This is a genomic window from Pseudomonas sp. MF6394 (assembly GCF_002018845.1).
Classification (GTDB): domain Bacteria; phylum Pseudomonadota; class Gammaproteobacteria; order Pseudomonadales; family Pseudomonadaceae; genus Aquipseudomonas; species Aquipseudomonas lactis.
Map to the genome: position 1 here is coordinate 57,429 of NZ_MVOJ01000007.1, position 57,671 is coordinate 115,099.

53 protein-coding genes (2 of these 53 cut by a window edge) are annotated in these 57,671 nt (G+C 57.8%); 18 read left to right on the top strand and 35 right to left on the bottom strand.

The genetic code is table 11. The features are described from left to right. From asnB to mtnA, 19 genes are all read right to left on the bottom strand, one after another. Positions 1 to 202, bottom strand: partial view of an asparagine synthase (glutamine-hydrolyzing) gene (asnB, locus tag MF6394_RS09865; RefSeq protein ID WP_078466588.1) — the start only. The gene continues 1,682 nt to the left of window position 1, outside the view; 202 of the gene's 1,884 nt are visible here — the first part of the coding sequence; the start codon lies at positions 200 to 202; the stop codon falls past the left edge of the window. A 59-nt stretch (positions 203 to 261) separates the two neighbouring features. After that, complete coding sequence (locus tag MF6394_RS09870; RefSeq protein WP_177345135.1) at positions 262 to 1,293, bottom strand: glycosyltransferase family 4 protein; 1,032 nt, start codon at positions 1,291 to 1,293, stop codon at positions 262 to 264. A gap of 17 nt (positions 1,294 to 1,310) precedes the next feature. Then, complete coding sequence (locus tag MF6394_RS09875; protein WP_078466589.1) at positions 1,311 to 2,528, bottom strand: O-antigen polymerase; 1,218 nt, start codon at positions 2,526 to 2,528, stop codon at positions 1,311 to 1,313. Between the two features lie 50 nt (positions 2,529 to 2,578). After that, entirely contained in the window at positions 2,579 to 3,484 is a 906-nt protein-coding gene (locus MF6394_RS09880) for a glycosyltransferase family A protein (RefSeq protein ID WP_078466590.1), read from the bottom strand. A gap of 7 nt (positions 3,485 to 3,491) precedes the next feature. Next, the gene (locus MF6394_RS09885) at positions 3,492 to 4,916 is read right to left on the bottom strand and encodes an oligosaccharide flippase family protein (protein ID WP_078466591.1); all 1,425 of its coding nucleotides are present in this window, start codon (positions 4,914 to 4,916) and stop codon (positions 3,492 to 3,494) included. A 53-nt stretch (positions 4,917 to 4,969) separates the two neighbouring features. Further along, the gene (locus tag MF6394_RS09890) at positions 4,970 to 5,995 is read right to left on the bottom strand and encodes an NAD-dependent epimerase/dehydratase family protein (protein WP_078466592.1); all 1,026 of its coding nucleotides are present in this window, start codon (positions 5,993 to 5,995) and stop codon (positions 4,970 to 4,972) included. A gap of 49 nt (positions 5,996 to 6,044) precedes the next feature. Next, positions 6,045 to 7,322 carry a Vi polysaccharide biosynthesis UDP-N-acetylglucosamine C-6 dehydrogenase TviB gene (tviB, locus tag MF6394_RS09895; RefSeq protein WP_078466593.1) on the bottom strand — a complete coding sequence of 426 codons (1,278 nt, stop codon included), beginning with the start codon at positions 7,320 to 7,322 and terminating at the stop codon, positions 6,045 to 6,047. Positions 7,323 to 7,969: 647 nt separating this feature from the next. Next, positions 7,970 to 9,325 carry a Wzz/FepE/Etk N-terminal domain-containing protein gene (locus MF6394_RS09900; protein ID WP_078466594.1) on the bottom strand — a complete coding sequence of 452 codons (1,356 nt, stop codon included), beginning with the start codon at positions 9,323 to 9,325 and terminating at the stop codon, positions 7,970 to 7,972. A gap of 336 nt (positions 9,326 to 9,661) precedes the next feature. Beyond that, complete coding sequence (locus MF6394_RS09905; protein WP_078466595.1) at positions 9,662 to 9,892, bottom strand: lipopolysaccharide assembly protein LapA domain-containing protein; 231 nt, start codon at positions 9,890 to 9,892, stop codon at positions 9,662 to 9,664. 24 nt (positions 9,893 to 9,916) lie between these two features. After that, entirely contained in the window at positions 9,917 to 10,213 is a 297-nt protein-coding gene (gene ihfB, locus MF6394_RS09910) for an integration host factor subunit beta (RefSeq protein ID WP_003189779.1), read from the bottom strand. 130 nt (positions 10,214 to 10,343) lie between these two features. Continuing rightward, on the bottom strand, positions 10,344 to 10,628 hold the full coding sequence (locus MF6394_RS09915; protein WP_014717621.1) for a hypothetical protein: 285 nt from the start codon (positions 10,626 to 10,628) through the stop codon (positions 10,344 to 10,346). Positions 10,629 to 10,788: 160 nt separating this feature from the next. Continuing rightward, positions 10,789 to 12,474 (bottom strand): 30S ribosomal protein S1, encoded by a 1,686-nt coding sequence (gene rpsA / locus MF6394_RS09920; protein ID WP_003189774.1) that lies wholly within the window; start codon positions 12,472 to 12,474, stop codon positions 10,789 to 10,791. 120 nt (positions 12,475 to 12,594) lie between these two features. After that, complete coding sequence (gene cmk / locus MF6394_RS09925; RefSeq protein WP_003189772.1) at positions 12,595 to 13,284, bottom strand: (d)CMP kinase; 690 nt, start codon at positions 13,282 to 13,284, stop codon at positions 12,595 to 12,597. Next, entirely contained in the window at positions 13,281 to 15,491 is a 2,211-nt protein-coding gene (locus MF6394_RS09930; protein ID WP_238597286.1) for a bifunctional prephenate dehydrogenase/3-phosphoshikimate 1-carboxyvinyltransferase, read from the bottom strand. Before MF6394_RS09930 ends, cmk begins: the two co-directional genes overlap by 4 nt. Before the next feature lie 28 nt (positions 15,492 to 15,519). Continuing rightward, positions 15,520 to 16,632 (bottom strand): histidinol-phosphate transaminase, encoded by a 1,113-nt coding sequence (gene hisC, locus MF6394_RS09935; RefSeq protein WP_032892789.1) that lies wholly within the window; start codon positions 16,630 to 16,632, stop codon positions 15,520 to 15,522. A 9-nt stretch (positions 16,633 to 16,641) separates the two neighbouring features. Next, the gene (gene pheA / locus MF6394_RS09940) at positions 16,642 to 17,736 is read right to left on the bottom strand and encodes a prephenate dehydratase (RefSeq protein ID WP_003172650.1); all 1,095 of its coding nucleotides are present in this window, start codon (positions 17,734 to 17,736) and stop codon (positions 16,642 to 16,644) included. After that, on the bottom strand, positions 17,736 to 18,821 hold the full coding sequence (gene serC, locus MF6394_RS09945) for a 3-phosphoserine/phosphohydroxythreonine transaminase (protein ID WP_078466597.1): 1,086 nt from the start codon (positions 18,819 to 18,821) through the stop codon (positions 17,736 to 17,738). The genes pheA and serC overlap by 1 nt, the downstream gene beginning before the upstream one ends. A 231-nt stretch (positions 18,822 to 19,052) precedes the next feature. Continuing rightward, the gene (gyrA, locus tag MF6394_RS09950; RefSeq protein WP_032892792.1) at positions 19,053 to 21,707 is read right to left on the bottom strand and encodes a DNA gyrase subunit A; all 2,655 of its coding nucleotides are present in this window, start codon (positions 21,705 to 21,707) and stop codon (positions 19,053 to 19,055) included. 424 nt (positions 21,708 to 22,131) lie between these two features. Continuing rightward, complete coding sequence (gene mtnA / locus MF6394_RS09955) at positions 22,132 to 23,202, bottom strand: S-methyl-5-thioribose-1-phosphate isomerase (RefSeq protein WP_078466598.1); 1,071 nt, start codon at positions 23,200 to 23,202, stop codon at positions 22,132 to 22,134. Between the two features lie 109 nt (positions 23,203 to 23,311). On the opposite strand from mtnA, the gene MF6394_RS09960 reads away from it, so the two are divergent. The 4 genes from MF6394_RS09960 (at position 23,312) to MF6394_RS09975 (ending at position 26,982) form a co-directional block, all read left to right on the top strand. After that, a complete protein-coding gene (locus tag MF6394_RS09960) occupies positions 23,312 to 24,643 on the top strand; it encodes a TRZ/ATZ family hydrolase (RefSeq protein ID WP_078466599.1) in 1,332 nt (443 codons plus the stop codon). Between the two features lie 64 nt (positions 24,644 to 24,707). Beyond that, a complete protein-coding gene (gene ubiG, locus MF6394_RS09965; protein WP_078466600.1) occupies positions 24,708 to 25,406 on the top strand; it encodes a bifunctional 2-polyprenyl-6-hydroxyphenol methylase/3-demethylubiquinol 3-O-methyltransferase UbiG in 699 nt (232 codons plus the stop codon). Positions 25,407 to 25,410: 4 nt separating this feature from the next. After that, positions 25,411 to 26,082: an N-acetylmuramic acid 6-phosphate phosphatase MupP gene (gene mupP, locus MF6394_RS09970; protein ID WP_078466601.1), complete on the top strand. Its 672-nt coding sequence runs from the start codon at positions 25,411 to 25,413 to the stop codon at positions 26,080 to 26,082. 159 nt (positions 26,083 to 26,241) lie between these two features. Beyond that, a complete protein-coding gene (locus tag MF6394_RS09975; protein WP_003189758.1) occupies positions 26,242 to 26,982 on the top strand; it encodes a YciK family oxidoreductase in 741 nt (246 codons plus the stop codon). 139 nt (positions 26,983 to 27,121) lie between these two features. Here the strand turns inward: MF6394_RS09975 and MF6394_RS09980 are convergent, their stop codons facing one another. From MF6394_RS09980 to MF6394_RS10005, 6 genes are read right to left on the bottom strand one after another with little or no spacing between them, the layout of a single operon-like run. Continuing rightward, the gene (locus tag MF6394_RS09980) at positions 27,122 to 28,636 is read right to left on the bottom strand and encodes an ABC transporter substrate-binding protein (RefSeq protein WP_069557161.1); all 1,515 of its coding nucleotides are present in this window, start codon (positions 28,634 to 28,636) and stop codon (positions 27,122 to 27,124) included. A gap of 32 nt (positions 28,637 to 28,668) precedes the next feature. Then, positions 28,669 to 29,640 carry an ABC transporter ATP-binding protein gene (locus MF6394_RS09985; protein WP_078466602.1) on the bottom strand — a complete coding sequence of 324 codons (972 nt, stop codon included), beginning with the start codon at positions 29,638 to 29,640 and terminating at the stop codon, positions 28,669 to 28,671. Beyond that, positions 29,637 to 30,593 carry an ABC transporter ATP-binding protein gene (locus tag MF6394_RS09990; RefSeq protein ID WP_078466603.1) on the bottom strand — a complete coding sequence of 319 codons (957 nt, stop codon included), beginning with the start codon at positions 30,591 to 30,593 and terminating at the stop codon, positions 29,637 to 29,639. The genes MF6394_RS09985 and MF6394_RS09990 overlap by 4 nt, the downstream gene beginning before the upstream one ends. Beyond that, positions 30,590 to 31,447: an ABC transporter permease gene (locus MF6394_RS09995; RefSeq protein ID WP_078466604.1), complete on the bottom strand. Its 858-nt coding sequence runs from the start codon at positions 31,445 to 31,447 to the stop codon at positions 30,590 to 30,592. The genes MF6394_RS09990 and MF6394_RS09995 overlap by 4 nt, the downstream gene beginning before the upstream one ends. After that, complete coding sequence (locus MF6394_RS10000; RefSeq protein ID WP_078466605.1) at positions 31,444 to 32,391, bottom strand: ABC transporter permease; 948 nt, start codon at positions 32,389 to 32,391, stop codon at positions 31,444 to 31,446. Before MF6394_RS10000 ends, MF6394_RS09995 begins: the two co-directional genes overlap by 4 nt. 3 nt (positions 32,392 to 32,394) lie before the next feature. Continuing rightward, positions 32,395 to 33,282: a proline iminopeptidase-family hydrolase gene (locus MF6394_RS10005; protein WP_014717608.1), complete on the bottom strand. Its 888-nt coding sequence runs from the start codon at positions 33,280 to 33,282 to the stop codon at positions 32,395 to 32,397. Positions 33,283 to 33,465: 183 nt separating this feature from the next. Here MF6394_RS10005 and MF6394_RS10010 point away from each other — a divergent pair, with 183 nt between their 5' ends. Then, on the top strand, positions 33,466 to 34,230 hold the full coding sequence (locus tag MF6394_RS10010; protein ID WP_078466606.1) for a LuxR family transcriptional regulator: 765 nt from the start codon (positions 33,466 to 33,468) through the stop codon (positions 34,228 to 34,230). Positions 34,231 to 34,325: 95 nt separating this feature from the next. Continuing rightward, the gene (locus MF6394_RS10015) at positions 34,326 to 35,258 is read left to right on the top strand and encodes a proline iminopeptidase-family hydrolase (protein WP_032892802.1); all 933 of its coding nucleotides are present in this window, start codon (positions 34,326 to 34,328) and stop codon (positions 35,256 to 35,258) included. A 96-nt stretch (positions 35,259 to 35,354) separates the two neighbouring features. On the opposite strand, the gene MF6394_RS10020 is transcribed toward MF6394_RS10015, so the two are convergent. Next, complete coding sequence (locus MF6394_RS10020; RefSeq protein WP_078466607.1) at positions 35,355 to 36,857, bottom strand: nucleobase:cation symporter-2 family protein; 1,503 nt, start codon at positions 36,855 to 36,857, stop codon at positions 35,355 to 35,357. Between the two features lie 157 nt (positions 36,858 to 37,014). Between MF6394_RS10020 and MF6394_RS10025 the strand changes: the two genes are divergently transcribed. Continuing rightward, the gene (locus MF6394_RS10025) at positions 37,015 to 37,848 is read left to right on the top strand and encodes a nucleoside-binding protein (RefSeq protein ID WP_078466608.1); all 834 of its coding nucleotides are present in this window, start codon (positions 37,015 to 37,017) and stop codon (positions 37,846 to 37,848) included. 127 nt (positions 37,849 to 37,975) lie between these two features. Here the strand turns inward: MF6394_RS10025 and punC are convergent, their stop codons facing one another. Then, positions 37,976 to 39,160: a purine nucleoside transporter PunC gene (gene punC, locus MF6394_RS10030; protein WP_078466609.1), complete on the bottom strand. Its 1,185-nt coding sequence runs from the start codon at positions 39,158 to 39,160 to the stop codon at positions 37,976 to 37,978. A gap of 122 nt (positions 39,161 to 39,282) precedes the next feature. On the opposite strand from punC, the gene punR reads away from it, so the two are divergent. Continuing rightward, positions 39,283 to 40,197, top strand: coding sequence for a DNA-binding transcriptional activator PunR (gene punR / locus MF6394_RS10035; RefSeq protein WP_078466610.1), 915 nt, complete (start codon positions 39,283 to 39,285; stop codon positions 40,195 to 40,197). A gap of 122 nt (positions 40,198 to 40,319) precedes the next feature. Here the strand turns inward: punR and MF6394_RS10040 are convergent, their stop codons facing one another. After that, the gene (locus MF6394_RS10040; protein WP_047710351.1) at positions 40,320 to 41,489 is read right to left on the bottom strand and encodes an aspartate aminotransferase family protein; all 1,170 of its coding nucleotides are present in this window, start codon (positions 41,487 to 41,489) and stop codon (positions 40,320 to 40,322) included. Positions 41,490 to 41,591: 102 nt separating this feature from the next. Between MF6394_RS10040 and MF6394_RS10045 the strand changes: the two genes are divergently transcribed. Further along, the gene (locus tag MF6394_RS10045) at positions 41,592 to 42,497 is read left to right on the top strand and encodes a LysR family transcriptional regulator (RefSeq protein ID WP_044272943.1); all 906 of its coding nucleotides are present in this window, start codon (positions 41,592 to 41,594) and stop codon (positions 42,495 to 42,497) included. Here MF6394_RS10045 and MF6394_RS10050 read toward each other — a convergent pair. Continuing rightward, on the bottom strand, positions 42,494 to 43,117 hold the full coding sequence (locus MF6394_RS10050; RefSeq protein WP_078466611.1) for an HAD family hydrolase: 624 nt from the start codon (positions 43,115 to 43,117) through the stop codon (positions 42,494 to 42,496). The genes MF6394_RS10045 and MF6394_RS10050 overlap by 4 nt on opposite strands. 258 nt (positions 43,118 to 43,375) lie before the next feature. Beyond that, a complete protein-coding gene (gene fabV / locus MF6394_RS10055) occupies positions 43,376 to 44,569 on the bottom strand; it encodes an enoyl-ACP reductase FabV (RefSeq protein WP_078466649.1) in 1,194 nt (397 codons plus the stop codon). A gap of 276 nt (positions 44,570 to 44,845) precedes the next feature. Between fabV and MF6394_RS10060 the strand changes: the two genes are divergently transcribed. The 4 genes from MF6394_RS10060 to MF6394_RS10075 all read left to right on the top strand — a co-directional run bounded on the left by MF6394_RS10060 (position 44,846) and on the right by MF6394_RS10075 (position 48,018). After that, entirely contained in the window at positions 44,846 to 45,670 is an 825-nt protein-coding gene (locus tag MF6394_RS10060) for an aspartyl/asparaginyl beta-hydroxylase domain-containing protein (protein ID WP_056791828.1), read from the top strand. A gap of 148 nt (positions 45,671 to 45,818) precedes the next feature. Beyond that, positions 45,819 to 47,192 (top strand): nucleotide 5'-monophosphate nucleosidase PpnN, encoded by a 1,374-nt coding sequence (gene ppnN, locus MF6394_RS10065; RefSeq protein ID WP_032892811.1) that lies wholly within the window; start codon positions 45,819 to 45,821, stop codon positions 47,190 to 47,192. A gap of 176 nt (positions 47,193 to 47,368) precedes the next feature. After that, entirely contained in the window at positions 47,369 to 47,626 is a 258-nt protein-coding gene (locus MF6394_RS10070; protein WP_032892812.1) for an AbrB/MazE/SpoVT family DNA-binding domain-containing protein, read from the top strand. Further along, positions 47,623 to 48,018, top strand: coding sequence for a PIN domain-containing protein (locus MF6394_RS10075; protein ID WP_047710348.1), 396 nt, complete (start codon positions 47,623 to 47,625; stop codon positions 48,016 to 48,018). Before MF6394_RS10070 ends, MF6394_RS10075 begins: the two co-directional genes overlap by 4 nt. A gap of 136 nt (positions 48,019 to 48,154) precedes the next feature. Here the strand turns inward: MF6394_RS10075 and MF6394_RS10080 are convergent, their stop codons facing one another. Both MF6394_RS10080 and MF6394_RS10085 read right to left on the bottom strand, forming a co-directional pair. After that, positions 48,155 to 48,484, bottom strand: coding sequence for a YXWGXW repeat-containing protein (locus tag MF6394_RS10080; protein ID WP_047710347.1), 330 nt, complete (start codon positions 48,482 to 48,484; stop codon positions 48,155 to 48,157). Between the two features lie 130 nt (positions 48,485 to 48,614). Continuing rightward, a complete protein-coding gene (locus MF6394_RS10085) occupies positions 48,615 to 49,514 on the bottom strand; it encodes a DMT family transporter (RefSeq protein WP_078466612.1) in 900 nt (299 codons plus the stop codon). Positions 49,515 to 49,611: 97 nt separating this feature from the next. On the opposite strand from MF6394_RS10085, the gene MF6394_RS10090 reads away from it, so the two are divergent. Continuing rightward, positions 49,612 to 50,448: a LysR family transcriptional regulator gene (locus MF6394_RS10090; RefSeq protein WP_047710346.1), complete on the top strand. Its 837-nt coding sequence runs from the start codon at positions 49,612 to 49,614 to the stop codon at positions 50,446 to 50,448. Positions 50,449 to 50,511: 63 nt separating this feature from the next. Here MF6394_RS10090 and mqo read toward each other — a convergent pair whose 3' ends face one another. Beyond that, the gene (gene mqo, locus MF6394_RS10095) at positions 50,512 to 52,158 is read right to left on the bottom strand and encodes a malate dehydrogenase (quinone) (protein ID WP_034135222.1); all 1,647 of its coding nucleotides are present in this window, start codon (positions 52,156 to 52,158) and stop codon (positions 50,512 to 50,514) included. 481 nt (positions 52,159 to 52,639) lie between these two features. On the opposite strand from mqo, the gene MF6394_RS10100 reads away from it, so the two are divergent. Next, complete coding sequence (locus tag MF6394_RS10100) at positions 52,640 to 53,827, top strand: MFS transporter (protein WP_078466613.1); 1,188 nt, start codon at positions 52,640 to 52,642, stop codon at positions 53,825 to 53,827. 183 nt (positions 53,828 to 54,010) lie between these two features. Here MF6394_RS10100 and MF6394_RS10105 read toward each other — a convergent pair whose 3' ends face one another. Both MF6394_RS10105 and MF6394_RS10110 read right to left on the bottom strand, forming a co-directional pair. Further along, positions 54,011 to 54,232, bottom strand: coding sequence for a hypothetical protein (locus tag MF6394_RS10105; RefSeq protein WP_078466614.1), 222 nt, complete (start codon positions 54,230 to 54,232; stop codon positions 54,011 to 54,013). A 146-nt stretch (positions 54,233 to 54,378) separates the two neighbouring features. Next, on the bottom strand, positions 54,379 to 54,744 hold the full coding sequence (locus MF6394_RS10110) for a DUF6124 family protein (RefSeq protein WP_078466615.1): 366 nt from the start codon (positions 54,742 to 54,744) through the stop codon (positions 54,379 to 54,381). 847 nt (positions 54,745 to 55,591) lie between these two features. On the opposite strand from MF6394_RS10110, the gene MF6394_RS10120 reads away from it, so the two are divergent. From MF6394_RS10120 to tal, 3 genes are all read left to right on the top strand, one after another. Beyond that, on the top strand, positions 55,592 to 55,834 hold the full coding sequence (locus MF6394_RS10120; protein ID WP_078466617.1) for a CopG family ribbon-helix-helix protein: 243 nt from the start codon (positions 55,592 to 55,594) through the stop codon (positions 55,832 to 55,834). Positions 55,835 to 56,014: 180 nt separating this feature from the next. Continuing rightward, positions 56,015 to 57,010, top strand: a complete 996-nt coding sequence (gene dusA / locus MF6394_RS10125) for a tRNA dihydrouridine(20/20a) synthase DusA (RefSeq protein WP_078466618.1) — start codon at positions 56,015 to 56,017, stop codon at positions 57,008 to 57,010. A gap of 327 nt (positions 57,011 to 57,337) precedes the next feature. Beyond that, positions 57,338 to 57,671 carry the 5' portion of a transaldolase gene (gene tal, locus MF6394_RS10130; protein ID WP_044272927.1) on the top strand. 593 nt of this gene lie beyond the right edge of the window, so only the first 334 of its 927 coding nucleotides appear in the window; it begins with the start codon at positions 57,338 to 57,340; the stop codon falls past the right edge of the window.

Here is a 57,671-nt window from a genome sequence, read left to right on the forward strand (position 1 = left end):
TCGCGCTTTCCATCGGTTGGTGGCCGGCTGGTGAGAGGTCCTGAATAGCCAGACGAGCATGACCTAATACAATCTGTGCATCATCAGTCCACGTTCCAGAGCCGTCGGGGCCACGCTTATTTATGGCCTGGACCATCTGAACGACATGACGATCAGTTATAGAGGACGGCGTCGAATGAAAGTAACCGGCTATTCCACACACTACGAAACCCTTCCCTATTAAAATTCTTCAGCCAAACAGTATAAATACTTATTTCGCCATCAGCTGCTTTTTTCAACAGTTTCTCTGATTATTCTCTCCCACTCATTAACCGCCTGATGCTGGGAATACTTGTTGACGATGACATCCCGGGCATGTTGGCCTGCACGATCTCTGTCTAACGGATTATTAATCAACGCGTTCAAAGACTGATACCACTCAGCAGGTGTAACCACTCCATAACCGATAAATCCATTTTTTAAGATCTCGCTATTCATACCAAAGTCGGATACCACGATCGGAATCCCACAAGCCATATATAGCAACATCTTATAACTGCACTTGCCTCGCGACCACTCCGTATCATCCAACGGCATGAGGCCGATATCCATGGTTGCAATAGAGCTGACTTCATTCTCAACTGCCCACTGTACAAACTCAACAGCCTCACCAGGAATCTTGTCGAAACGCGGACGCTGGTCAGAAACAATGCGTAGCTTCCAACCTTTGTTTTCCTTGAGGACCTGAGCCAGGGCGTCTTCTATATCATATAGAAACTTGAACCCTCCGGAAGTGCCCGACCATCCAATAATTTTAGCAGCGAAGTCTTTTTTCAAAGGACGAAATCTATCAACATCAACGGGTGTGGCAATAATAGTCATCGGCTTACCAAACTTGCGAAAATAGTCGGCAATATAACTATTTCCACAAACTATGTGATCTACACGCTTCGTAATTTGCTCTACCGCCCACCCATTTCTGTGTAACCAAATCGCGTCATCAACATCTAAAATTCGCGGTCTTTTGGTAAACCTTTCCAAAGTAGGAATCGTCGAAATCATCTCTCTCTGTAGTATGACCACATCATATTTAAAGCTTTTGCACACACCAAAAAGCCTGGAGCAGAATTCCTTGATGATCCAAATTAATCTTTGCGCGCGGGCACTGGGCGGATAAGCGCTTTCATAAGCATTGGAGACATGTATTTTAATGTTTTTGGCTTCTAATCCCCTCTTTAAATAGTCCACTCTAAACCGTGTGCTCGGCACCTTATCACCCTGCGTGAATGCCATAACCGAAATTTCATCTTTCATACCGTCACCCTTATAAATTATGAAATTGGTTTTTTTGAAAAAAACAACAACACAAAGACTACAATCACAAACACCTTCATGAAGAACCATAACGAAGGTAGAAACGTATCGGAAAACAATGACAATACAATCGCTGAATACAAGTAGGCCGAGATCACCATATAAAAAATGTGGCCTTGCTTAGCCTTCAGGTAAGCATAGGTTGAAGCCGCCGAATACAGCGCAATAAAAAAAACGACACCCAACACGCCGAACCCGGGAAAAATGGAAAAATACAAGCTATAAACGTTACCCTCTAACCCATCGCCATATAAGTTAAACTCTGAGTGCATGGGTAAAGGGGTGCACAACTGAACAATTGAAAGTAAGTGGCAAACGGATATGAAGGGATTCCAGTTTTCGAAGACTCGAACCGTCCCATCAAAATACAGCGAAAACAGAACCGGCCCTTGAAGCGCATAACCTGCAATGTGCGTCAGCATGATAGACATAACTTCGCCTACACTTTCATTTGAACTTACATCGATTTTATTTGTGGCTATAGCGCCTACAAATAAAACTACCAAAAAAAATAAACCCAAGGTCGCCATAATTTTAACAGGAAGTTTTTGATGCACCAACCGATAAATAAATACCAGGCCTAACAGCATTTGTATCAACCCTGCCCTACCACTCCCAACCAATATCAGAGCGCACCATGGAAAAGCGATTATGAGATACTTGAGCCACCCTATTCTCCGTTGAGCCAAGGCTATCGTAAATAACGGAATTATTACCAGCCCCAGCAGCAGATAGTTTGCTGTCAGCCGACCGAATACTGACTCCCCAGCAACCGACATTGCCCTTGCGGCGTATGATATCTGCTCAAAGTCAGAACCGAGTGCAGACAAATCACTATAAGCAACCGGCAAAACCAGAAGATGCAGAAGGGCGAATAGCAAAAACAGATCATTAAAATTAAGTTCGCGACAAAAAAAGCCTTTATGCACGAAGCTTTTGGCAAACAGGCTTATACAAATAGACACCGCACTAAATATTGCCCCGCCCAGAATAAAAATTAGCAGAGCGTCAGACTCAACGGCATAAAAACCCAACAGAGGAGTGAAGGCTATTAAGCATAATCCGCCGCCCCAAATGGCAGGAAATATAAACGAAGGATGAAACGGATCTCTCATGGTTGCGCGCGATAAAATTGCGACCGCCAACAGAGTCAAGCCTGCTAAAAAGCTATACATACCACTTCAACCTCTTATAAGCGGTCAGCAAAATTCAAAAACCTGGTTCCTTACTTTTTCACCCGATAGGAATCAACAAAATAAAAAGCACAGCCCACAGGAAACGCACACATCATCAAGAGCGATGCTTTACAACTTGGAAATATTATTTCCATCTTGTTTGTCCTTAGGGCGAATCGTACATAATTAATAGCCGATTTGAACCTGCTAGCGAGGCCCTTCAGTATCTTGAACTCTTCAAGATACACCAGACTGGCGCCACATGGATTGTTAACCCTAATTCGTACCGAGGACTGCGTGAGCCCGTCATTTCGATAAACTTTTATGCATAACTTTTCATTAACAAATCTAGCAGAATAGACAAGTGAAACTCTATTCCAAACAATGCTTTCAGCAATAAATCGCTCACCCGCAATTATGGGGAACTCATACTGCTTCAATATTTCTGTGACATTAACGCCCCACTTATCGCCCATGGAACGGTATTGACGCTGTAGATCCGGATCAGCAATATCACATATATAATTTGGATACTCTTGACCCAACACATTACTTTCATCATCCATGCATAGAACTGAGAGCGTCGAAAACTGATCTCTCTGTGAGATGTCAATATCCTCCCAATGAAATCTCAATCGTTCCAGAGCTGTGTTAACACATCGGTCATCGGAATCGAAAACCAAAAACAAATAACCTGTTGCATGCTCGACCGCAACATTATGCGCGGCATGCTTACCTTGGTTATTCTGATAAATGTAACGGATATTCAGCTCTTTCTTTTTTATCCATTCCTCGACAAGCGCCTGCGTCCCATCAGTGGAACCATCGTCAATAATCAGCCACTCAAAATCTTGAAACGTTTGCACCCTAAGCGACTCATACACCTGACTCAAAATATATGCTCTATTATAAGTCGGCGTAAACACTGTAAAATACGGCAAATTCCCCCCTAACACTCAGCAATTATTTTTTTAACAACGCAGGAACATTGGCAATCAGGTTTCTGGCGTTAAATATTAGTAATACAGCTATATAGGCCGCACCACCCAAAATCACCTTTAACGAAAAAGACAACACCGACAGCTCAAAATTGATACTGCTTACTACTGCTGCCATAACCACCACAGCAACTATAATTTGCGCCGCATTTTTATAGGGAAGACGCGGCATAGCAAATACGCGTCGCCCCAAAGCCCAGCTCAATATCAAGGAAACAAGAAAAGCGATCACCGTCGAAATCGCCGCGCCCGTAGCGCCATATTCGGCAATGAGAAAATAGTTGAAAACAACATTCACGACGGCACTCACGAAGACAATACCCATTTGTATTCGAGTGGAGTTTGACAGTTGAAATGCGTAATCGAAGTAATATGATTTTATCGTACTTAAAAACATCGCCAGCGCGATCCAAGGGATGATCACAGTAGCGCCCTCTCTAAACTTATCCCCGAGTATGGAATACGCTATATCAGGGGCAGTCAACGCCATTCCTGCCGACAATGGCACAGCCACCGCAAACACCAATGAAAAGGTCTGACGCAGTTTTAAACCCGCAGCCAGCAAACCCTCTTTAGCCAGTGCATTTATCACCAATGGCAGGGCAGCCAAATGAACGACCGATGTCAGCATGCCGATTGAATACTGGCTCAGCTCATACGAAGCTGAATAAACGCCGACAGCCTCAACCCCCACCATGCGCTCGATGAAAAACCTATCAGACGCATCAATAACAAATATCAAGAGATAAGTAATCGTTAACGGAGCACCATAAGCGAATAATTTGCTCAAGTAATCCCTATTGATAAAAAACCAAGGCAAACCACTCCATATCCGCCTACTGATTACGCATGCGGCAATCGAACCTACTATGATTGAGGCCAATATCCCTTCTGCACCAAAGCCCAGGTAGGCCGCAACTACAGATAGAAAAAAGCCAACTACACTTTTTACGGTGAGTACTTTCCCATAATCAAAAGGGTTTAAAGATGCATTTAAAACCTTTAGGTTAAGTTCATACCAACCCTGGATCGCAAACAAAAAACCGACCATCCAAAATACTATTGAAAATGATGAAAACGCGCCTAGGGCCGCGCACATAAGCGATAAAACAATCACGACCACAAAAATAATAAATGAAATCGATCTGGCAGTTCCCAACAAGCGTTCTTCATCTTTTTTATCAGTTACAGCAGGAAGATACCTACCAACCCCCAAGCTCAACCACTGTAGTAACACCGCATTACCTACACCAGCAACCAAGATAGTCAGTGAGTAAACTCCATACTCAGCAGGCGTCAAAATACGCGTAAAAATCACCAAGGCCGATAGGGACAATATTGCCGGTATCAACTTTACAACCAGATAAGCGGCACCGTGTTTTGCTAGCAACTTATTGCCCCCTGTCTATGATCCATGTATACATACATTAAAAAAGAATAACGTTAATTCAAAAAACGTACGTACCATGGCATAGCTCTTTCGACGCCCTCAACAATGTCAAAGCGAGGCTCATACTGAAGGTGTTTTTTTATTTTGCTGATATCAGCTTGTGAATGGCGAACGTCTCCAGCTCGGAAATCCCGATACACCGGAGCCTTATCATAGTTAATCCCATTTTTTGCCAATGCGTCACGCAAAGACGTAAACAGCATATTTAGGTCTGTTCGACCGCTGACCGCGACGTTGTAAACCTGATTGCGCGAAGCCGAGTCCGTCGTAGTGGCAGCCAGTAGGTTCGCTTGGATAGTATTTTCGATAAAACAAAAGTCCCGACTGGTTTGACCGTCACCATTGATAAAAACGTCATCTTTTTTAATCATGGAAGCCGCCCATTTGGGTATCACTGCCGCATATGCACCTTCAGGGTCCTGGCGCTTACCGAACACATTAAAATACCGAAGGCCAATAGTATCAAACCCATAACACTTGGCAAAAACGTCAGCGTACAGTTCGTTAACGTATTTGGTCACTGCGTAAGGAGACAGTGGTTTGCCAATGATGTCCTCTACCTTAGGCAGCCCTGGATGATCTCCATATGTTGAGCTACTTGCGGCGTATGTGAAGCTTTTTACTTTTGCATCCCGTGCTGCCACTAGCATATTTAGGAAACCATCAATATTCGTATTGTTGGTAGTAATCGGATCATTAAGAGAACGTGGTACCGATCCCAACGCTGCCTGATGTAAAACGTAGTCAACGCTATCGCAAGCCTTATGGCAATCTTCCAGTACTTTGATATCCCCTTGAACAAAAGAAAAGTTAGCCCACTGATCAGAGGAAACGGCACTTTTTACTTCATCCAAATTCCGCTGATGACCTGTTGCAAAGTTATCTAATCCAACGACCCGCTGATTCAAACCAAGAAGCACTTCCAGCAAATTAGAACCGATAAAACCTGCTACCCCGGTGATTAGCCAAGTTTTCGGAGATACCTGAAGCGAATCTAACAGTTGTTCATAGCGAGTCATAGTTATATACTCAAGATTAATAGTGAGTTAGCAAATAGAGACATTAGTCTTAAAGACGGATATCCGACTCTTCCGTGCTCAGCAAATACTTCAGATCGTAAAGTACATGCTTAGACTTGCCATAACTCCGAATCGACTCGGCACCTAGCTCGCGGAACTGTGTATGCGCCACAGCCAGCACGATGGCATCATACTTTTCTGCTTCGAGTTCGTAGACCGGCGTTATCCCATACTCGTGCTCAGCTTCACTGGCGTTAACCCATGGATCGTAGACATCGACTTCAATGTTGTATTCTGAAAGTTCTTTGACGATGTCAACGATGCGGGTATTGCGTAGATCCGGGCAGTTCTCCTTGAATGTCAGCCCCATGATCAATACGCGAGCGCCATCGACATGAATTCGCTCCTTGAGCATCGCCTTGACCAACTGAGAGACAACGTAGGCGCCCATACCGTCATTAAGGCGACGTCCTGCCAATATAATCTCAGGATGGTAGCCAATGGATTGGGCTTTATGCGTCAAATAGTAGGGATCGACACCGATACAATGCCCGCCTACCAGACCCGGCCGGAAAGGTAAAAAGTTCCATTTTGTACCCGCTGCCTTAAGGACAGCCTCAGTATCAATACCCATCTTATTAAAGATGATGGCCAGCTCATTGATAAGCGCAATGTTCAAATCACGCTGAGTATTCTCGATAACCTTAGCGGCTTCTGCAACTTTGATACTGCTAGCTTTATGGGTGCCCGCGACGATAATTTGATTATACAGCGCGTCCACCAAGTCAGCGATTTCCGGCGTCGAGCCAGACGTCACCTTCTTGATCGTGGTGACACGATGCTCTTTATCACCAGGATTGATTCGCTCCGGGCTGTATCCAGCATAAAAGTCAACGTTGAATGTCAGCCCTGAGACCTTTTCAAGTACAGGAACACAATCTTCCTCAGTTGCGCCAGGGTAGACAGTCGATTCGTAAATAACCAAATCACCCTTCTTCAACACCTTGCCAATGCTTTCAGATGCTTTTATCAGCGGCGTCAAATCTGGCTGATTGTACTCATCAATCGGGGTCGGAACTGTGACAACAAAAGTGTTGCAAGCAGCCAGCTCAGCCAAGTCGCAGCTGTAGCTCAAATAGCTGGCCTGCTTGAGCTCTTCGTCGCTGACTTCGAGGGTTGAATCATGCCCCGCTTTCAACGCTTGGATGCGCGGCTGGTTAATGTCAAATCCAACCACCGATCGCTGTTTGCCGAACTCTACTGCTAAGGGGAGGCCAACATAACCAAGGCCGATGATGGCGAGCTTAATATCTTCCAGTTTCTGCATAATTAAAAACCTAAATGATCAAAATCCAAAATACTTACTGAAACAATTCCAGTACGAAGTTCTTCAAGCTCAAAACCCACTCAGTGAGATCGATCTGTTTCCAGATACCGTTGCCCTATACGCTTCCAACGCACCCTCGCTCATACTTCTTTTGAGGGTTCTCATTAAATTACATTATTCATTACATTACGTACGAAGCTTATTGCTCTTACCAATGCCTGCCCGAACCTGCCCCTGCTGACAAACAGAATCAACACTAACGTAACGCGCTCGGAACGGAACGCCATCGCTAGCGCAGGCTTCACGTACCCACTGCAGCAAAAAAAGCACAGGACCTTGCTTGCATGGCTTTGTGCTACAAATCGTTGGATGCCTTTCAAATAAAACGGTTCCATGAAATTTGACAATCATACTACGGGATGTAAATACAAATAAGTGGTTAGTTACACTTGGCCAGCGTGATGGATCACTGTTCACAGAATCTTTCTGCTCAGGATAGAATCACCCCGGGTATTTTTCAGGCATGACCCAAAAGTAATTTGACATAGGTACATATTCCTACTTCAAAGGAGGGAAACGGGAATGAATAGCACCCACACCGCGCGTGGTATGCATGCCTGCTCAATGTGTGATAGAGGAGCTCATTCCTAAGGCTGTCGGACGATGCCTTCAGAAGAGGCCTTCTTTTCGATGGCGATATCTGAAGCATTAAAAGGCACGCGCTTCATGGTCAGCTGGCGTTTATTTACAACCATTGTACGAATGAGGGCAAGGAGAATACCTAGCATGCCGCCAAGAATCAGACCGACTGCCAGGATAAGCGCCTTCTTAGGTTTGATAGGCCCCAGTGGCTCCAACGCCTGCTTGTCAATAGTTACCAGCCTCAAGCGACTCATATCAATATTCAAGCTGCGTAGGCGCGCCTCTTCAGCACGAAGGGGCTCCACGTTGCTTAAAAACAGATCTTCATTTTCACGACGATTCAAAACCTCAATCTGCCGGTTAGATTGCAGCAACTGAAGCTCTTTAGCGATTTGCGCGATACGCCCCTCTGTGAAGTCATCAGATTTACGCTGAAGGAGAGCATTTTTCTCAGCCTCTAAAGCATCAACCCCCATGAAATACAACGGAATCTGCTGATTATTAATCTCGGTATGCATCGTGCTGCCACCCCCGCTGCGATCTGCATCACCGAGTGACGACGGGGTGGCGGGTTTTTTGATACCCAGCGACTTAGCGATGCCGATTGCTTCGTTCAACAATGCAAGCCTATCACGACGAATAGTCTTAAGCTGAGCCCTCAGAGCCTTTAGCTCGTCCTGCAACTGAGCACGACGAAGCACATCACCCTCGGTCAAACTGGCAATTTTTGCCTCTTTATCAATTTCATATCCCGAGCGGACGGCCTTGAGCTTGCCTTGAATTTCATTCAGCCGGTTATTGATGATGACGCTCAGGTCCGCGCTAATCTGCCGACGCTCGGTGGCAATGGCAAACTCGATGAATTCGTTGAGGATAGTCACGCCATCTATCCCTTTAGGGTAGCTCATCTCCAGCTTGATATAGGCGCTGAGGGAGTCTAATTTCTTGGGATCTGGCAAAATCAGATTGATGGAGTTGCGATTGAACTCATCAAAACTCTGCTCCAGGGTTCTCCCTGGACGCTCGAAGGCCTTAAATAAACTTTGACGGGCTCGGAAGAAGCTTAACCGCGTATCATAAGATTCAAGAGATGCTCCGACTTTGTTCAACGCCTCACCCGCTGGGAGGCCGTATACCCCAGACCGATTCAATGCATCCAGATCATTGATCGCCGCCGGACGCAAAACGCTGCTGACTTGAAATTCCGGAGTCGCCGAAAAAGCATAGATCGCAGCCAGAGCGCCAACGACTAACGTCACAGCGGCTATAAGGACTCTCTGTCGCCAGAGAGATTGAAAAAGGACCGCGAGATCAACTTCTTCGGACGAAGGTGTCGGGGGAATTCGGAAGCTACTACTCACAACAAAAACCTGCCTTCAAAGAGAAACTGCGGGCTCGTTATGCAGACCTGATGTGTATTTTTTTTCTAATTGGATGACCGCCAAAACCCAGCGTCTCTGCCAAATTTTGAGCGCACAAAATGCCTGTTATCGAGAACAGATTCCATTCTGCCATCTCTTCGACATATTACAAGTCTTGACATGTATGTAGGGCGATTCTGAATTTCCCAAGAGAACTGTCGCAACCAACGGGGATAGGTCGCTACGCAGCTCAAAGCGCTCGACATGATAAGGTTTCTGACAAACGGTCACCAACACCGCTGATCCCCATCACAACTGCCAACCAAGACTTAAACCTTAAGCCACCGCCTTACCCCGACGCCTACGCACAACCACCCCCAACACCGGCCCAATAATCATCCCCAAAATCAAAGCCACCACCACAAACACCGCCACCGGCATCTGCGCAGTACTCCAACCCAGGAACGACAGCGCCACGCCCTGCTGGTTCTCCAGCACAAACGCCAAAATCACCAAAGCCGCCAGCATTGCAATCAATACCGCAACAACGCGCTTAACCCCACGCATACCCTTCTCCTTCCCCAAAGACACTCAGACGCCTTCTTCCTCTTCTTCGTTCACCCGATCGCGCAATTCCTTGCCCGGTTTGAAGTGGGGTACGAATTTGCCATCAAGGCTGACGGATTGGCCGGTTTTTGGATTGCGGCCTACGCGGGGTGCGCGGTAGTGCAGGGAGAAGCTGCCGAAGCCGCGGATTTCAATGCGATCTCCGGTGGCGAGGCATTGGGACATTTGCTCAAGCATGGTCTTGATAGCCAGCTCCACATCCTTGGATGAGAGCAGCCCTTGATGGGTGACAATTCGTTCGATCAACTCCGACTTCGTCATATTTTTCCCTTCTTTTTCAAGCAGCTAGGAAAAGCGCTCCGAAGGTTTTAGCATGAGTTGATGAATTTGAACAGCCCATGTATCAACTTATCTGGGGTTGAATAAACATGCTCAGCGAGCGGTCAACCCCTTACTTACAGATCACCAACATGGTCCGCGTCACCGCGCCAGCAGGGTTCCAGCCGAACAGGTAGTCGCCCTCTTCGTCCTCGGCATCACTGGAGCGGGTGATGACTTTGTAGCCCTGCATCTTGCACTCACGGGCGGCGCGCTTTTCGCACTTCTCCCATTTGTTGCCCAGGCCAGAGCAGTCGACCTCTATACCGCTGACGCCACGCTTGGCGTGGGTCTTGGCGCTGGTGGAGGAGCAGCCTGCAAGCACTAGCAAGGCGAGTATTACGATAATTCTGTTCATTCAAACCCTTATTGAGTCAGCAACGCGAAATAGCCGTTTTTAAAACTATAGTCAGTTCTGACATTGGGCTGAATGCCTTGGTTCGGTGCAGTTGCTTCATCAAATTTCAGGCACAAAAAAGGGCGACCGAAGTCGCCCTTTTTCTACAGCTTTACAGAACTTAGTTCTGCTTAGCCATTGCCTGGCGCAGCAGTGCCGCCATGGTGGTGTCAGCAGCAGCTTCCGGAGCAGCTTCTTTCAAGCTCTGGATAGCTTCTTTCTCTTCCACTTCGTCTTTCGACTTGATGGAGAGCTGAATCACGCGGCTCTTGCGGTCAACGCTGATGATCTTGGCTTCTACTTCCTGGCCTTCTTTCAGAACGTTGCGCGCGTCTTCAACGCGGTCACGGCTGATTTCGGAGGCTTTCAGAGTCGCTTCGATATCGTCGGCCAGAACGATGATGGCGCCTTTGGCGTCAACTTCTTTCACAGTGCCTTTAACGATGGCGCCTTTGTCGTTCTCTTGAACGTACTCGGAGAACGGATCGCTTTCCAGTTGCTTGATGCCCAGGGAGATGCGCTCGCGCTCTGGGTCAACCGACAGGATAACGGTGTCCAGCTCGTCGCCCTTCTTGAAACGACGAACAGCTTCTTCGCCAACTTCGTTCCAGGAGATGTCGGACAGGTGAACCAGGCCGTCGATGCCGCCGTCCAGACCAATGAAGATACCGAAATCGGTGATCGACTTGATGGTGCCGGAGATTTTATCGCCCTTGTTGAACTGGCCAGAGAAATCTTCCCATGGGTTAGATTTGCACTGCTTGATGCCCAGGGAGATACGACGACGCTCTTCGTCGATGTCCAGAACCATAACTTCCACTTCGTCGCCGACTTGTACGACTTTCGAAGGGTGGATGTTCTTGTTGGTCCAGTCCATTTCGGAAACGTGTACCAGGCCTTCCACGCCTTCTTCCAGCTCTGCGAAGCAGCCGTAGTCGGTCAGGTTGGTAACACGCGCGGTGACGCGAGTGCTTTCTGGGTAACGAGCTTTGATAGCAACCCATGGATCTTCGCCCAGCTGCTTCAAGCCCAGGGAAACGCGGTTACGCTCACGATCGTACTTCAGAACCTTGACATCGATCTCGTCGCCAACGTTGACGATTTCGGAAGGATGCTTGATACGCTTCCAAGCCATGTCGGTAATGTGCAGCAGGCCATCGACGCCACCCAGATCGACGAATGCGCCGTAATCGGTGAGGTTCTTGACGATACCTTTGACTTGTTGGCCTTCCTGCAGGGATTCCAGCAGAGCTTCACGCTCGGCGGAGTTCTCTGCTTCCAGCACGCTGCGACGGGAAACGACAACGTTGTTGCGCTTCTGGTCGAGCTTGATGACTTTGAATTCGAGTTCTTTGCCTTCCAGGTGCGTGGTGTCGCGCACTGGACGAACGTCGACCAAAGAACCTGGCAGGAACGCACGGATGCCGTTAACGTCGACAGTGAAGCCGCCTTTAACCTTACCGTTGATAACGCCCTTGACCACTTCTTCAGCTGCGAAGGCTGCTTCGAGAACAATCCAGCATTCAGCGCGCTTGGCTTTTTCACGGGACAGCTTGGTTTCACCGAAACCGTCTTCAACCGAGTCCAGAGCAACGTGAACTTCGTCACCGACATTGATAGTCAGGTCACCAGCATCGTTGTAGAACTGTTCCAGCGGGATCAGAGCTTCAGACTTCAGACCAGCGTGAACGGTTACCCAGCGAGCTTGGTAATCGATATCAACGATAACACCGGTGATGATGGAGCCTGCCTGAAGGTTCAGGGTTTTTAGGCTTTCTTCAAAGAGTTCCGCAAAGCTTTCGCTCATTTTAATTCCTGTTGATAAGGGCGAAGAATACGCCCATCTCCACACCCCAGACGGTGTGGGTCAGTTTCAGTTAAAAGAAGCCACCGCAGGACTATGACTGGTCCCCTGCGGCCTTCTTGATCACCCGGCGATATCGCGAATGGCGATTTCACTCATGATGCGTTCCAGCACCTGCTCGATGGACAGCTCCGTGGAATCCAGCTGTATAGCGTCAGCCGCCGGCTTGAGCGGGGCTACCGCACGCTGAGTATCACGCTCATCGCGTGCACGGATCTCATCTAGCAGACTCGACAGACTAACACCATCGACTTTGCCCTTCAACTGCAAGTAACGGCGGCGTGCCCGCTCCTCGGCGCTGGCGGTCAGGAAAATCTTCAGCGGTGCCTCGGGAAACACCACCGTGCCCATGTCGCGGCCATCGGCCACCAGGCCCGGCGCTTCCTGGAATGCGCGCTGGCGCTGCAGCAGCGCCTCGCGTACGGCAGGCAGCGCGGCCACTTGGGAGGCACCCGCGCCGATACTCTCGGTGCGAATCACATCGCTGACTTCATCACCTTCCAGAATAATGCGCTGCAACTGACCCTCGGTCGCCGCAATGAACTGCACATCCAGATGGGCGGCAAGTTTGGTCAGCAATTCTTCGTTGGTCAGGTCCACACCATGGTTGTGCGCAGCGAACGCCAGCAGGCGGTACAGCGCGCCAGAATCCAGCAGGCACCAACCCAGGCGCTTGGCCAGAATGCCAGCGATTGTGCCTTTGCCCGAGCCGCTTGGCCCGTCGATGGTAATCACCGGTGCTTTGATATTCACAATTGAGCCTCTTGGGCAACACGGATGCCGACTTGGGCACACAGTGTCAGAAAGTTCGGAAAAGACGTAGCAACATTGGCGCAGTCAAGGATACGAATAGGCGCCGTCGCCCGCAGGGAAGCCACACTGAACGCCATGGCAATCCGATGATCGCCATGGGCATGCACTTCACCGCCGCCCATCGGGCCACCGTCAATGATAATCCCATCAGGCGTGGGTTCACACTTCACGCCCAGGGCCAACAGACCGTCGGCCATGACCTGGATGCGATCGGACTCCTTGAGGCGCAGCTCCTCGGCCCCGCGTAAAACAGTACGGCCCTGAGCGCAAGCTGCAGCAATAAACAGCACGGGGAACTCATCAATCGCCAACGGCACCAGGGCCGCTGGAATCTCGATGCCCTTGAGCGCGGCGGCACGCACACGTAAATCCGCAACCGGCTCGCCGCCCACCTCGCGCTGATTTTCGAGGGTGATATCAGCCCCCATTAGCCGCAGGATGTCGATTACCCCGGTGCGGGTCGGGTTGATACCGACATGCTCCAGCAGCAGCTCGGATCCCTCGGCAATCGAGGCCGCCACCAGGAAAAACGCCGAAGACGAAATGTCCCCCGGCACTTCAATACGCGTAGCGGTCAACCCATGCCCTGACGCCAACGATGCCGTCGCGCCCTGCACCGCCACCGGGTAGCCAAAGCCGCGCAGCATGCGCTCGGTGTGGTCGCGGGTCGGTGCGGGCTCGGTCACCGAGGTTTTACCCTCAGCGTACAACCCCGCCAACAACAGGCAGGATTTCACCTGGGCACTGGCCATGGGCAATACATAGTTCAAGCCTTTGAGCGATCGCCCGCCACGAATGCTCAGTGGCGGACGCCCGTCCGGCCCGGTTTCGATGATTGCGCCCATTTCCCGCAGCGGCTTGGCTACGCGGTTCATCGGGCGCTTGGACAGCGAGGCATCGCCGGTCAGCACGCTGTCGAAGCGCTGCGCCGCCAACACACCGGCCAACAGGCGCATCGACGTGCCGGAATTGCCTACATAGATCGGCCCCGGCGCAGCCTTCAGGCCCTGCAGGCCGACGCCATGAATGGTCACGCGCCCATGGTGCGGCCCCTCGATCACCACACCCATGTCGCGAAAGGCCTGCAAGGTCGCCAGGGCGTCTTCACCCTCAAGGAAGCCTTCCACCTCGGTCACACCCTCGGCCAACGAACCCAACATGATCGAACGGTGAGAGATCGACTTGTCACCCGGCACGCGGATGCGCCCGCTCAAGCGGCCACCCGGGCTGGCGATGAAGGTCAGGTCATCGGTGTTCACTGCGGTTTCCATATAGGCCCGGCGCGCAAGGATCTTGCTGAAATGTTCACGCGCCACCCGTGCCCGGGTGAACACGCCCAGCAGTTGATGGCCGTCTCCCGCATCCACCGCGTCGCGCAAGGCGTCGAGGTCACTGCGGAAGGTGTCCAGGGTGCGCAACACCGCTTCGCGATTGGCGAGGAAGATGTCATGCCACATCACCGGATCGCTGCCGGCAATCCGCGTGAAATCGCGGAAGCCGCCGGCCGCGTAACGGAATATCTCGAGGTTCTCGTTGCGCTTGGCCAAAGAATCCACCAAGCCAAATGCCAGCAAATGCGGCAAGTGACTGGTCGCCGCCAACACTTCGTCGTGACGCTCGACCTGCATATGCTCCACATCCGCGCCCAGCTCGCGCCAGAGACGATCCACCACTGCCAACGCTGTTGGGTCGGTTTGCGCCAGCGGCGTCAGGATGACCTTATGCCGACGGAACAGCTGCGCATTGGACGCCTCCACCCCGCTCTGCTCGGAGCCAGCAATGGGATGGCCCGGCACAAAGCGCGGCGGCATGCCACCAAACGCCCGTTGTGCAGCGCGCACCACGTTGCCTTTGGCGCTGCCCACATCGGTAAGAATTGCTTGCCCCAGGTCCATACCTGCCAGTACCGCCAGCAATTTCTCCATGGCCAGGATCGGCACGGCGAGCTGGATCACATCCGCGCCCTGGCACGCAACGGCCAGGTCCGCCTCACAGCGGTCCACCACCCCCAACTCCACCGCCAACGCGCGCGATTGCGGGTCGAGGTCCACGCCCACCACTTCGCCACACAGGCCGCTTTCACGCAGGCCTTTGGCGAAGGAGCCACCGATCAACCCCAGGCCGACCACCACCAGGCGACCGATCATAGGCACAGCAGGTTGCAATGCAGTGACATCAACCACGGGCCAGAACCTTGGCCAGCGCCTCAAGGAAGCGGCTGTTCTCAGCCGGCAAACCGATGGTGATACGCAGGTGGTTCGGCATGCCGTAGTTGGCCACCGGGCGCACAATCACGCCCTCGCGCAGCAAACCCTGGAACACCGGCGCGGCCACTTGGCCGAGGTCGACGCAGATGAAGTTGCCCTTGGACGGAATCCAGCCCAGGCCCAGCTCACGAAAGCCTTCCTGCAACTGCAGCATGCCGCTTTCGTTGAGGCGACGGCCTTCTTCCAGGTATTCGGCATCCTTCACCGCCGCACAGGCGGCCGCCAGGGCCAGGCTGTTGACGTTGAACGGCTGACGCACGCGGTTCAGCACATCGGCGACCACGGGCGTGGACAAGCCATAACCGACCCGCAGCGACGCCAGGCCGTAAGCCTTGGAGAACGTACGCGACACCAGCAGGTTCGGGTAGGCCGCGAGGAAATCCAGGCCGTCTGGCAAGTCGCTGCCTTCGGCGTACTCGATGTAGGCTTCGTCCAGCACGACCAACACGTGCTCCGGCACATCCTGCAGGAATTCGTTCAGTGCCTGCTCGTCAAACCAGGTGCCGGTCGGGTTGTTCGGGTTGGCGATAAACACCACGCGGGTGTGCTCATCAATGGCCGCCAGCATCGCCGGCAGATCATGGCCCCAGTCCTTGGCAGGAATCACGCGAGCATCCGCCCCCACCGCCTGGGTCACGATCGGGTAGACCGCAAACGCGTGCTCGCTGAACACCGCGTTCAAACCTGGCGCCAGGTAGGCACGGCCGACCAGTTCAAGGATGTCGTTGGAGCCGTTGCCCAAGGTCACTTGGTTCAACTCGACCCGGCACTTGTCCGCCAGCAGCGACTTGAGCGCAAAACCGTTGCCGTCGGGGTAACGGGTCAGCTCGGCCAGCTCTTCACGAATCGCCGCCAACACTTTGGGGCTCGGCCCCAGCGGGTTTTCGTTACTCGCCAGTTTGACGATCTTGGACGGGTCCAGATTCAACTCACGGGCCAACTCGTCCACAGGCTTGCCTGGAACGTAAGGCGAGAGTTGTTGCACGCCCGGCTGCGCCAGGGCGAGGAAGTTGCCACTCATGTCAAAGCCTCACAAAACCGCTTTCGGGTAAGAGCCCAGCACCTTGAGTGCCACGGCTTCCTGACTGATCTTCTCCAGCACGCCCTTGACCAGCGGGTCGCGGTGATGGCCGATGAAGTCGATAAAGAACACGTAGGTCCACTTACCGCTGCGCGAAGGGCGAGTCTCGATGCGCGTCAGGTCAATCCCGTTATCGTGGAACGGCACCAGCAGCTCATGCAGCGCGCCGGGCTTGTTGCTCATGGAGACGATGATCGAGGTCTTGTCGTCGCCAGTGGGCGGCACTTCCTGGCTGCCGATCATCAAAAAGCGCGTGGAGTTGTCCGGGCGGTCTTCGATTTTCTCGGCCAGGCGCGTCAGGCCGTACAGGCCCGCGGCCATATCGCCGGCAATCGCCGCCGAATTCCACTCACCCTTGACCCGCTTGGCCGCCTCAGCATTGCTGGACACCGCCACGCGCTCGACATTCGGGTAATGGGCGTCCAGCCACTTGCGGCACTGGGCCAGGGACTGGGCGTGGGAATAGATACGGCTGATGCTGTCGGTCTTGGTGTTTTCACCCACCAGCAGGTGGTGGTGGATACGCAGTTCCACCTCACCGCAGATCACCATGTCGTGTTCGAGGAAGCTGTCCAGGGTGTGGTTGACCGCGCCTTCGGTGGAGTTTTCCACCGGCACCACGCCAAAATTCACCGCACCGGCCGCGACTTCACGGAAGACTTCGTCGATGGCCGCCATCGGCTTACTGATCACCGCGTGGCCGAAGTGCTTCATGGCCGCCGCCTGGGTGAAGGTGCCTTCAGGGCCGAGGTAGGCCACTTTCAGCGGCTGCTCCAGCGCCAGGCACGAAGACATGATTTCACGGAACAACCGCGCCATCTCTTCGTTGCCCAACGGCCCCTTGTTGCGCTCCATCACACGCTTGAGCACCTGCGCTTCACGCTCGGGGCGGTAGAACACCGGCACTTCGCCTTCCGCGAGGGAGGCCATCTTTACCCGTGCCACTTCCTGGGCGCAGCGCGCACGCTCACTGATCAGCTCCAGGACTTTCTCGTCCAGGCTGTCAATGCGCACGCGCAGGGCCTTCAGTTCTTGCTCAGACATTAGCCGTGTTCCTTCTCGAACTCTGCCATGTAGGCAACCAGCGCATTGACGGCGTGGATGTCGACGGCGTTATAAATGGAGGCGCGCATGCCGCCCACCGAGCGGTGGCCCTTGAGGTTCAGCAGGCCGCGCGCGTCGGCGCCAGCCAGGAACGGCTTGTCGAGGCGGTCGTCAGCCAGGCGGAACGGCACGTTCATCCACGAGCGGTCAGTGAGGTTGATCGGGTTACTGTACAGGCCGCTGGCGTCGATAAAGTCGTACAGGACACGCTTCTTCTCTTCGTTGAGCTTGCCCATGGCCGCGACACCGCCCTGCTCCTTGAGCCATTCGAACACCAGGCCCGACAGGTACCAGGCAAACGCCGGCGGGGTGTTGTACATCGAGCCGTTATCGGCCGCGACCTTGTAGTTGAGCATGGTCGGGCACAGCGAACGGGCACGGCCCAGCAGGTCTTCGCGGATGATATTGACCAGGATGCCGCTCGGGCCGATGTTCTTCTGCGCGCCGGCGTAGATCATGCCGTACTTGGACACGTCGGTCGGGCGCGAGAGGATGTCCGAAGACATGTCGCACACCAGTGGCACGTCACCGACTTCAGGCACCCAATCAAATTCCAAGCCACCGATGGTTTCGTTCGCGACGTAGTGAACGTAGGCCGCGTCCTTGGACAGCTTCCACTCGTTCTGACCGGGAATGGCGAAGTAATCGTAGGGTTTGGCGGTGCCTGCCACGTTGACATGGCCGTAGCGCGAGGCTTCTTCGATAGCCTTCTGCCCCCAGATACCGGTGTCGATATAGTCGGCAGTGCCGCCTTCGGGCAGCAGGTTCAGCGGCAACTGGGCGAACTGTTGGCTCGCGCCGCCTTGCAGGAACAGCACTTTGTAATTGGATGGGATGTCCAGCAAGTCGCGCAGGTCCTGCTCGGCCTTGTTGGCGATGGACACGAACTCATCGCTGCGATGGCTCATTTCCATCACGGAGAGGCCTTTTCCATGCCAGTCGAGGAGTTCACCCTGCGCACGCTGCAGGACTGCTTCAGGAAGCGCCGCGGGACCGGCACAGAAGTTATAGGCTCTCTTGCTCACATCCAATCTCACTCTGATCTGGTGGTAGTCAGGCAAACATATCAGCCGACACCGGACCCCATGTGGGAGCGGGCTTGCTCGCGAAATCGATCTAACAGGCGCCACCTTGGGTGAATGTCAGTCCGCCTTCGCGAGCAAGCCCGCTCCCACAAGGGATCTCCATGGTTGTCGATATTTCCATCCGGACAAACAACAAGGGGGCGAATCTTCATCCGCCCCCTGTGTGTCCGCTTATTCCTGCGGTTCTTCTTCGTCTGCGGCAGCGTCGAGGGTTGGCTCGTCAACGTTGTCATCGCCGGCTGCGATCACCTCGCCTTCAAATTCCTCACCTTCGAGCTCTTCGCCTTCGACTTCCGAAGGCTCCTGCACACGTTCCAGGCCGACCAGTTTTTCGTCCTTGGCCAGCTTGATCAGGGTCACGCCCTGGGTGTTACGGCCCAGGCTCGACACTTCCGCCACACGGGTACGCACCAGGGTGCCCTGGTCGGAAATCAGCATGATTTCCTCGCCATCGAGCACCTGTACCGCGCCTACCAGACGGCCGTTGCGGTCGTTGCTGACCATGGCGATCACGCCCTGGCCGCCACGCTTGTACTCCGGGAACTCACTGATGGCGGTGCGCTTGCCATAACCACGCTCGGAAGCGGTGAGGATCTGGCTGCCTTCTTCCGGGATCAGCATCGAAATCAGCTTCTGCCCTTCTGGCAGGCGCATGCCGCGTACACCGCGGGCGGTACGGCCCATGGCACGCACGTCGGATTCCTTGAAGCGTGTGACCTTGCCGCCATCGGAGAACAGCATGACTTCGCGCTCGCCATCGGTGATGGCTGCGGAAATCAGCACGTCGCCTTCATCCAGCTCCAGGGCGATCAGGCCCACGCTGCGCTGACGGCTGAAGGATTCCAGCGGGGTCTTCTTCACGGTGCCTTTGGCGGTGGCCATGAAGATGAAGTGACCTTCGGTGTATTCCTCGACCGGCAGCATGGTGGTGATGTACTCATCACTGTCCAGCGGCAGCAGGTTGACCAACGGACGACCACGGGCAGCGCGGGAGGCCTCCGGGATTTCGTAGGTCTTGAGCCAGTACACCTTGCCCTTGCTGGAGAACAGCAGCAGCGTGGTGTGACTGTTGGCGACCAGCAGGTGAGCGATGTAGTCCTCATCCTTCACGCCGGTAGCCGATTTACCTTTACCGCCACGACGCTGGGCCTGGTAAGCCGCCAGCGGTTGGGTCTTGGCATAGCCACCGTGGGAGATGGTCACCACGCGCTCTTCTTCCGGGATCATGTCACCCAGGGTCAGGTCCAGGCGCGCATCGAGGATTTCGGTGCGGCGCACGTCGCCGTATTCGGCGCGGATCACTTCCAGTTCTTCGCGGATCACTTCCATCAGGCGCACGGCGCTGCTGAGGATGCGGATCAACTCGCCGATCTGATTGAGGATCTCCTGGTACTCGGCCAGCAGCTTCTCGTGCTCAAGGCCGGTGAGGCGGTGCAGACGCAGCTCCAGAATGGCCTGGGCCTGCTCTGGCGACAGGAAGTACTTGCCTTCACGCAGACCGTATTGCGGGTCCAGGGTCTCCGGGCGGCACGAGTCGGCGCCTGCGCGCTCAACCATCGCGACCACGGCGCTGGATTCCCACGGCGTGCTGATCAGCGCTTCCTTGGCTTCCGACGGGGTTGGCGAGGCCTTGATCAGGGCGATCACCGGGTCGATGTTCGACAACGCAACCGCCTGGCCTTCCAGGATATGGCCGCGCTCGCGGGCCTTGCGCAGTTCGAACACGGTGCGGCGGGTCACCACTTCGCGGCGGTGACGCACGAAGGCTTCCAGCAGGTCCTTGAGGTTCAGGATGCGCGGGCGGCCGTCGATCAGGGCAACCACGTTGATACCAAACACGCTTTGCAGCTGGGTCTGGGCGTAGAGGTTGTTGAGGATCACCTCTGGCACTTCACCACGGCGCAGCTCGATTACTACGCGCATACCGTCTTTGTCGGACTCGTCGCGCAGCTCGGTGATGCCTTCCAGCTTCTTCTCTTTAACCAGCTCGGCGATCTTCTCGATCAAGCGTGCCTTGTTCAGCTGGTACGGGAGTTCGGTGATGACGATCTGCTGGCGGCCACCGACCTTGTCGATGTCTTCGATCATCGAGCGGGCACGCATGTAAATACGCCCGCGACCGGTACGGTAGGCTTCGATGATGCCGGCGCGACCGTTGATGATCGCGGCGGTCGGGAAGTCCGGGCCGGGGATGTATTGCATCAGCTCATCGACGGTCAGCTCAGGGTTGTCGATAAGGGCCAGGCAACCGTCGATGACTTCACCGAGGTTGTGCGGCGGGATGTTGGTGGCCATGCCCACGGCGATACCGCTGGAACCGTTGACCAGCAGGTTGGGGATCTTGGTGGGCATGACAGCCGGGATCATTTCGGTGCCGTCGTAGTTCGGCACCCAGTCCACGGTTTCTTTGTGCAGGTCAGCCAGCAGCTCGTGCGCCAGCTTGGTCATGCGCACTTCGGTGTATCGCATGGCCGCGGCGTTGTCGCCGTCCACCGAACCGAAGTTGCCCTGGCCGTCTACCAGCAGGTAGCGCAGGGAAAACGGCTGCGCCATCCGAACGATGGTGTCGTACACCGCAGTGTCGCCGTGAGGGTGATACTTACCGATCACGTCACCGACAACACGGGCAGATTTCTTGTACGGCTTGTTCCAGTCGTTACCCAGCTCGCTCATCGCGAACAGCACACGCCGGTGCACGGGCTTCAAGCCATCGCGCGCATCAGGCAGTGCCCGACCGACAATTACGCTCATCGCGTAGTCGAGGTAGGACTGTTTCAGCTCGTCTTCGATATTGACCGGGAGGATTTCTTTGGCCAGTTCGCCCATGAGAAGCCTGATTCCTTTTTCGGGTGAAACCTCGTCACATCCATTCGGGACGAACGAAGCTCGCCGCTGCCGGCACGGTGCCTGACAACGACTTACGACAAATCAACGAGTTATGACACGGATCTGCACGTTATAGGCCACCCCTCGGGGCAGCCCTGGAAACCGCCGGATGTTATCACAATCGCCGCCACGCACCTATCCCCCTGATGCGCATGGAGGCTAGTAATTTGACGGATGACAGGCTTGAAGGGGACGAGAGGGGCTCAGAGGCGCGGTGGTGCTTTTTTTTGAGGGTGGAATGCAGGAGTTTTGTTGACTTCAAGGGCCAATCGCAGGCAAGCCAGCTCCCACCTTTGATTTGTGAACACCGTTAAATGTGGGAGCTGGCTTGCCTGCGATAGCGCCCCCACAGGCGCCCACACACTCAATGCAGGCGCTTACGGCACATCAACTTGGCCAACTTGGCCACATCCGGCCGCTCCACCACGCCCTTTTCAGTCACGATGACATCAATCAGATCCGCAGGCGTCACATCAAACACAGGGTTAAACGCCGCGACATCCAACCGCTGCCCATCAACCTCCAGCAACTCGCCACTATCGCGCTGCTCCAGCGCAACATCATCGCCAGTAGCCATCATCAAATCCAGGGTCGAACTCGACGCCACCACCATAAAGCGCACGCCATGGTGCATGGCACACACGGCCAGCTGATAAGTGCCGATCTTGCTGATCACATCGCCATTGGCCGCGATACAGTCAGCACCGACCACCACCCAGGTCACGCCTTTGGTCTTGAGGATATGCGCCCCGGCGGAGTCGGCATTCACCGCCACCGGGATGCCCTGGCCCGCCAACTCCCAAGCCGTCAGGCGCGAGCCTTGCAGCCATGGGCGGGTTTCATTGACATAGACCTGCTCGACCAAGCCCTCCAGATACGCTGCATGAATCACCCCGAGGGCTGTGCCAACGCCGCCGGAGGCCAACGCGCCGGCGTTGCCATGGGTGAGGATCGCCTGGGCGTTGCCCTGGTGCTTGCGAATCCGCTCCATACCCAACTGGGCCATGACCACATTGGCCTCCCGGTCGCTTTCATGGATCGCCACGGCTTCGGCTTCCAGCACCACCAGCGGGTCGGCGTGCTGCTTGAGGCGGTCGAGGCGGTCGCGCATGCGCTGCAAGGCCCAGAACAAGTTCGATGCGGTCGGTCGAGTATGGGCCAGCAAGGCGTAGTCTTCTTCCCACGCGGCCTGCCAGTCACCGCCCTCGGCGATGCGCTCGCGGGCGGCGAGCACCAAGCCATAGGCGGCGCAGATGCCGATAGCCGGCGCGCCCCGCACCACCATGGTGCGAATGGCGTCGGCCACTGCTTCAACAGTAACGCAGGCTACCCAGCTCTCACGGGACGGCAAAACACGCTGATCGAGCAGGTGCAGCGCGCCATCACGCCATTGGATGGCCTTCACTTTCTCTGCAGCCAACAGTCGGTCGCGCATCCCTTACCCCGCACTCATGAACAAAAGCCGCCGATTATAGCGATCCGCCAGCCAGGACGCTCGGGTATACTTCGCCCTTCTTTTATAGCTGCCTGGGAAGAAGCCTGCGATGACCTCCACTGCCGCCCCGCTCGACTTGTTGCTGCTGCCGACCTGGCTGGTACCCGTCGAGCCCGCTGGCGTGGTGCTCAAGGAGCATGGCCTGGGTATCCGCGATGGCTGCATTGCCTTTATCGGGCCACGGGACGCGGCGTTGAAGCTGGCGGCGCGCGAGGTGCGCGAACTGCCCGGCATGCTGCTCAGCCCCGGCCTGGTCAACGCCCACGGCCATGCCGCCATGACCCTGTTCCGCGGCCTGGCCGACGATTTGCCGCTGATGACCTGGCTGGAAAAACACATCTGGCCCGCCGAAGCCAAGTGGGTCGACGAAGCGTTCGTGCGCGACGGCACCAACCTGGCCATTGCCGAGCAGATCAAGGGCGGCATCACCTGCTTCTCGGACATGTACTTCTACCCCAAGGTCGCCAGTGACTGCGTGCACAACAGCGGTATGCGTGCGCAGATCGCGCTGCCGATCCTCGACTTCCCGATCCCCGGCGCCAGCAGTGCCGACGAGGCGATTCGCCAGGGTATCGAGCTGTTCGGCGACCTCAAACACCACCCGCGCATCAAGATCAGCTTCGGCCCCCACGCGCCGTACACCGTATGTGATGCCAACCTGGAAAAGATCCGGGTGATCGCCGAAGAGCTGGACGCCGTGATCCATATGCATGTTCACGAAACCGCCTTTGAAGTGCAGCAAGCCGTCGAGCAGACCGGCGAGCGTCCATTGGCGCGCCTGGCTCGCCTCGGCCTGCTGGGTCCGCGCTTTCAGGCCGTGCACATGACCCAAATCAGCGAAGACGACCTGGCTTTGCTGGTAGAAAGCAACACCAGCGTCATTCACTGCCCGGAATCGAACCTGAAACTGGCCAGCGGCTTTTGCCCAGTGGAGCGCTTGTGGCAGGCTGGCGTCAACGTGGCCATCGGCACCGACGGCGCTGCCAGCAACAATGATCTGGATTTGCTCGGCGAAACCCGCACGGCGGCGATGCTGGCCAAGGCCGTGGCCGGCTCGGCGACTGCGCTGGATGCCCACCGCGCCTTGCGCATGGCCACGCTCAACGGTGCCAGGGCAATGGGCCTGGACAGCCAGATTGGCTCATTGGAAGTCGGCAAGGCAGCCGACATCGTCGCCTTTGATCTTTCCGGGCTGGCGCAACAACCGATCCACGATCCGGTCTCACAGCTTATATATGCCACCGGGCGCGATTGCGTGAAACACCTTTGGGTCGCCGGCAAGCCATTGCTCGACGACCGGCAATTGACCCCCATGGATGAACAACAGTTGACCGCCACGGCCATTGCCTGGGGCCAACGCATCAGCGGGCACAGCGAATAACGCCGTTGCTGAACCCATGAGCTCAGCAACGACAAACCGACTTATCAGATTCAGAGGATTCACCATGAACAACGTCGACCACGCCGAAATCGCCAAGTTTGAAGCCCTGGCCCACCGCTGGTGGGACCGCGAGAGCGAATTCAAACCCCTGCACGACATCAACCCACTGCGGGTCAACTGGATCGACGAGCGCGTCAACCTGGCCGGCAAGAAGGTGCTGGACGTCGGTTGCGGCGGCGGCATCCTCAGCGAAGCCATGGCCCAGCGTGGCGCCACCGTCATGGGCATCGACATGGGCGAAGCGCCGCTGGCCGTGGCCCAGTTGCACCAGCTCGAATCCGGCGTGAGCGTGGAATACCGCCAGATCACCGCCGAAGCCCTGGCCGAAGAAATGCCTGAGCAGTTCGACGTGGTCACCTGCCTGGAAATGCTCGAACACGTGCCAGACCCGTCCTCGGTGATCCGTGCGTGCTTCCGTATGGTCAAGCCCGGCGGCCAGGTGTTCTTCTCCACCATTAACCGCAACCCCAAGGCTTACCTGTTCGCGATCATCGGCGCCGAATACATCATGAAGCTGCTGCCGCGCGGCACCCATGACTTCAAGAAATTCATCCGCCCTTCCGAGCTGGGTGCGTGGAGCCGCCAGGCCGGGCTGACCGTCAAGGACATCATCGGCCTGACCTACAACCCGCTGACCAAGCACTACAAACTGGCCAACGACGTTGACGTCAACTACATGATCCAGACCCTGCGCGAGGAGTAAGCCTGTGAAGTTGCGAGCGGTTCTCTTCGACATGGACGGTACCCTGCTGGACACCGCGCCGGACTTTATCGCCATCTGCCAGGCCATGCGCGCCGACCGTGGCCTGGCGCCGATCAACCCCGAGCACATCCGTGATGAAATTTCCGGTGGTGCGCGGGCGATGGTCGCCGTGACCTTCTCGATGGACCCGGAGTCGCCGGGCTTTGAGGAACTGCGCCAGGAATTCCTGGAGCGTTACCTCAAAGATTGCGCAGTGCACAGCAAACTGTTCGACGGCATGGCCGAGCTGCTGCAAGACATCGAGAAAGCCAAGCTGATCTGGGGCGTGGTCACCAACAAGCCGGTGCGCTTTGCCGAACCGATCATGCAGCGCCTGGGCCTGGCCGAGCGTTCGGCCGTGCTGATCTGCCCAGACCACGTGAAAAACAGCAAGCCGGACCCGGAGCCGATGATCCTGGCGTGCAAGATGCTCGACCTGGACCCGGCCAGCGTGCTGTTCGTGGGCGATGACCTGCGCGACATCGAATCCGGCCGCGACGCCGGTACACGCACGGCAGCGGTCACCTACGGCTACATCCACCCGGACGACAACCCGCGCCACTGGGGCGCGGACGTGGTGGTGGATCACCCGCTGGAATTGCGCAAGGTGCTGGATAACGCGCTGTGCAGTTGCTGATGGTTCACCGACTTTACTGACCGATGGAGATCCAAATGTGGGAGCGGGCTTGCTCGCGAATGCGGTGTTTCAGTATCTGATTCAGTGACTGGCACACCGCATTCGCGAGCAAGCCCGCTCCCACAGGGAGATTCAGCGTTTTCAAATCTGAGGTTGTTTATGTTTGATTACTCTGCACCGCCAGAACTGCTCAAAGGCCGGACCATCCTGGTAACCGGCGCCGGTCGCGGGATTGGTGCGGCAGCGGCAAAAACCTATGCCGCCCATGGCGCCACCGTGCTGTTGCTGGGCAAGACCGAAGCCAACCTGGCCCAGGTGTATGACGAGATCGAGGCCGCCGGCCACCCGCAGCCGGTGGTGATCCCGTTCAACCTGGAGACCGCCCTGCCCCATCAATACGATGAGCTGGCAGCGATGATCGAAAAGGCATTCGGCCACCTCGACGGCCTGTTGCACAACGCCTCGATCATCGGCCCGCGCACGCCCATCGAGCAGTTGTCCGGCGAGAACTTCATGCGGGTGATGCATGTGAACGTCAACGCGATGTTCATGCTGACCAGCACGTTGCTGCCGCTGCTCAAGCTGTCCCAGGATGCGTCGGTGGTGTTCACCTCCAGCAGCGTCGGGCGCAAGGGCCGTGCTTATTGGGGTGCCTATGGGGTGTCCAAGTTCGCCACCGAGGGGCTGATGCAAACCCTGGCCGATGAGCTGGAAGATGTGGCCGCAGTGCGCGCCAACAGCATCAATCCGGGCGGTACCCGCACCAGCATGCGCGCCCAGGCGTACCCGGGGGAAAACCCGATGGAAAGGCCAGCACCGGAAGAGATCATGCCGGTGTACCTGTACCTGATGGGGCCGGACAGTGCCGGCATCAATGGCCAGGCCTTCGATGCGCAATAACATCTGACACAACACAAACCAAAATGTGGGAGCGGGCTTGCTCGCGAAGGCGGTGGATCAGTCTATATCTCTATTGACTGGCACTCTGCCTTCGCGAGCAAGCCCGCTCCCACATTGGTATTGCAGTGTTCTCTAGCACTCAGTTTTTGACCACTTCCTCCAAGGTGAAGCGCCCCAACGGGTTCTGCAGGAAGTTACTTACGTTCTTGCGTGAGATGTTGATGTACGGGCTGTAGTACAGGTCAATCCAGTTCACATCCTGTTTGGCCAGCTTCTGCAACTCCACATACATTTGCTCGCGCTTGGCCGGGTCTGCCTCGATCCGCGCGGCCGCCACCAAGGCCTTGACCTGGTCGTTCTTGTAGCGGGTCATGTAGTTCTGGTTGGTGTCGTGGCCCAGCACGAAGGTGGTTTTCTGGTCGGGGTCGAGGATGTCGTTGGTCCAGTACATCACCGAAATATCGTACTCACCGTCCACCAGCATCTGCCAGCTTTGGGTCGGGTCGACTTTCTGCAGGTTGGCGGTCACACCGACCTTGGCTAGCTGGTCCTTGATGATGACCGCGATCTGCTCGTCGGCCTCGTTGCCGGCGTTGACCACGTAGTTGAGCTTCAAATCCTGGGCACCCGCAGCGGCCAGCAGCTTCTTGGCTTCGGCCGGGTCGTACGGGCGTTGCAGGTTGTTGGCGTAGTGGTACAGCGAGCCCTTGGGAATGTAGGAATAAGCCACGGTGCCTTGACCGTAAGTGACCGCTTTGACCAGCGATTGCTTGTCGATGGCCATGTCCAGGGCCTGGCGCACTTGCGGCTTGGCCAACAAACCGTGCTCGTGGTTGATCAACAGGTGATCTTCACGGGTGGACGGGTCGGCGTGGATCACCACGTTCGGGTCTTTTTTCAGCTCTTGCACCCGGGAGAACGGCACAAAGATCGCCGTGTCGAGTTCGTTGTTCTGCACCATGCGCATGCGCGTGTTGTCATCGGTCACCGACACCCATTCCACGCCGTCCAGGCTCACGCTGCTGGCCTGCCAGAAATTCGGGTTTTTCTTCAGGATCACGCGGTCGCCCTTGCGCCACTCGTCGACGGTAAACGCGCCGGAAGTCACCGGGTTTTCCGAGTAGGCGTCTTCGCCCATCTTGGTCATGGCTTTTTCCGACAGGATCGACACCGTTGGCGACGCCAGTTGCGAGAGGAAAGCCACCGCCGGGGTTTTCAGGGTGACCACCAGGGTCTTGGCATCGCTGGCCGTGGCGGTGTTGATCAGGCTGAACGGGTCGCTCCACAACGAGGCCTTGTTGTCACGGATGCGCAGCAGGCTGAACGCAGCATCGGCGGCGGTGATCGGCGAGCCGTCAGAGAACTTCGCCTCGCGCAACTTGAAGGTGTAGGTCAGGCCATCCTTGGAAATGTCCCAGCTTTCGGCCAGGCCCGGTTCCATCTTGGTGCCCAGGTTATCCACGCGCACCAGGGTGTCGTAGACGTTGGCGAACACCCAGGTGTCGCGGTTTTGCGCGCTTTTGATCGGGTCGAAAGTGGTGCTGTCTTCACGGCAGCCGATGGTGAGCACACCGGCGGCCTGGGCCAGGCCGGCGGTCAGCGACCAGGCCGTGAGGGTAGCGGCGGCGAGCAATTTCAAGTGGCGCGAGTGCATATCACAACTCCTTGTTAATGAATGGCAGAGGGTCAAAGCAAAGGGTCTTCAAGCACGCAACTGTACCGATGCTCGTGCAGGAAATGGGTGGGGGGCAATACCGTGGAACACATGGCTTGCGCATACCGGCAACGCGGATGAAAGGCACAGCCTGTCGGCAGATTCAGTGGGCTGGGCGGCTCACCGGGCAACGGCTGTGCTGGCAATGGCCGGTGCGGATCGATCTCCGGGATGGCCTGGATCAGCGCCGCCGTATACGGGTGACGGGGCGCGGTGAACACCGCTTCCACCGGCCCCTCCTCGACGATCTTGCCCAGGTACATCACCGCCACGCGGTCGCACAGGCGCCGCACGATGGCCAGGTCATGGGCGATAAACAGGATCGCCAGGTTCATGCGTTGTTGCAGTTCCAGCAGCAGGTTGATGATCTGGCCCTGGATCGACACATCCAGCGCGGCCACGCATTCATCGGCAATGATCAGGCGCGGCTCCACCGCCAGCGCCCGGGCGATCCCCACGCGCTGGCACTGGCCGCCACTCAGGGAGCCGGGCTTACGCGTCGCCAGTTCGGGACGCAGGCCCACCAGTTCCAGCAGTTCGTTGACGCGCGCGGGAATCTGCGCCACCGCCACTTTGCGCTGTACCCGCAGCACTTCGGCGAGGGTTTCGCCAATGCTGTGTCGTGGATTGAGCGCGGCATAAGGGTCCTGGAAAATCATCGCGGTTTCATGCCGCAGCCGGGCAATGTCGATGGCACTGCCATGGGCCATGTCGATACCGTCGAACAGCACTTGCCCGGCGCTGATCGGGTTGAGGTGCAAAATTGCCCGGCCCAGGGTGCTTTTGCCACTGCCGGACTCGCCCACCAAACCCAGGGTTTCACCGGCGGCGAGGTTCAGCGACACCCCGTTCACCGCCCTCACCCACTGGCGGTTGAGGCCCAGCAGGCCGCTGCCGGACGCGGCAAAGCGCACCTCCAGATCCTTGATCTGCAACAGGCTCATGAACGCCCTCCCAACGGATAGTGACAAGCCACGCGTGCGCCTTGTGGCAGCAACTCGGTGCACAAGGCGCCGGCCTGCGGGCAGCGCGGGTGGAAGCGGCAGCCGTCGGGCAGTGCATCGAGCAACGGCGGCTGGCCAGCAATGGTGCGCAACAACGCATGGCCGCTGCTGTGGGCCGGCTGGCAGTCGATCAGGCCTGCGGTGTACGGATGTTGCGGTTGGTCCAGCAACTCGTATTTGCTGCCGTGCTCGCACAGGCGCCCGGCGTACATCACGGCGATGGCATCGCAGGTTTGCGCCACCACGCCCAGGTCATGGGTGATCATGATGATCGACAGGCCACGCTGGTCGCGCAGGTCGAGCAACAGCCGCAGGATTTGCGCCTGCACCGTCACATCCAGGGCGGTGGTCGGCTCGTCGGCGATCAGCACCTTCGGGTTGCAGCCCAGGGCCACGGCGATCATGGCGCGCTGGCGCATGCCGCCGGAAAACTCATGGGGGTAGTTGTCGACCCGCGCCTGTGGGTCGGGAATCCCGACCTGACGCAATACCTCGATCGCCTGCAAACGCGCGTCTTTTTTCGACGCGCCTTGGTGCAGGCGGATGCCCTCGGCGATCTGCTCACCGATGCGCATCAACGGGTCGAGGTGGCTGCTGGGGTTCTGGAACACCATGCCCAACTGCCCGCCGCGTACAGCGCGCATGCCGGCATCATCCAGGGCCAGCAGGTCCTGGCCGGCCAACCGCACCGCGCCGCCCTGCACGCGCAGATTGGGTGACGGTAGCAGGCGCATCAAGCCGCGGCAGGCCATGGTCTTGCCCGAACCGCTCTCGCCCACCAGGCCGAGGATTTCACCTTCGGCCAGGTCGAAGGACACCCTGTCCACCAAGGTGATATCACGCCCGGCGTTGTTGGCGATCACACTGAGGTCGCGCACCTGCAACAGGCTCATGAACGCTCCCCCAATACCTGCGCAACGCCGTCGGCCAACAGGCTGAAGCCCATGGCCAAGGTCACGATGGCCAGGCCCGGAAAGGTGCAGATCCACCAGGCGGTGGTGATAAAGGCTTGCCCCTCGGCCACCATCGTCCCCCATTCGGCGGTCGGTGGTTGCACGCCCAGGCCCAGGTAACTGACGGCGGCGCCGTTGAGCAGCACCAGTACCGCGTCGGACATGGAAAACACAATGGAACCAAACAGCGCATTGGGCAGCAAATGCCGGAACAGAATGCGCCCATGGCCAAAGCCCAGGCTTTTGGCGGCCAGGGCAAACTCGCTTTCCTTGAGCACCAGGATCTGCGAGCGAATCAGGCGTGCGTACGACACCCAACCCACCAGCGCCATGGCGATGTAAAAACTCTGCAAGCCCGGCCCGAGGATGGCCATGATCGCCAGCATCAGCACCAGGAACGGGAACGCCAGCACCACATCGATCACGCGCATGCAGACACTGTCGAAACGCCCGCCGATGTAACCCGAAACCGCGCCGATAAAGGTGCCGATGATGAACGGGAAGATCACTCCGATCACCGCCAGTTGCAGGTCGACGCGCGCACCCCAGATCACCCTCGAGAGGATATCCCGGCCGTAATTGTCCGTACCCAACGGATGGGCAAGGCTGGGGGCCAGCAAACTGATGCTGGTGTCCTGGGCGATAGGGTCGTAGGGCGCGACCCACGGCGCAAACAGCGCCAGGGCCAACCACGCGAACAGGATCAACAACCCCCATGCGGCGGTCAGTCGGCCATTGCGAAAACCAAAGCGCAGGCGCAAGCGCCACGGGGCAATCATGGGGCGGCTGCTCATTGCATCTTCACCCGTGGGTCGAGGGCCACGGTTACCAAGTCGGCCAGGAAGTTGACTACCACCGTGGCACAGGCCAGCACCATCGCCACGCCCTGCACCACCATGTAGTCACGGGTGAAAATGCCGCGCACCAGCAATTGGCCGATGCCTGGAATCGCGAACAGGCTTTCGATGACCACCGTGCCGCTGATCAGCCAACCGATGTTGACGGCCAGCAGGTTGATCGCCGGCACCAGGGCGTTGGGCAGTACATGCCGGCGAAACACCGCGCCTTCAGGCAGCCCGCGCGCACGTGCGGCGGTGACGTGGTCCGCCTGCAACTCCATCAACATGCTCGCCCGCAGGTTGCGCACCAGCACCGCCGACAGCGCCAGGGCGATGGTCAGGCAGGGCAAGAGCATGTGGTGCGCCTTGTCCAGCCAGGTGCGCCCGTAACCAGACACCGGGAACAGGCCCCATTTCACGCTGAGCAGCAGGATCAGCATCAACCCCAGCCAGAACGCCGGCATGCCCAGGCCGACCGTGGTGAACACGCGGATCAGCTTGTCCGCCCAACGGCCTTGCTGGCGCGCCGCAATCGTTGCCAGTGGCAGCGCTATCAACAAAGCCAGCACCACGCTGCCCAGCACCAGCACCAGGGTCGGCTCGATGCGGGTGACGATCAGTTTGAGGGCGTCGACCTTGTACAGCAGCGATTGGCCGAGGTCGCCCTTGAGCAGGTTTTTCAGGAAGTAAAAGTATTGCAGCCACAAGGGCTGGTCGAGGCCGAACTGGGCGCGGATCTTCAACAGCGCATCTGGCGTGCTGCGCGAACCCAGCAAGGCGCGCGCCGGGTCGCCGGGAATCGAGCGCACCAGCACGAAGGTGATCAGGCTGATGCCCAGCAGCACCGGCAGCAATTGCAGGGGCCGGGACAACACAAAACGGTAGCGCGCCAGGTTCATGCGTCAGCCTCGGTGGCGAGCGAGGAAGTCCAGCAGCACCGGGAAGTACGCCTGCGGCTCCTCGTAAAACGGCATATGACTGCTGTTGGGGAACACATGCAACTCGGCATGGGGCGCCGCGAGTTTCATGCGCATCGCACAGGCGGGGGTAAGTTCGTCGTGCTGGCCGGTGGTGATCAAGATCGGCATGTTGAACTCGGCCATTTCCTTGAGACGGTTCCAGTCTTTGAGGTTGCCGATATAGAGGAACTCGTTGGGGCCTTGCATGGTTTCGTAAGGCCCCATGTTCCAGTCGCCCAGGGAGCGCTTGACCGGCTCCGGCCATTCGTCGAGGCGGCACACGTGGCGGTAGTTGAGCAAGGTGATGGCGGCCTGGTACTGCGGGTGGTCGAGGGTGCCCATGGCTTCGTGGCGTTGCATCATGGCCACGGTTTCGCTGCCCAGGGCGCCGCGCAGGCGTTCCAGCTCCTGGGACAGGTGGGGAATGTCGCCGACGGTGTTTTCCAGGATCAGGCTTTTGAGCGCACCGGGATAATGCACGGCATATTCGATGCCCAGCCAACCGCCCCAGGAATGCCCGAGCAAATGCACGCGGCCCAGGCCCAGCGCCTGGCGCACGGTCTCGACTTCTTCGACATAACGGCGGATTTCCCACAGTGCGGCATCGGTCGGTCTGGCTGATGCGCCTGTGCCAAGCTGGTCGAATGCAACCACTCGCAGGTTATGTGCTTTGAGCCAGCCATGGGCGTCACGCAGATAGTCACACGGCAGGCCCGGCCCGCCGTTGAGACACAGCAGCACCTCATCGCCTTCGCCAAAGCTGTAGACCACGAGGTTATGGCCGTCGACTTGCACGTTGTACTGCTGGTCGGGGGCAATTTCACGCCACATGCATACATTCCTTGTGTTGTATCGGCCTGGCGGGTAGCGGCCGTTTATCAGGTCAACACTACCGAGGATGCCGTGCGTCCATAACCTAGTATTTCTTATAGGTTTGGCCTGGCAGTCCTTCGCCGGGGCGTGGCATTCTACTTGCAGCAAGTCGAGATTCAAATGAATTCGGGAGCAGAACGGATGCTGGCCAAGCTGACCGCCTTCAATAATCGCCTCATACCGGGCAGGAGCCTGGATGAACAGATGGACAATACGTTTATCCTTGCCCAACAACTGGGCTTCGATGCCCTGGTGTATGACTACAGCCCGGTGCCCATCGACCTCGACGGCGCACTGATCACCCCCTCGCTGTTGCAACTGCGCAACACGCCGGCCGACTGGCACGCCTTATGGTGCAGCGAAGGGTTTTACCAGATCGACCCGGTGCAACACCTGGCACTGAGTTCGGTATCACCGTTTGTCTGGTCCTATGAGGCCAAGACCGAGACGGCCCTGCAAAAGATCATCGACCCCTGCCACGCCCCCGTTTCTTCCTACCTGCATGAACGCCAACTCACCTGCGGCGTCAGTGTGCCGATTCACCTGCCCAAGGGCGGTTTTGCCTCGCTCACCGGCTTACGCACCGGCAAGGCGCGCACGGTATTGAAGGACGCCCAACATACCCTGGCCGATTTCAGCCTGATTACCCATGCCCTCCAGGAAGCGGCGTACCCGCTGTTCAGCAAGGAGATGCGGGCTTATCCGCACATCCGCCTGACCAAGCGCGAGCGCGAATGCCTGAAATGGGCGGCTGAAGGCCTGACCGCCGCTGAAATCGCCACGCAATTGAGCCGCTCCCTGGCGGTGGTGACCCTGCACCTGGCCTCGGCGATGCACAAACTGGGGGCCAAAAACCGTGTTCAGGCGGTGGTTCGCGCCACCCATTACCGCTTGCTGGAAGGTTGAGCTTTGGGCAAAAACCTATCTGTTTTGCTAGTTACCTAAACTTTTTGTTCAGACTATCGTAACCCTGATCCTTTTTTTTCAGAGCAGGGTACGAAATGGAATTCATCGAAAAAGTTCGCGAAGGCTACGCGCCCTTTGGCGCCTATCAGACCTGGTATCGCGTCACGGGTGACCTGAGCACAGGCCGCACGCCCTTGGTGATCATCCATGGCGGCCCGGGTTGCACCCACGATTACGTCGACGCCTTCAAAGACGTCGCCGCCAGCGGCCACGCGGTGATTCACTACGACCAGTTGGGCAACGGCCGCTCCACGCACTTGCCAGAAAAAGACCCGTCGTTCTGGACCATCGGCCTGTTCCTCGACGAGTTGAACAACCTGCTGGACCACCTGCAAATCAGCGAGAACTACGCGATCCTCGGGCAATCCTGGGGCGGCATGCTCGGCAGCGAACACGCGATCTTGCAACCCAAGGGCCTGCGCGCGTTTATCCCTGCCAACTCGCCCACCTGCATGCGTACCTGGGTCAGCGAAGCCAACCGCCTGCGCAAGCTGTTGCCTGAAGGCGTGCACGAAACCCTGCTCAAGCACGAGCAGGCCGGCACCTACCAAGACCCGGAATACCTGGCGGCCTCACGGATTTTCTATGACCAGCACGTGTGCCGGGTCAACCCGTGGCCCGAAGAAGTGGCACGCACCTTCGCCCAGGTGGATGCCGACCCGACGGTGTACCACGCCATGAGCGGCCCGACCGAATTCCACGTGATCGGCAGCTTGAAGGACTGGAACGTGATCGGTCGCCTGTCAGCGATCAAGGTGCCAACCCTGGTGATTTCCGGCCGGCACGACGAAGCCACACCGTTGGTGGTCAAGCCGTTCTTGGATGAGATAGAGAACGTGCGCTGGGCACTGTTTGAAGACTCCAGCCACATGCCCCACGTGGAAGAACGCCAGGCGTGCATGGGCACAGTGGTGAAGTTTCTGGATGAGGCGTGTTCGTTGCCGCACAAAGCCCTCAAGGCCGGCTGAATCCCCGTGGGAGCTGGCTTGCCTGCGATAACACCGGTGAATTCACCATCGCTATCGCAGGCAAGCCAGCTCCCACAGGGTATACGGCGTCGCTCGCTAAACCTCGCTGGTCTCAGGCTTGGATGTTTTCCTCAAGGTATCCGCTACCAGAGGAATTTCCTTGCCCTCTGCATCAAACAACTTCCCTCCCCTGTAGTAATCGCCATCGCGCAACGCGGCCACGTCGCGAAAGCACAAGCTGCGCTCAGTCCCCGCCACGAACACTGACTGCTGGTCGGAGTTGCCGGCGGTGAAGTGGTTGAACGCCAGGTTCAGCAGAATCGCCATGATCGCCGACGAGCTGATGCCCGAGTGGAAGATGGTCGCGAACCAGCTTGGAAACTGATCGTAGAAGCTCGGCGCGGCGATGGGGATCATGCCGAAGCCGATAGACGTGGCAACGATGATCAGGTTCATGTTGTTGCGGTAATCCACCTTGGACAGCGTGCGAATCCCGCTGGCCGCCACCGTGCCGAACAACACAATCCCGGCGCCGCCCAACACAGAGGTGGGCACGGCCGCGATCACCCGGCCCATGAATGGCAGCAGGCCGAGCACCACCAGGAATACCCCGCCAGTGGCCACCACAAACCGACTCTTGACCCCGGTCACCGCCACCAGGCCGACGTTCTGGGCGAACGCGCTCTGGGTAAACGAACCGAAGATCGGCGCGAACATGCTCGACAGCATGTCGGCACGCAAGCCGTTGCCCAGGCGCTTGGAGTCGACCTTGGTATCGATGATCTCGCCCACCGCCAGGATGTCCGCCGAGGTTTCCACCAGCGTCACCATCACCACGATGCACATGGAAATGATCGCCGCCACATGGAAGGTGGGCATGCCGAAGTGAAAGGGTGTGGGGAAACCGAACATCGGCCCCTGCATGACGCCAGAGAAGTCCGCCATGCCGAGCAGCACCGCGATCACCGTGCCAATCACCATCGCCAGCAGGATCGACAAGCGAGAGATGGTTGCGCTGCCGATCTTGCTCAGCAGCAGCACCAGCACCAGGGTCAGCGCAGCCAGGCCGATGTTGGACATGCTGCCAAAATCCGCCGCCCGGCTGTTGCCGCCCATGGCCCAGCGCGCCGCTACGGGCATCAGGGTCAGGCCGATGGTGGTAATCACAATGCCCGTCACCAGCGGCGGGAAAAACTTGGTGATCCTTGAGAACACCGGTGTGATCAACAAGCCGATAAAGGACGCGGCCATCACCGCGCCGAGAATCGCTGGCACGCCACCGGCGCCGTCGCTGCCGACCATCGCCACCATGGTCGCCACACCCGCGAACGACACGCCCTGCACCAGCGGCAACTGACAGCCGAAGAACGGGAGGCCCAGGGTTTGCAGCAGCGTGGCCAGGCCACCGGCAAACAGCGATGCAGCAATCAGCAGGCCGATATCCGCCGGCGACAACCCGGCTGCCTGGCCGACGATCAACGGCACGGCGACGATGCCGCCATACATGGTGAGCACATGCTGCAGGCCGTAAGCCATGTTGGCGGCGACGCCCAGATTTTCATCTTCGGGCCGCTGCGGTGACGCCTTCGGGATAGTCATGGTGAGGGGTTCTCTGTTTTTGTTGTGCGCTCACTGTATGCAATGTTCAGACTGTATGTCCATAGAGTTGTATACAATCAATTGAACAAGATACCCTCCAACGGCGTTACAAAAACAATCCGGCCGTCACGAGCCAGAACGCCAAAGGACAAAAAGAATGAAAAAGGCACTACAGGGCGCAACCGTCGCACTAACCCTTCTCGGCGGCGGGGAGGCTGTTGCGGTGGAGTGGATGAACAACAGCGTCGGGTTTCGCTACGGGCAGCACTTCACCAACCCGAACAACCCCGACGACTTCAGCAAGCGCATCTACAGTTTTACCCACGCCAGCGGCTACCGTTACGGCAGCAATTTCCTCAACCTCGATGTGTTCCTGTCCGACAGCAGCGACCCGCGCAAGGGCACCGACCACGGTGGCAGCGAGGTGTACGCCGTGTACCGGCATCAGCTGTACGCCTCACGCGTGTTCGACCTGCCGCCAGGCACCGGGCTGATCAAGGATTACGCGCTGACCCTGGGCTTCGACGCCAACCGCAACAACAACTTCGCTTCCGCCAAGAAGCGCGCCCTGGTGATTGGCCCCACGTTGAAGTGGGGCACCGTCGGCGTGCTGGACCTGAGCCTGATGTACTACAAGGAAAAGAACCACACCGGCATTCCCGGCGCGCAGGAGTCGAACCACACCTTCGACGACACCTACATGCTCAATCTGACGTGGATGCGACCGTTCGAAATCGGTAACCATGCGGCGAAATTTCAGGGGTTCATTAACTACGTCGGAGAGAAAGGCGAGGATTACCATGGCCGCGATACCGCAGCGGAAGCGCTGATGCGTACAGCGCTGATGGTGGCGGTGCGACCGGGTAAAAGCGTCAAGCCGAACCTGTATTTAGGAGTGGGCTATGAGTACTGGCATAACAAGTTCGGCGTGGACGGCGGCCGTGGTAGCCGCACCTCAACGCCGACGCTGAACATGGAAGTGACGTTCTAACTGAAGAAACGCAAAAAACTGTGGGAGCTGGCTTGCCTGCGATAGCGGTCTGTCAGTTAGCCCATCTGGCACTGATACACCGCTATCGCAGGCAAGCCAGCTCCCACATTTTGATCGTCTTGTCAGCTCAGGCGTTGGCCAGTTCGGAAGAATTGCCCTTCGGCCGTGCCAGCCAATACCCCAACACCGCCAGCGGCGCGGTCGCCAGCATCACAATCACCGTGATCAACAGCGGCTGTTCGATCATCGACGACACCAGCAGGCTGGCCAGGAAGCAGAGGCCCAACTGCAGGGTATTTTGCAGGGCCGCCGCCTTGCCGGAGTTTTCTGCAAAGGGCATCAGCGCATTCGCCACCACAATCGGGTAGCTGGCGCCGTTGCACAGCGCCATCAGGCAGAACGGGATCAACAAGGTGGTCAGGGTCGGCACGCTCAAGGTGGCCACCAGGTACAACGCCACCATGCTCAAGCAATAGGCGACCAGCAACCACGGCAGCAGGGTTTTACCCGGCAGGCGCTGCAAGGCGCTGCGGCAACTGTAGCCGCCGACGAGAAACGCCAGGGTCGGCAATACATAGCTGAGGCCGATGTCATTGGGGCTGTAGCCCATGCCACCGAGAATGAACGGCGAGGCCGTCAGCCAAGCGAAGAAGCTGGCCGAACAGGCGGCGAAGATCATCACATTGCCGGTAAACACCCGCGAGGTGAGCAATTGCCCATAGCCCAGGCGCACCGGGCTGCCCTTGTGCTCCAGACGCCTGGGCATGTTGCGCAAGAACAGGGTCGGCACCAGCAGTAACAACGACACCACCAGCAACACGCCGAAGATCGCCTGCCAGCCAAAGTGATTCAGCACCACGGCACCCAACAGCGGTGCCAGGGCTGGAGACAGCGACATCAACGGCATGATGCTGGCGAAGACGCGGTGGGCCTTGTCGGCCGGGTAGCGGTCAATCACCAGCGCCTGCCAGCTCACAGCGGCGGCACATACGCCAATCGCTTGCATAAAGCGCAGGGCCAACAGCTGCGGCGCGGTTTCGACCCAGAACATGCCCAGGCAACCGAGCACAAACAGGCTCAGGCCCGCGAGCAGAATGGGCTTGCGCCCCAGGCGGTCCGAGAGCGGCCCCCACAGCAACTGCCCCAGCGCAAAGCCTGCGAGGAAAATACTCAAGCTGGCGCCCACCGCGCCAGCACCAATATTCAACTGCTCGCCCATGGCGCCAAACGCCGGCAAGTACATGTCCATGGCCAGATAACCGAGCATGCTCAGCCCCGCCAGGTACCAGGTAAAACCAAAAGAATTTTTCATCGAAGCCTTGTAAATACTGCCATCAAACTATTTGCTGACTGGCGCCCATTATGAAGCTGACAATATCTGTGTGAAGCGATAATAATTGGACACTCTCATCAATAATTTTGAAGGCAGCACCTATGTGGTCGGAATATTCCCTGGATGTGGTCGACTCCGTCGCCCGTCACGGCAGCTTCAGCGCCGCTGCCCAGGAACTGCACCGCGTCCCCTCGGCCATCAGTTACACCGTGCGCCAGCTCGAAGAATGGCTGGCCGTGCCGCTGTTTGTGCGCCGGCATCGTGACGTGGAACTGACCCCCGCCGGGCGTTTATTCATCGACGAAGCCCGCGGCGTGATGAAAAAAATGCTCGGCACCCGGCGCCTGTGCCAGCAGGTGGCCAATGGCTGGAGCGGCCAGTTGAAGGTGGCCGTGGACTCCATCGTCAAACCCCAACGCTGCCGGCAGTTGGTGCTCGACTTTTATCGGCAGTTTCCCGAAGTGGAATTGCTGCTCGAATACGAGGTGTACAACGGCGTGTGGGATGCACTGGCGGACGAACGCACCGACATCGTGATCGGCGCCACCAGCGCGGTGCCGGTGGCCAGCCACTTCAGCTTCCGCGACATGGGCCTGTTGAACTGGCTGTGCGTGGTCAGCGCCCGGCACCCGCTGGCGGCGGTGCAAGGTTTGCTCAGTGATGACCAACTGCGCCCCTTTGCCTCGCTGTGCATGACCGACACCTCCCGCAACCTGCCCAAGCGCGACACCTGGACCCTGGATAACCAGCGCCGCCTGGTGGTGCCCAACTGGGCGTCGGCCCTGGATTGCCTGCGCGATGGCCTGTGTGTAGGCATGGCGCCGGCCCATCAGGTGTTGCCGTGGGTGGAGCGCGGGGAGTTGGTGGCGCTGCAGTTGAGCCGGCCATTTCCGGCCAGCCCGTCGTGTGTGGCGTGGGCGCAGAACAAGCTGTCGCCCGCCATGGCGTGGTTGCTGGAGTACCTGGGAGATACGGAGACCATGAACCAGGAATGGCTCAATGGTGGTGATCTCTAAAGGTATACAGGCTCCCCTGTGGGAGCGGGCTTGCTCGCGAATGCGGTGTATCAGCCAATGCATCTGCAAGCTGATACACCGCATTCGCGAGCAAGCCCGCTCCCACATTTTCTAATCGTATTTCAGTCCAGTAGGCGGGTGATGGCCCGTACGATCATCTCCACTTCCTTGCGCTCCAACGTCAGCGGCGGCAACAGCCGAATGATCTTGCCCCGCGTGACGTTGATCAACAGCCCATGCTCCTGCGCCGCCCGTTGGGCCAGGTCGCGGTAAGGGCTGGCCAGCTCAATGCCGATCATCAAGCCCCTGCCACGAATCGCCCGCACGTGGGGATGTTCCTCCAACTCCATGCGCAAGCGCGCCAGCAAGTGTTCGCCCTGGCGTGCGGCATTTTCGAGCAAGCCTTGCTCCTGGATAATCTCCAGCACCGTACACCCGACGCGACACGCCAGCGGGTTGCCGCCAAAGGTGCTGCCATGGCTGCCTGGGGTGAACAGCTGCGCGACGGCGGCGCGGGCCAGGCAGGCGCCGATGGGCACGCCATTGCCGAGGCCTTTGGCCAGAGTCATCACGTCTGGCACGATGCCTTCGTGCTGGAAGGCAAACCAGGTGCCGGTGCGCCCGATGCCGGTCTGGATTTCGTCGAGCATCATCAACCAGCCGTGGCGTGTGCAGTGCTCGCGCAGGGCTTTGAGGTAACCCGACGGCGCCACCAACACACCACTTTCGCCCTGGATCGGTTCAAGCAACACCGCCGCAATGCGCGTGCCGAACTGTGCGGTGAGCGCCGCCAGAGCCGCCATGTCGCCAAAGCCAACCTTGATGAAATCGCCAGGCAGGCGCTGGAACCCCAGGCGCACCGAAGGCCCGTCGCTGGCGGCCATGGTGCCCAGTGTGCGGCCGTGGAAGGCGTTCTCCATCACCACCACCAACGGCTGTTCGATGCCTTTTTTCCAACCGTGCAAACGCGCCAGTTTCAGCGCCGTCTCGTTGGCTTCGGCGCCGGAATTGTTGAAGAACGCGCGGTCCAGCCCGGACAGTTGGGCCAGACGCCGGGCCAATTGTTGTTGCCAGTCGATGCTGTAGAGGTTGGAGGTGTGCAGCAGCAAGCCGGCCTGTTCGCTGATGGCGGCCACTAACCTTGGGTGGGAATGGCCGACATTGGTCACCGCCACGCCGGCCACGGCGTCCAGGTATTCGCGGCCTTGCTGGTCCCATAGGCGCGTGCCCAGGCCGCGGGTGAAGCTCAGGGCCAGGGGTTGATAAGTGCTCATCAGGCAGGCGGCGGTCATGGTGGCGGCTCCAGTGCATCGTTGGGGTGGATCCAGTATGGTTAACCACCCTCGCTGGATAAACGTAGAATCGCTGCAATAACTTTAAACCAGGACTTGATAATGGACCTGTTCCAGGCAATGTCGGTGTACGTGAAAGTCGTCGAAACCGGCAGCATGACCGCCGCCGCGCAGGAATGCGGGATCTCGACCACCATGGTGGGCAACCATCTGCGAGCGCTGGAGCAACGGCTTGGCGTCAGCCTGCTCAAACGCACCACGCGCAAACAGAACCTCACCGAATTTGGCGGGCAGTATTATCAGCGCTGCCTGGAAGTGCTGGGGCTGGTGGCCGACTCCGAGCTACTGGCCGAGCAGGTCCACAGCGAAACCCCCAAAGGCAGCCTGCGCATCACCGCGCCGCCGGTGTTCGGCACTGAACGCCTGGTGCCGGCCTTGAGTGAGTTTTCCCAGCGCTACCCCCTTATCGACCTGTACGTGGTGATGAGCAATGAACGCATGGACCTGGTCGACAGCGGTTTTGACGTGGCGATCCGTCTCGGCGAACTGGAAAGCTCCAGCCTGATCGCCCGGCCCCTGCAGGCCTACACCCTCACCCTTTGCGCCTCCCCTGCCTACCTGGCGCGACGCGGCACGCCGCAAACCCCGGCCGACCTGCAGCAGCATGACTGCCTGGCGTTTGCCTACCCCGCCAACGACAACTGGCGCGACACCGACAAACTCTGGCGCATGACAGGCGATGAAGGTGAGGTGCAGGTGCCGGTAGCTGGCTCATTGACCATCAACAGCTCCCAAGGCTTGCGCCAAGCCGCCATCAACGGCATGGGCATCACCATGCTGGCCGATGCCCTGGTGCAACCGGACCTTGCGAGCGGCAAGCTGGTGGCCTTGCTGACCCCCTATAAACTGCCCAGCCGCCCGATGCACCTGATGTATCGCCAGGACCGCTACCGCCTGCCCAAGCTGCGGGCGTTCGTCGACTTTGTGATGGAGAAATGGGCGCACTAGAACGCCACGCCCAACTCACGCAAGCGCGTGGAGGTGCGCTCGGCCGATACATGGTGAATACCCTGCCAGCCCAACGCGATGGCGGCCTCGATATTGCCGGCGACGTCGTCGATGAACACCACTTCACTGGCCTGGATGTCTGGCAAGTGTTCCCGCACTTGACTGAGGCTGGCGTGGTAGATCGCCGGGTCAGGCTTGATCAGCTTCACCTCGCCGGACACCAGAATATTGCGAAAACGCGTCAGGAACGGGTAGTTGGCCCGGGCGTAAGGGAAGGTTTCAGCCGACCAGTTGGTGAGCCCGAACAGCGGCATATCAACCTGGTGCAACGCTTCGAGAATCGCCACGCCCTCGGGTAATTCAGCCCGCAGCATTTCGGGCCAGCGCTCGTAATAAGCCTGGATCAGGGCCTTGTGTTCGGGGTATTGGGCAATCAGGGTGCGGGTGGCTTCGGCCAGGGAGCGACCGGCATCTTGCTCGGTGTTCCAGTCTTGCGTGCAGATGGTGTCGAGAAACCACTGACGCTCGACGTCGTCGGCAATCAGCTTGCGGTACAGGTGCTGCGGGCTCCAGTCGAACAGGACACCGCCGAAATCAAAAACTACTGCACGAATCGTCATCAGATCCTCCGTTAGCGTGGCTTGATAGCAGCTGGAGTCTGACAGATCTACAAGAGGGAGGCGCGCGACGGGGCGTAAGAAGTGTCTGAAAAGACAGGTGGGAGGAGGCACGGCCTAATTGAGCGAACGCAATGCTTAAAGCAACGAAGATCAAATGTGGGAGCTGGCTTGCCTGCGAAAGCGGTAGTACAGCCTCAGATGCTGCGACTGACACACCGCCTTCGCGGGCAAGCCCGCTCCCACATTTTTTACCGCGTTTTAGGCTTGGATCAGGCCGTTGATTTTGACGGTCGGGTTCACATCCGCGTCGTAATCCACGCCGTCGACTTCAAAGCCGAACAAGCGCAGGAACTCAGCCTTGTAACCGGCAAAATCGCTGATCTCGTTGACGTTGTCGTCGGTCACCTGGTTCCACAGCGCGGCCACGGCGTCCTGGACCTTGGGTTCCAACTCGGCCAGGTCGGCACGCAGGCGGCCATCGGCGTCGAGTTTCGGCTGGCTGCCGTACAGGCTGTCTTTGAACAGGCCGTAGACCTGCTCGATGCAGCCTTCGTGGGTGCCCTGCTCTTTCATCACCTTGAACAACAGCGACAGGTACAGCGGCATGATCGGGATCGCCGAGCTGGCCTGGGTGACCACGGCCTTGAGCACCGACACGCGGGCGTCGCCCTTGAGCGCAGCGAGGTTTTCGCGCAGGGTCAAAACTTTCTTGTCCAAGTCTTTCTTGGCTTCGCCAATGGAGCCGTTCCAATAGATGTCCTGGGTCAGCTTCTCACCCAAGTAGGTGAACGCGGTGGTCTTGGCGCCTTCGGCCAATACATCGGCGTCACGCAGGGCGTCGATCCACAGCTGCCAGTCTTCGCCGCCCATGACCTTCACGGTACCGTCGATTTCTTCCTGGGTTGCAGGCTCAAGCGTGGTGTCGACCACTACGCCCTTGTCGGTGTTGATCCCGCGCAGGGTCACGGCCTTGCCGATTGGCTTGAGAGTGGAATTATGCACCATGCCTTGCGGGTCGGTACGGCGTGGCGCGGCCAGGCTGTAGACCACCAGGTCGATCTTGCCCAGGTCTTTCTTGATGGTCTCGATGGTCAGGCGCTTGATCTCGTCGGAGAACGCGTCGCCGTTGATGCTCTTGGCGTACAGGCCTTTTTCCACGGCAAACTTCTCGAACGCCGCGCTGTTGTACCAGCCGGCGGAGCTCAGCTTGCCTTCTTCGCCTTCTTTCTCAAAAAACACGCCCAGGGTGTCGGCGCCGCAGCCAAACGCAGCACTGATGCGCGCGGCCAGGCCGTAGCCGGTGGAGGCACCGAGGACCAATACCTTTTTAGGGCCGCCTTCGATGACGCCGTTTTTGGTTACGTAGTCGATCTGCTCTTTGACGTTCGCTTCACAGCCAACAGGGTGAGCGGTCACACAGATAAAGCCACGAACCCGCGGTTTGATGATCATAAAAATTTCTGCCTCTTCCAAGGTGCCGAAGGCCAATAGTGGCCATTCAACTTCAATCGTACCGGTCTATGACGCCTGAAAAACCGAAGCGTCACGATAGTCGCAAATCTTCTGTTCTCAAAATTCAATCCACAAAACGTCGGAGCCTGCACGGCAACGGTTACAAATTGTGCAGCGGCTTCACAATTTCACCCTATTAAAAAACGCCTGCGAGCCTCATAACCCCCTATGATGACGATATTGTTTCAATATATTTCGGCTTTGGAGCCTCGTTTCATGAGCAAAAATGCTGTCGGCAAAAAGCTGGTGTCCCTGGCCTGGGTGCTCGGCGTTCTGCTGTTGATCTACTGTTTCCCGCGCAGTTGCCTGGTGTTTCTGCTGTTGGTGGTGTGCTGCGGCGTTTATGACTTCCTGCGTAACGGCCTGTACGACCGCGACACCATCAAGAAGTATTTTATCGGCAACGGCCGTAATACCTGGGTGCTGGCACCGTTCAACACCCTGCTCGACCTGCTCAGCAGCCGCAACCGACATGTCTACACCCTGAACGACCTGCCACCGGCCTGGCGCGAAGACCTGCAACAGGTGATCGACGACGCCATGGCTCGCAAGGATGAAATCATCAGCTACCTGGACGAGCGCATGGCCGAGAAGAAACGCGGCATGTTGTTCTTCCAGTGGTACGGTCGCCCGATCGAAACCACGCTGGATATCCCGCAACTGCGCAAGAAACTGCCATTCGTGAAAACCATCGGCGTCTCGGTGTTCAACGAGAACCGCTCGACGTCGTTCCACTTCGGCCCCCTGCGCATGATGTTCCGTGTGCTCTACAACATGGCGCCGGCACCGCACCATGAGGGCGTGTATATCCAGGTGGGCAAGCACAAGCACTACTGGCACGACGACCCGCTGTTTATATTCGATGACACGCTGATGCACGCGTCCTTCAACAAAAACGACGCCAAACGCTACTGCCTGTTCATTGATATTGTGCGCCCGACCTTGCTGCCCTCGGTGCTCAACGCCGTGATCGCAGGGTTTGCCGGCCTGGTCTTTACCCTGCGTCGGGTTTTCTACAAAAACTGGAAGCTGATTCAGTAAGTTCTGCGGCATGATGGTGTTGGACGGCATTTGCGCTCGGCCTTGCGCCTGAGGTAAATATCCGTCTCGTGCGACCTTAAGTGGCGCTCACCTTTCTCAAGCCATCGCCCCCAAGCGGGCGCGGTGGCTATGCTTTCAAGGAATCAGAATGCCCCAACGTCAAGTCATCAATGCCTCTGTCAGCCCCAAGGGCAGCCTCGAAACCCTGTCCCAGCGTGAAGTGCAGCAACTGAGCGAAGCCGGTACCGGCAGCATCTACACCCTGTTCCGCCAATGCGCCCTGGCGATTCTCAACACCGGCGCGCATATCGACAACGCCAAGACCATCCTCGACGCCTACAAAGACTTTGAAGTACGCATTCATCAGCAGGACCGCGGCGTACGTCTGGAACTGCTCAACGCCCCGGCCGATGCCTTCGTCGATGGCGAAATGATTGCCAGCACCCGCGAGATGCTGTTCAGCGCCCTGCGCGACATCGTCTACACCGAGAACGAGCTGGACAGCCAGCGTATCGACCTGAGCAACTCCCAAGGCATCACCGACTACGTGTTCCACCTGCTGCGCAACGCCCGTACGCTGCGCCCGGGTGTGGAGCCCAAGATCGTGGTGTGCTGGGGCGGCCATTCGATCAACACCGAAGAATACAAATACACCAAGAAAGTCGGGCACGAACTGGGCCTGCGCAGCCTCGACGTGTGCACCGGCTGCGGCCCCGGCGTGATGAAAGGCCCGATGAAGGGCGCGACCATTTCCCACGCCAAGCAACGCATCACCAATGGCCGTTACCTGGGCTTGACCGAGCCAGGCATCATCGCCGCCGAAGCGCCGAACCCCATCGTCAACGAACTGGTGATTTTGCCGGACATCGAAAAACGCCTGGAAGCCTTCGTGCGTGTCGGTCACGGCATCATCATCTTCCCCGGCGGCGCCGGCACGGCCGAGGAGTTCCTGTACCTGCTGGGCATCCTCATGCACCCGGACAACCGCGACTTGCCGTTCCCGGTGGTGCTCACCGGGCCCAAACATGCCGCGCCTTATCTGGAACAATTGCACGCGTTCGTCGGCGCCACCCTGGGCGAAGCGGCGCAGAAGCATTACCAGATCATCATCGACGACCCGGCTGAAGTGGCCCGCCAGATGACCACCGGCCTCAAGGCGGTGAAGCAGTTCCGCCGCGAGCGTAACGACGCGTTCCACTTCAACTGGCTGCTGAAGATCGACGAAGGCTTCCAGCGCCCATTCGACCCCACCCACGAAAACATGGCCAGCCTGCAACTCAACCACGCGCTGCCGGCCCATGAACTGGCGGCCAACCTGCGCCGGGCGTTCTCCGGGATTGTGGCGGGTAACGTCAAGGACAAGGGCATTCGCCTGATCGAAGAAAACGGCCCGTATGAGATTCACGGTGACCCGGCCATCATGAAACCGCTGGATGAACTGCTGAAGGCCTTCGTGGCCCAGCACCGCATGAAGTTGCCAGGCGGCGCGGCGTATGTGCCGTGCTACCGCGTGGTGCAATGAGCTAGCGGCGGTCGGTCATAGTTTGTATCCGTTTGGGGCATGGCTCGGCGTGTGAGGTTCAAGAGTTAGGACTAGGGTTTTACTATTCCTTCCAACTCACCCACCTCAGCGAGCGACCTATGGACCAACGGATATTGTCCTCTGTCATTCCTTACCCTAAGTTAAGGAGTATCACGATGGAGATCTTCACTATGGCCACCGCCACACTCACTTCAAAAGGGCAAATCACCATCCCTGTCCAGGTCAGAACGGCCCTGGGCCTGGAAACAGGCGACCGGGTGGAATTCGTTGAAATGGAAGACGGCAAGTTTTCCATGATTGCCGCAAGCAAAACCGTCAAGGACCTCAAGGGTCTGATCCGCAAGCCTGCCCATGCCGTGTCTATCGAAGACATGAACCGCGCCATCGCGGCCCAGGGAGCAACCGCTGGATGATTGGCCTGGATACCAACGTACTGGTGCGTTACGTGACCCAGGACGACCCGGTTCAATCCGCTAAAGCATCCCAACTGATCGAATCGCTCACCGCCGCCTCGCCAGGCTTTGTCAGCCTGGTGACGCTTACGGAGTTGGTGTGGGTGTTGCAGTCCTGTTACCAGTCGGCCAAAGGCGACGTGGTAATGGTGCTGGAAACCTTGTTGCACACGCGGGAGCTGACCGTCGAGCACGCCGATATCATCTGGCAGGCACTGCGCAAGTTCACCGCAGGCAAAGCCGACTTTGCCGACTGCCTGGTTGAACGCTGCGGCCATGCGGCAGGGTGCGAGTACACCGCCACCTTTGATCTGAACGCGACCAAGGCAGCGGGGATGAAACGGCTCAGCTAGCCCGCTTTGTTTGTGTAGGAGCGAGCTTGCTCGCGAAAAACTCACAGGCACCGCCTGCAACCTGAATGCCCGCGTAACCGTTGACGTTTATCGCGAGCAAGCTCGCTCCTACAGAGGAAAGGGTGAGGCGGTTTGGTCAGCGTATCCAGCCACCGACCTGCCAATGGTAGCCATCGTTACGCTGCACCCAGTGCGGGTGTACATAACGATAGCCCTGGCGCACCGGCTCCCAATGGCCGTGCACCGCCACATAGCGCCCGCCTTCCCAGCGCCAGTAACCGCGTGACCAGATATAACCCTCGCGTACCGCCGGTTCGACTTCGATCACTTGCACCGGTGGCGGCTGCGGCGCCACCACCTCAACATATTCACGTTGCACCGGCCTGCGCTCATGCACCACACGCTCTTGTACACACCCAGACGCTGCCACCACCATGGCGGCCAATGCTGCATAACGTAGCAACATACAAAACCCTCGGGCGCGAGCGCCCAACACCTGCACTGGTAAAAATCCCCCCTTGTTACAGCCGCGCTCCTGCTTGGCCCTGGGTACTTTTTAACAGGCGGTGTCTGTCAGATTGCTGAACCTGCAAGCCTCAGGAAGTACAGGCGACAGTCGGTCGCTTCAGGCGCACCAGTACCAGCCCCGCCACGACTACGGCAACGCCCGCGTAAGTGGATGCATGAATCACATCGCCAAACATCAACGCCGCCCACACCAGAGTCACCGGCGGCTCCAGGTACACCAGCGCCGCCACATGCGTTGCAGTCATCACCCGCAGCAGCATCCACAGGCTCAAGTAGGCGAGGAAAGTGGAGAATACGGTCAGCCACACAATCGAGATCAGTACGTTGGTGTCATGGGGAATACTCAGGGTGTCGGTGTAGATCACGGCCGCGGTAAAACCTATCAAGGTCAACAGCGACTGGATAAACAGCGGCAACACCAGCCCGCTGTCCTGGCTCTGCACCGAGCGACGCTCGTACAAGGTCGCCAGCGTTAACCCAAGTGCCGACACCAGAGGCAGCAGATACATGACCAGCCCGACACGCTGCCCGCCACCGCCATACTGCCCAGCAATTACAATCGACACACCGACAAAGCCGATCATCAACCCCACCCACTGCCAGCCGCCACTGCGCTCGGACGCCCTGCCCGTCGACAATGCCGCTGTCATCAACGGCTGCAACGCCGCAATGATCGCCGCGATGCCGGGCGGCAGGCCGTTCTGGATCGCCACGTAAACGCAGCTCAAATAGAGGAATTGCGACAGGAAACCAACGACCGCGTGATGGCGGATCTGCTGCCAGGAAACCCTCAGCAAACGCCTGTTCAAAAACAGCGCCAGGCATAGCGAAACCAACAGAAAACGCCAGAAAAGCAGGTTGAACGCATCTCCACCCTGAGTCCCCAGCTTGGCGGCGATAAAGCCTGAACTCCAAGACAGCACAAACAGCGCCTGCAACAGCCCCAACCCCAAGGTAGATCGCTTCATATAGCCTCCCGTCGCTTTGATCGAGTTAAAGGCTAAGGGCGGCGCCCGCTTCTGTATATTTGAATAACCGGAACAACCAATCCGAAAAAATAGAATCATGGCCAAACAACTGAACATCGAACTGTTGCGCACCTTCCATGCGGTGGCACGCTTTCGGCGCTTCAACGAGGCGGCCGAGCATGTGCACCGCAGCGCCTCCACCGTGACCACGCAGATCCAAAAGCTGGAGGAGCAGATAGGCCAGCGTCTGTTCAGCCGCAGCAACCAGGGCGTGGAATTGACCCTGTATGGCCAGAAACTGCTGGGGGAAACCACCGAGTTTCTGAAAAGCCATGACCGTTTGCTGATCTCACTGATGCCCCAACGCATGCAAGGCAAGATCCGCCTGGGCGTGCCAGATACCTATGCGCCCGCCTTCATACAGGAGTTTGTGCCGCGACTGATCGCTGACAACCCCCTGCTGGAGCTGGAAATCGAAGCGCGCACCAGCGGGGAATTGCTGGGTTTATTCATCGCCAACCAGCTGGACCTGACGCTCACCGTCAGCCCACGCCCCCTGGCCCAAGGTGAACGCCTGGGGCCCGTGCAACCGCTGTGGGTGGCGGCCGAGGGTTTCAGCTCGCCGCCGAATGTGCCATTGCCCGTTACCGTGCCCATCGCGGGTTGCCCTTATCGAGCGGCAGCGTTACAGGTGCTGAAAGATCACGGGGTTTACCATCGCGTACTGCTAGAAAGCCCCAACTCATCGGCGGTAGAGGCATGCGTGCGCAGCGGCGTGGCCGTGGGCCTGATGGAGGAAAGCCGCATGGGCGAAGGGCTGAGGCAAATGACGGAGCTGCCAGCCCTCCCCGCGCAGCATCTGTACCTGCTGTGCGATACCGCTAATGCACTGGCACTGCACCTGTACGAGCAAGTCAGGTATTTCAGAGTCTGAACACCGCCCACAAAAAAGCCCGCTGACCGTCGCCGGTTCAGCGGGCTTTTTCGTGGGTGTGGCTTACAGCGCCAGGTCAGAAACCGGCTTGCTTGGCTCAGCCGCAGGCTTGGCAGCCTCGGTGGCCTGTGGAGCAGCCAGCTGCGGGATCGCAGGTGGCGGGGTCAGTTGCAGGATACCGGCGGTGTAGGCCCATTCCTTGGCAACCGCTTCAGGGCTGTCGTTCAGCTTGGTGCCGTAGCTTGGCACGATCTGGTGCAGTTTTTCCTGCCAGGCCGGGCTGGCTACTTTGTCCTTGAACACCTTTTGCAGCACGGTCAGCATGATCGGAGCCGCGGTGGACGCACCTGGCGATGCACCCAACAGGCCGGCGATGGTGTTGTCGGCAGAGCTGACCACTTCGGTACCCAGCTTCAGCACGCCGCCTTGCTCTTCGTCACGCTTGATGATCTGCACACGCTGACCGGCTTGCCACAGGCGCCAGTCGGACTGCTTGGCGTTCGGGAAGTACTCTTGCAGCGCCTTGAAGCGGTCGTCATCGGACAGCATCAGTTGGCCGGCGAGGTACTCGACCAGTGGGTATTCACGAATACCCACTTTGGTCATAGGCCAGATGTTGTGGGTGGTGGTGCTGGTCAGCAGGTCCAGGTACGAGCCTTCCTTCAGGAACTTGGTCGAGAAGGTCGCGAATGGGCCAAACAGAATCACGCGCTTGCCATCCAGCACACGGGTGTCCAGGTGCGGAACCGACATCGGAGGCGAACCTACCGAGGCCTTACCGTAGGCCTTGGCCAGGTGCTGCTCAGCGATGGTCGGGTTCTCGGTCACCAGGAACGAACCACCGACTGGGAAGCCTGCGTATTCCTTGCCTTCAGGAATGCCCGACTTCTGCAGCAGGTGCAGGGCACCGCCGCCGGCGCCGATGAACACGAACTTGGCGTCGGTTTCAGTCTTGGTGCCGTCTTTGAGGTTTTTGTAGCTCACACGCCACGAACCGTCGGCGTTCTTGGTGATGTCCTGCACTTCGCTCGACAGTTTCAAGTCAAACTTCGGCGTGGTTTGCAGGTGAGCGACGAACTGGCGGGTGATCTCGCCGAAGTTCACGTCGGTGCCGATCGGGCTCCAGGTGGCCGCGATTTTCTGGTTGGGGTCACGCCCTTCCATCATCAGCGGAACCCACTTGGCGATTTGCGCCGGGTCTTCGGAGTACTGCATGCCAGCGAACAGCGGGCTGGCCTTCAGGGCTTCGTAGCGTTTTTTCAGGAACTTGATGTTGTCATCGCCCCACACAAAGCTCATGTGCGGAGTGGAATTGATGAACGAACGCGGGTTCTTCAACACGCCCTGCTGAACCTGCCAGGACCAGAACTGACGGGAGATCTGGAACGCTTCGTTGATCTCGACCGCTTTCGGGATCTCAACGTTGCCGTTCTTGTCTTCCGGGGTGTAGTTCAGCTCAGCCAGGGCCGAGTGACCGGTACCGGCGTTGTTCCAGCCGTTGGAGCTTTCTTCGGCCACGCCATCGAGGCGCTCGACCATCTCCATGGACCAGTCCGGTTCCAGCTCATTGAGCCAGACACCCAGGGTCGCACTCATGATGCCGCCGCCGATCAGCAGCACATCGACTTTCTTTGCCTCTTCCGCGTGAACGGACGTGATCCCCATCGACAAAGCGAGCCCCAGCAGGGCAGTGTTTACTTTTTTAAACATCAGTAGCACCTATGATAAAACGCCATCCGCCCTACCGCCCCTGATCATGAGTAACCCTCGTTCACGCTACGTCAGGCAACGTACCGCGGGGTCTGCACAGTCACATAAAGGCTGCAGGGTGGGCACACAAGGCCGATGGATCGACCTCACTGTTATGTCCCTTCTGCGCTGACTTCTTATCATTATTGGCTTCAGCTACCTGGGCGACAGCCAACCGCTGGGACGTATACGGGTGTACGCACCAGGGAAAGACTAGCCCAAGACGGCGCGCAGAATATCACGCTAAACAGCGTTTATGCGCCGTTTGGCCAATTGACAGGCCTAAATCGCGGGTTTTAATGCGCCCCTGTCAAGCCTGGCAGCCGCGACCTGCGGTCACAGGCGTGGAACTCTGCCGAAAATGACGGTTCTAGACACCTTCGTCGCGGCTTGCGTAGCATCGACGACGTCCTTCGTGCACACCCTCCACACAGAGTTACCCATGACAATCCAGCAAACACCCGGGCAGGTACTGCCCGCGCGCAGCGCCGCCAAAATGGAAGCGGCCATGGCCGTGGGCGCTTTCGCGATCGGCACCGGCGAATTCGCCATCATGGGCCTGATGCCCGACATCGCCCAGAACCTGGGCCTGAGCGAACCCCAGGTGGGCCACGCCATCAGCGCCTACGCCCTGGGCGTGATGGTCGGCGCCCCGCTGCTGGCCATCCTCGGCGCCAAGCTGCTGCGCAAACACATGCTGCTGTTGCTGATGGGCCTGTACGCCCTGGGCAACTTCGCCACCGCCTTCACCCCCACCTTCGGCTCGCTGGTGGCCTTCCGCTTTATCAGCGGCCTGCCCCACGGCGCGTACTTCGGCATCGCCGCCGTGGTCGCCTCCAGCATGGTACCCACCGACAAACGCGCCGGTGCCGTGGCCCGCGTGATGATGGGCCTCACCCTGGCCATGCTGCTGGGCAACCCCATCGCCACCTTCCTCGGCCAACACCTGGGCTGGCGCTCGGCGTTTGCCCTGGTCAGCGTGATCGCCCTGCTCACCATCGCCCTGGTCTGGCAATTCGTGCCCCACCGCCACGACGAACAACGCAGCGACCCGCGCAAGGAACTGCGCGCCTTCACCAAACCCCAGGTATGGATGGCCCTGTCCATCGGCGCAATTGGCTTTGCCGGGATGTTCTGCGTATTCAGCTACCTGGCGCCAACCATGCTGGAAGTGACCAAGGTCTCGCCGCAGTGGATCCCCTTCGGCCTCGCCGCGTTTGGCGTCGGCGGCATCATCGGCAACATTGCCGGTGGCAAGCTGTTTGATCGTATGCAGTTCCGGGCGGTGGGCTTGATATTGGTGTGGTCGATGGCGGTGTTGTTGTTCTTCCCCTTCGCTGCGTCTTCGCTGTGGGGCGTGCTGCTGAGCATGGGGTTGGTGGGCACCATGGTCGCGTTGGCGGCGCCGTTGCAGATTCGGTTGATGGACATTGCCCATGAAGCGCCAAGCCTGGCGGCGGCTTCGAACCATGCGGCGTTTAACTTGGCGAATGCGCTGGGGCCGTGGTTTGGGGGGATGGCGATTACAGTGGGGTTGGGCTGGACCAGCACTGGCTACATCGGTGCTGCCACAGCGCTGGTGGGCCTGGGCCTTTACCTGACCGCCCGGCGCATGAAAGGCGGCCACTAACGCCCTACTGGATCAAACTGTGGGAGGGCTTCTTGTAGGAGCGAGCTTGCTCGCGAAAAACTCACAGACGCCGCGTTTCTTCAGGAAGCCCGCGTTATCGTTGACGTTTTTCGCGAGCAAGCTCGCTCCTACAGAAGGCGATGACGCTTAACTGACAGGTATTAGTGCTTGCCCCCCACCCCATCAATCATCATGCAACAACCCCGAACCATACTCCCCATAACTACTCCCCAGCCCACTGCCACCGAAATTCATCTTCGCGGCTTTGTTGGGACTATGGTCACCAAACGCCTGGCACCCGCCTGAAAAGCACGGGTCGCTGCTGGTCACGCTCGATGAAGATGAACAAGCGCTTAACAACAACGTGCCGGTGATCATCACAACTTTGACGAGGTTCGAGATCATGGTTTCAACTCCCTGTGGGCTGGAGGCGCTGGGGGCCTCTCTCAGTAGGGGATCGTAGACCTCAACGGCGCAGGGAATTATGAAACTTTGCTGGAAGACAGCATGAGTTCAGGTTGCCGCCTTGGGTAAGGCGGCAGGGTTGGTTGTTAGGCTTTAACTGAGGCGGTTACAGGCGCAACCTGCTCCTGGACTCGGTCAACAAGCAGCGAGCTCAACTCGATTAACTGCTGAATGCCCAGGGCGATAGCGCGCTGGGAGTCGTCGAGGTCGAAAGCCAAGGTGGCGGCCATTTCGTTGGCGGATGCGAGGTTTTCGGCGGCGTTGGCCAGGAGGGTTTCGGGGTCGATGGTTGGGTTTACGAGGAATAGGTTGTTGCTTGGGCGTTCGACGGGCGCAGCGTCGTCGGATGGGGGCAAGTGATGGTTGATTGCGCGCTGGGCTGCGGCTTGAAGCTTGGAATCAGAGGATGCCGCGTTTGAAGCATAAGGCGGATTAGGTGTGACCTTGTACATGGCGAAGCTCCTTAACTATTCAGGAACTACCAGTCTCACTTCCACATGAGAGGTGGCAGCTGTACGCAGGTGTGGAAGACCAGGGCTAAGGACCCGGCGCACCGAAGTGCCCCGCGCACAGCCGCCGAAACACATGATACAGGCGTAAAAAAACGCCGGTAGGTGTTTGTGACGATTGCGTCTTAGCTTGGTACGGACTTCCACATCCGACCGCTGGTTTTCCAGCGGTTTGGGGAGGTTAGCTATGAGTGATCTGAGGGGCAAGCTGAGAAAAGTGTGGGAAGTTTCCCGATGGGTTTTGGATCTGAGATGAAGGTATGGTGGTCTGACTCCGAAGCGCGACCAATACCTATTATTTGCTGAAAGGAAGCCTAAACTTTTAATACACAGTGGAAGCGAACAACTCCCCCCATTGAACACTCAAGACAATTACCTAAGCAAGCTCCCAAGGTTTATCATTTCTGCCATCGACTGGCTTCAACACCCCATCCTTTCTCATCGCCATTGCCGTCCACCGAACGTCGTACTGCCAAGTAAAGAGAAGCGAGCCGGACCGCTTTATATCAGACTCATAATGGTCCCATATATATTTGGCGACATCCCTCGGCCAACCAACCCCACCCATGGATTTCAACGCGGTAACAACCCAAGGCTTCATATCCTCTCTTGTAATCATAAATACCTGTTCAAATTTACCGAGATATCGTATCAGACCACCATACCGGTTTTGAGTTGGCATAGGAAAAGCAAACGATTCACTCCCAAACACACCTCACCACGACCTCTCGATTCAACCCAGCGTTCCAAGGCGTAAGATGCCCCAAAACCTCCTTTCATCGAGGCTGCCATGACTGGAATATCCCTAAACCTGCCGGAAGACTTATCCAATTCTCTCGCCGACCTAGCAAAAACCAACGGTCAGACAGCAAGCTACCTAGCAATGGACGTTCTTCGCGACTACATCGAGCACGAAAAAACGCTGACCGCCCAAATTGAGCTGGCAGTAAAGGAAGCTGGCCAAGGCAAATTCGCCACCGATGACCAAGTAGCAGCCATACGCGCTAGGCGCTGGAGCATGAATCCGGGTTGAGTGGCTTGAAAAAGCATTCAAAATTTGGAAAACGAAGCGAAATCGCTCTCGAAAATCCAAAGGTAAAGGATGACAGATTTGTCTAATATTAGGGTCTGGCGCCACCCGATCATCACCCAGCCCCCTCCGACCCATTCCTGATAAACTGCCCACCCTTCGCATTCTCCATCCAAGACTCCAATGCCTTCAGCCATAGCTCCACCGCAAGCCCTCTCCCGCCGCTTCTCCGTCGCCCCCATGATGGACTGGACCGACCGCCACTGCCGGTTCTTCCTGCGCCTGCTGTCCAAACACGCCCTGCTCTACACCGAGATGGTCACCACCGGCGCTATCCTCCACGGCGACCACGACCGCTTCCTACGCCACAACGAAGCCGAGCACCCGCTGGCGCTGCAATTGGGCGGCAGTGTTCCGGCTGATCTGGCCGCCTGCGCCCGTATGGCCGAAGCGGCTGGTTATGACGAGGTGAACCTGAACGTTGGCTGCCCGAGCGACCGCGTACAAAACAACATGATCGGCGCGATCCTCATGGCGCACCCTGCCCTGGTGGCGGATTGTGTGAAGGCGATGCGCGATGCGGTGTCGATTCCGGTGACGGTGAAGCACCGTATCGGCATCAATGGGCGGGACAGTTATGCCCAGTTGTGTGATTTCGTCGGCACGGTGAAGGATGCCGGTTGCACCAGTTTTACCGTGCATGCGCGGATTGCGATTCTGGAGGGGTTGTCGCCCAAGGAGAACCGGGACATTCCGCCGTTGCGTTATGACGTGGCGGCGCAGTTGAAGCAGGATTTCCCTGAGCTGGAGATTAATCTCAATGGCGGCATCAAGACGTTGGAGCAGTGCCAGGAGCATTTGCAGACGTTTGATGGGGTGATGTTGGGGCGGGAGGCTTATCACAATCCGTATTTGCTGGCGGAGGTGGATCAGCAGCTGTTTGGCAGCACCGCGCCTGTGATCACCCGCGCTGAGGCGTTGGCGCAGTTGCGTCCGTATATAGCCGAGCACTTGGCAACAGGCGGCGCGATGCATCACATTACGCGCCATGTTCTGGGGCTGGGGACCGGTTTCCCGGGGGCGCGTAAGTTTCGGCAGTTGTTGTCGGTGGATATTCATAAGGCGGTGGATCCGTTGGCGTTGCTGGATCAGGCGGGGGAGTTGTTGGAAGGGCGTTGATTGGATAGCTGCAGGGGGCAGGCTTTTTGTAGGAGCGAGCTTGCTCGCGAGAAACCCATAGGCGCCGCGTTTATTCAGGAAGCGCGCGTTATCGTTGGCGTTTTTCGCGAGCAAGCTCGCTCGTACAGTATTGGGGCCGATGGGGTGGTTATCGGGCAGTTGGGTTGAACCTGCCATCGATTTTGCCCTCCAACTGAGCACCACTGCCGGTAATTCAAACGGCTGTTTTCAGGTTATTGCCCTCGCAAACGACCTAACGCATTTGCGCCCTTGAGCGCCTGCCAGCGCTCGGGTAATGTCACTAGACCCACAGGACAGAGCACGCCCATGACTTCCAAGCTGGAACAACTCAAGCAATTCACCACCGTCGTAGCCGATACCGGCGATTTCTCCACGCTCGCCAAGCTCAAGCCGCAAGACGCGACCACCAACCCTTCCCTGCTGCTCAAGGCTGCGTCGATTCCTGGCTATGCCAAGCTGCTGGATGAGTGTGTGCAGGATTGCAACGGCGATGTGGGCCTGGCCAGTGACCGCTTTGCGGTGGCGGTGGGTCAAGAGATTCTCAAAGTAGTGCCGGGCCGTATTTCCACTGAGGTGGATGCGCGCCTGTCATTCGACGAGGCCGCGATTCTCAAGCGTGCGCACCGTCTGATCGACCTGT

Bases quoted from the DNA above. Each gene is read 5' to 3' on its own strand.
- MF6394_RS09870 (WP_177345135.1), bottom strand. From the start codon at position 1,293: ATGAAAGATGAAATTTCGGTTATGGCATTCACGCAGGGTGATAAGGTG.
- MF6394_RS09875 (WP_078466589.1), bottom strand. From the start codon at position 2,528: ATGTATAGCTTTTTAGCAGGCTTGACTCTGTTGGCGGTCGCAATTTTA.
- MF6394_RS09890 (WP_078466592.1), bottom strand. From the start codon at position 5,995: ATGACTCGCTATGAACAACTGTTAGATTCGCTTCAGGTATCTCCGAAA.
- tviB (WP_078466593.1), bottom strand. From the start codon at position 7,322: ATGCAGAAACTGGAAGATATTAAGCTCGCCATCATCGGCCTTGGTTAT.
- MF6394_RS09905 (WP_078466595.1), bottom strand. From the start codon at position 9,892: ATGCGTGGGGTTAAGCGCGTTGTTGCGGTATTGATTGCAATGCTGGCG.
- ihfB (WP_003189779.1), bottom strand. From the start codon at position 10,213: ATGACGAAGTCGGAGTTGATCGAACGAATTGTCACCCATCAAGGGCTG.
- MF6394_RS09915 (WP_014717621.1), bottom strand. From the start codon at position 10,628: ATGAACAGAATTATCGTAATACTCGCCTTGCTAGTGCTTGCAGGCTGC.
- rpsA (WP_003189774.1), bottom strand. From the start codon at position 12,474: ATGAGCGAAAGCTTTGCGGAACTCTTTGAAGAAAGCCTAAAAACCCTG.
- MF6394_RS09930 (WP_238597286.1), bottom strand. From the start codon at position 15,491: ATGATCGGTCGCCTGGTGGTGGTCGGCCTGGGGTTGATCGGTGGCTCC.
- hisC (WP_032892789.1), bottom strand. From the start codon at position 16,632: ATGAGTGGCAACTTCCTCGCCCTGGCGCAGCCGGGCGTGCAACAACTC.
- pheA (WP_003172650.1), bottom strand. From the start codon at position 17,736: ATGTCTGAGCAAGAACTGAAGGCCCTGCGCGTGCGCATTGACAGCCTG.
- gyrA (WP_032892792.1), bottom strand. From the start codon at position 21,707: ATGGGCGAACTGGCCAAAGAAATCCTCCCGGTCAATATCGAAGACGAG.
- mtnA (WP_078466598.1), bottom strand. From the start codon at position 23,202: ATGCGCGACCGACTGTTGGCTGCAGAGAAAGTGAAGGCCATCCAATGG.
- MF6394_RS09960 (WP_078466599.1), top strand. From the start codon at position 23,312: ATGACCTCCACTGCCGCCCCGCTCGACTTGTTGCTGCTGCCGACCTGG.
- ubiG (WP_078466600.1), top strand. From the start codon at position 24,708: ATGAACAACGTCGACCACGCCGAAATCGCCAAGTTTGAAGCCCTGGCC.
- MF6394_RS09975 (WP_003189758.1), top strand. From the start codon at position 26,242: ATGTTTGATTACTCTGCACCGCCAGAACTGCTCAAAGGCCGGACCATC.
- MF6394_RS09980 (WP_069557161.1), bottom strand. From the start codon at position 28,636: ATGCACTCGCGCCACTTGAAATTGCTCGCCGCCGCTACCCTCACGGCC.
- MF6394_RS09985 (WP_078466602.1), bottom strand. From the start codon at position 29,640: ATGAGCCTGTTGCAGATCAAGGATCTGGAGGTGCGCTTTGCCGCGTCC.
- MF6394_RS09990 (WP_078466603.1), bottom strand. From the start codon at position 30,593: ATGAGCCTGTTGCAGGTGCGCGACCTCAGTGTGATCGCCAACAACGCC.
- MF6394_RS09995 (WP_078466604.1), bottom strand. From the start codon at position 31,447: ATGAGCAGCCGCCCCATGATTGCCCCGTGGCGCTTGCGCCTGCGCTTT.
- MF6394_RS10000 (WP_078466605.1), bottom strand. From the start codon at position 32,391: ATGAACCTGGCGCGCTACCGTTTTGTGTTGTCCCGGCCCCTGCAATTG.
- MF6394_RS10005 (WP_014717608.1), bottom strand. From the start codon at position 33,282: ATGTGGCGTGAAATTGCCCCCGACCAGCAGTACAACGTGCAAGTCGAC.
- MF6394_RS10010 (WP_078466606.1), top strand. From the start codon at position 33,466: ATGCTGGCCAAGCTGACCGCCTTCAATAATCGCCTCATACCGGGCAGG.
- MF6394_RS10015 (WP_032892802.1), top strand. From the start codon at position 34,326: ATGGAATTCATCGAAAAAGTTCGCGAAGGCTACGCGCCCTTTGGCGCC.
- MF6394_RS10020 (WP_078466607.1), bottom strand. From the start codon at position 36,857: ATGACTATCCCGAAGGCGTCACCGCAGCGGCCCGAAGATGAAAATCTG.
- MF6394_RS10025 (WP_078466608.1), top strand. From the start codon at position 37,015: ATGAAAAAGGCACTACAGGGCGCAACCGTCGCACTAACCCTTCTCGGC.
- punC (WP_078466609.1), bottom strand. From the start codon at position 39,160: ATGAAAAATTCTTTTGGTTTTACCTGGTACCTGGCGGGGCTGAGCATG.
- punR (WP_078466610.1), top strand. From the start codon at position 39,283: ATGTGGTCGGAATATTCCCTGGATGTGGTCGACTCCGTCGCCCGTCAC.
- MF6394_RS10040 (WP_047710351.1), bottom strand. From the start codon at position 41,489: ATGACCGCCGCCTGCCTGATGAGCACTTATCAACCCCTGGCCCTGAGC.
- MF6394_RS10045 (WP_044272943.1), top strand. From the start codon at position 41,592: ATGGACCTGTTCCAGGCAATGTCGGTGTACGTGAAAGTCGTCGAAACC.
- MF6394_RS10050 (WP_078466611.1), bottom strand. From the start codon at position 43,117: ATGACGATTCGTGCAGTAGTTTTTGATTTCGGCGGTGTCCTGTTCGAC.
- fabV (WP_078466649.1), bottom strand. From the start codon at position 44,569: ATGATCATCAAACCGCGGGTTCGTGGCTTTATCTGTGTGACCGCTCAC.
- MF6394_RS10060 (WP_056791828.1), top strand. From the start codon at position 44,846: ATGAGCAAAAATGCTGTCGGCAAAAAGCTGGTGTCCCTGGCCTGGGTG.
- ppnN (WP_032892811.1), top strand. From the start codon at position 45,819: ATGCCCCAACGTCAAGTCATCAATGCCTCTGTCAGCCCCAAGGGCAGC.
- MF6394_RS10070 (WP_032892812.1), top strand. From the start codon at position 47,369: ATGGAGATCTTCACTATGGCCACCGCCACACTCACTTCAAAAGGGCAA.
- MF6394_RS10075 (WP_047710348.1), top strand. From the start codon at position 47,623: ATGATTGGCCTGGATACCAACGTACTGGTGCGTTACGTGACCCAGGAC.
- MF6394_RS10080 (WP_047710347.1), bottom strand. From the start codon at position 48,484: ATGTTGCTACGTTATGCAGCATTGGCCGCCATGGTGGTGGCAGCGTCT.
- MF6394_RS10085 (WP_078466612.1), bottom strand. From the start codon at position 49,514: ATGAAGCGATCTACCTTGGGGTTGGGGCTGTTGCAGGCGCTGTTTGTG.
- MF6394_RS10090 (WP_047710346.1), top strand. From the start codon at position 49,612: ATGGCCAAACAACTGAACATCGAACTGTTGCGCACCTTCCATGCGGTG.
- mqo (WP_034135222.1), bottom strand. From the start codon at position 52,158: ATGTTTAAAAAAGTAAACACTGCCCTGCTGGGGCTCGCTTTGTCGATG.
- MF6394_RS10100 (WP_078466613.1), top strand. From the start codon at position 52,640: ATGACAATCCAGCAAACACCCGGGCAGGTACTGCCCGCGCGCAGCGCC.
- MF6394_RS10105 (WP_078466614.1), bottom strand. From the start codon at position 54,232: ATGATCTCGAACCTCGTCAAAGTTGTGATGATCACCGGCACGTTGTTG.
- MF6394_RS10110 (WP_078466615.1), bottom strand. From the start codon at position 54,744: ATGTACAAGGTCACACCTAATCCGCCTTATGCTTCAAACGCGGCATCC.
- MF6394_RS10120 (WP_078466617.1), top strand. From the start codon at position 55,592: ATGACTGGAATATCCCTAAACCTGCCGGAAGACTTATCCAATTCTCTC.
- dusA (WP_078466618.1), top strand. From the start codon at position 56,015: ATGCCTTCAGCCATAGCTCCACCGCAAGCCCTCTCCCGCCGCTTCTCC.